This window comes from Stenotrophomonas maltophilia (genome assembly GCF_025642255.1).
In the GTDB taxonomy this organism is placed as follows: domain Bacteria; phylum Pseudomonadota; class Gammaproteobacteria; order Xanthomonadales; family Xanthomonadaceae; genus Stenotrophomonas; species Stenotrophomonas maltophilia_P.
Genome location: NZ_CP106759.1, coordinates 3,125,850 through 3,181,561 on the forward strand (window position 1 = coordinate 3,125,850; position 55,712 = coordinate 3,181,561).

General features: G+C 67.0%; 52 protein-coding genes and 1 tRNA gene (2 of these 53 cut by a window edge). 18 read left to right on the forward strand and 35 right to left on the reverse strand.

Annotated elements, in window-relative coordinates; all coding sequences use genetic code 11:
- From N8888_RS14365 to N8888_RS14395, 7 genes are all read right to left on the reverse strand, one after another.
- A protein-coding gene (locus tag N8888_RS14365; protein ID WP_263175381.1) for a DNA repair helicase YoaA crosses the window boundary here: on the reverse strand, positions 1-92 show its start. Its footprint begins 1,951 nt before the window's first position; 92 of the gene's 2,043 nt are visible here — the first part of the coding sequence; it begins with the start codon at positions 90-92; the stop codon falls past the left edge of the window.
- Positions 93-294: 202 nt separating this feature from the next.
- Positions 295-834, reverse strand: a complete 540-nt coding sequence (locus N8888_RS14370) for a hypothetical protein (protein ID WP_065174783.1) — start codon at positions 832-834, stop codon at positions 295-297.
- Positions 831-3,272, reverse strand: coding sequence for a penicillin-binding protein 1B (gene mrcB / locus N8888_RS14375; RefSeq protein ID WP_065174782.1), 2,442 nt, complete (start codon positions 3,270-3,272; stop codon positions 831-833). Before mrcB ends, N8888_RS14370 begins: the two co-directional genes overlap by 4 nt.
- A 75-nt stretch (positions 3,273-3,347) precedes the next feature.
- A complete protein-coding gene (locus tag N8888_RS14380; protein WP_111186726.1) occupies positions 3,348-4,292 on the reverse strand; it encodes a glycosyltransferase family 2 protein in 945 nt (314 codons plus the stop codon).
- Complete coding sequence (locus N8888_RS14385) at positions 4,289-5,281, reverse strand: glycosyltransferase family 2 protein (protein ID WP_263175385.1); 993 nt, start codon at positions 5,279-5,281, stop codon at positions 4,289-4,291. The genes N8888_RS14380 and N8888_RS14385 overlap by 4 nt, the downstream gene beginning before the upstream one ends.
- 68 nt (positions 5,282-5,349) lie before the next feature.
- On the reverse strand, positions 5,350-6,921 hold the full coding sequence (locus N8888_RS14390; protein WP_263175386.1) for a hypothetical protein: 1,572 nt from the start codon (positions 6,919-6,921) through the stop codon (positions 5,350-5,352).
- A gap of 30 nt (positions 6,922-6,951) precedes the next feature.
- Positions 6,952-9,105: a bifunctional (p)ppGpp synthetase/guanosine-3',5'-bis(diphosphate) 3'-pyrophosphohydrolase gene (locus tag N8888_RS14395; protein ID WP_263175388.1), complete on the reverse strand. Its 2,154-nt coding sequence runs from the start codon at positions 9,103-9,105 to the stop codon at positions 6,952-6,954.
- Positions 9,106-9,234: 129 nt separating this feature from the next.
- On the opposite strand from N8888_RS14395, the gene N8888_RS14400 reads away from it, so the two are divergent.
- On the forward strand, positions 9,235-9,771 hold the full coding sequence (locus N8888_RS14400; RefSeq protein WP_065174777.1) for a hypothetical protein: 537 nt from the start codon (positions 9,235-9,237) through the stop codon (positions 9,769-9,771).
- A 46-nt stretch (positions 9,772-9,817) separates the two neighbouring features.
- On the opposite strand, the gene hrpA is transcribed toward N8888_RS14400, so the two are convergent.
- On the reverse strand, positions 9,818-13,900 hold the full coding sequence (hrpA, locus tag N8888_RS14405) for an ATP-dependent RNA helicase HrpA (protein WP_263175390.1): 4,083 nt from the start codon (positions 13,898-13,900) through the stop codon (positions 9,818-9,820).
- Between the two features lie 86 nt (positions 13,901-13,986).
- On the opposite strand from hrpA, the gene N8888_RS14410 reads away from it, so the two are divergent.
- From N8888_RS14410 to N8888_RS14435, 6 genes are all read left to right on the forward strand, one after another.
- Positions 13,987-14,535, forward strand: coding sequence for a Dps family protein (locus tag N8888_RS14410; protein ID WP_053518946.1), 549 nt, complete (start codon positions 13,987-13,989; stop codon positions 14,533-14,535).
- Between the two features lie 565 nt (positions 14,536-15,100).
- Positions 15,101-16,903, forward strand: a complete 1,803-nt coding sequence (gene recQ / locus N8888_RS14415) for a DNA helicase RecQ (protein WP_053520157.1) — start codon at positions 15,101-15,103, stop codon at positions 16,901-16,903.
- 151 nt (positions 16,904-17,054) lie between these two features.
- Complete coding sequence (locus N8888_RS14420) at positions 17,055-17,435, forward strand: CopL family metal-binding regulatory protein (RefSeq protein WP_053520158.1); 381 nt, start codon at positions 17,055-17,057, stop codon at positions 17,433-17,435.
- A 74-nt stretch (positions 17,436-17,509) separates the two neighbouring features.
- Entirely contained in the window at positions 17,510-19,318 is a 1,809-nt protein-coding gene (locus N8888_RS14425) for a copper resistance system multicopper oxidase (RefSeq protein ID WP_065182602.1), read from the forward strand.
- Positions 19,315-20,319: a copper resistance protein B gene (locus tag N8888_RS14430; protein ID WP_263175394.1), complete on the forward strand. Its 1,005-nt coding sequence runs from the start codon at positions 19,315-19,317 to the stop codon at positions 20,317-20,319. Before N8888_RS14425 ends, N8888_RS14430 begins: the two co-directional genes overlap by 4 nt.
- A gap of 81 nt (positions 20,320-20,400) precedes the next feature.
- Positions 20,401-20,913 carry a GNAT family N-acetyltransferase gene (locus tag N8888_RS14435; RefSeq protein WP_065174771.1) on the forward strand — a complete coding sequence of 171 codons (513 nt, stop codon included), beginning with the start codon at positions 20,401-20,403 and terminating at the stop codon, positions 20,911-20,913.
- Between the two features lie 33 nt (positions 20,914-20,946).
- On the opposite strand, the gene N8888_RS14440 is transcribed toward N8888_RS14435, so the two are convergent.
- Complete coding sequence (locus tag N8888_RS14440) at positions 20,947-21,264, reverse strand: TFIIB-type zinc ribbon-containing protein (RefSeq protein ID WP_263175396.1); 318 nt, start codon at positions 21,262-21,264, stop codon at positions 20,947-20,949.
- 150 nt (positions 21,265-21,414) lie between these two features.
- On the opposite strand from N8888_RS14440, the gene N8888_RS14445 reads away from it, so the two are divergent.
- Together N8888_RS14445 and N8888_RS14450 are read left to right on the forward strand one after the other, a co-directional pair.
- Entirely contained in the window at positions 21,415-22,176 is a 762-nt protein-coding gene (locus N8888_RS14445; protein ID WP_111186736.1) for a CPBP family glutamic-type intramembrane protease, read from the forward strand.
- 92 nt (positions 22,177-22,268) lie between these two features.
- Positions 22,269-22,691: a response regulator gene (locus N8888_RS14450; RefSeq protein WP_065174769.1), complete on the forward strand. Its 423-nt coding sequence runs from the start codon at positions 22,269-22,271 to the stop codon at positions 22,689-22,691.
- Between the two features lie 37 nt (positions 22,692-22,728).
- Here the strand turns inward: N8888_RS14450 and N8888_RS14455 are convergent, their stop codons facing one another.
- Together N8888_RS14455 and N8888_RS14460 are read right to left on the reverse strand one after the other, a co-directional pair.
- A complete protein-coding gene (locus N8888_RS14455) occupies positions 22,729-23,667 on the reverse strand; it encodes an alpha/beta hydrolase (protein ID WP_263175399.1) in 939 nt (312 codons plus the stop codon).
- An 82-nt stretch (positions 23,668-23,749) separates the two neighbouring features.
- Positions 23,750-24,598 (reverse strand): alpha/beta hydrolase, encoded by an 849-nt coding sequence (locus N8888_RS14460; RefSeq protein ID WP_263175400.1) that lies wholly within the window; start codon positions 24,596-24,598, stop codon positions 23,750-23,752.
- A gap of 914 nt (positions 24,599-25,512) precedes the next feature.
- On the opposite strand from N8888_RS14460, the gene N8888_RS14465 reads away from it, so the two are divergent.
- From N8888_RS14465 to N8888_RS14480, 4 genes are all read left to right on the forward strand, one after another.
- Positions 25,513-25,665 carry a hypothetical protein gene (locus tag N8888_RS14465; protein ID WP_263175402.1) on the forward strand — a complete coding sequence of 51 codons (153 nt, stop codon included), beginning with the start codon at positions 25,513-25,515 and terminating at the stop codon, positions 25,663-25,665.
- Positions 25,666-25,751: 86 nt separating this feature from the next.
- Positions 25,752-26,069 carry a hypothetical protein gene (locus N8888_RS14470; RefSeq protein ID WP_428992937.1) on the forward strand — a complete coding sequence of 106 codons (318 nt, stop codon included), beginning with the start codon at positions 25,752-25,754 and terminating at the stop codon, positions 26,067-26,069.
- Positions 26,070-26,126: 57 nt separating this feature from the next.
- Complete coding sequence (locus N8888_RS14475; protein WP_263175404.1) at positions 26,127-26,564, forward strand: hypothetical protein; 438 nt, start codon at positions 26,127-26,129, stop codon at positions 26,562-26,564.
- Positions 26,565-26,927: 363 nt separating this feature from the next.
- Entirely contained in the window at positions 26,928-27,152 is a 225-nt protein-coding gene (locus N8888_RS14480; protein ID WP_128990225.1) for a hypothetical protein, read from the forward strand.
- Positions 27,153-27,650: 498 nt separating this feature from the next.
- Here N8888_RS14480 and N8888_RS14485 read toward each other — a convergent pair whose 3' ends face one another.
- On the reverse strand, positions 27,651-28,595 hold the full coding sequence (locus N8888_RS14485; protein WP_263175407.1) for an aromatic alcohol reductase: 945 nt from the start codon (positions 28,593-28,595) through the stop codon (positions 27,651-27,653).
- 142 nt (positions 28,596-28,737) lie between these two features.
- Between N8888_RS14485 and N8888_RS14490 the strand changes: the two genes are divergently transcribed.
- Entirely contained in the window at positions 28,738-29,094 is a 357-nt protein-coding gene (locus tag N8888_RS14490; protein ID WP_227416532.1) for a winged helix-turn-helix transcriptional regulator, read from the forward strand.
- A 317-nt stretch (positions 29,095-29,411) separates the two neighbouring features.
- Here N8888_RS14490 and N8888_RS14495 read toward each other — a convergent pair.
- Positions 29,412-29,487, reverse strand: a tRNA-Lys gene (locus tag N8888_RS14495).
- A gap of 175 nt (positions 29,488-29,662) precedes the next feature.
- Here N8888_RS14495 and N8888_RS14500 point away from each other — a divergent pair.
- Positions 29,663-30,619 (forward strand): DUF2268 domain-containing putative Zn-dependent protease, encoded by a 957-nt coding sequence (locus N8888_RS14500; RefSeq protein ID WP_263175409.1) that lies wholly within the window; start codon positions 29,663-29,665, stop codon positions 30,617-30,619.
- 121 nt (positions 30,620-30,740) lie between these two features.
- Here N8888_RS14500 and queC read toward each other — a convergent pair whose 3' ends face one another.
- From queC to aspS, 18 genes are all read right to left on the reverse strand, one after another.
- Entirely contained in the window at positions 30,741-31,406 is a 666-nt protein-coding gene (gene queC, locus N8888_RS14505; protein WP_053520243.1) for a 7-cyano-7-deazaguanine synthase QueC, read from the reverse strand.
- 76 nt (positions 31,407-31,482) lie between these two features.
- Complete coding sequence (gene queE / locus N8888_RS14510; RefSeq protein WP_180875522.1) at positions 31,483-32,184, reverse strand: 7-carboxy-7-deazaguanine synthase QueE; 702 nt, start codon at positions 32,182-32,184, stop codon at positions 31,483-31,485.
- Between the two features lie 229 nt (positions 32,185-32,413).
- The gene (gene ybgF / locus N8888_RS14515; protein ID WP_053520245.1) at positions 32,414-33,229 is read right to left on the reverse strand and encodes a tol-pal system protein YbgF; all 816 of its coding nucleotides are present in this window, start codon (positions 33,227-33,229) and stop codon (positions 32,414-32,416) included.
- Between the two features lie 3 nt (positions 33,230-33,232).
- On the reverse strand, positions 33,233-33,751 hold the full coding sequence (pal, locus tag N8888_RS14520) for a peptidoglycan-associated lipoprotein Pal (protein WP_005418510.1): 519 nt from the start codon (positions 33,749-33,751) through the stop codon (positions 33,233-33,235).
- A 64-nt stretch (positions 33,752-33,815) separates the two neighbouring features.
- Entirely contained in the window at positions 33,816-35,135 is a 1,320-nt protein-coding gene (tolB, locus tag N8888_RS14525; RefSeq protein WP_053520246.1) for a Tol-Pal system beta propeller repeat protein TolB, read from the reverse strand.
- A gap of 181 nt (positions 35,136-35,316) precedes the next feature.
- Positions 35,317-36,369, reverse strand: a complete 1,053-nt coding sequence (gene tolA / locus N8888_RS14530) for a cell envelope integrity protein TolA (protein WP_053520247.1) — start codon at positions 36,367-36,369, stop codon at positions 35,317-35,319.
- Entirely contained in the window at positions 36,359-36,787 is a 429-nt protein-coding gene (gene tolR / locus N8888_RS14535; protein WP_053520248.1) for a protein TolR, read from the reverse strand. Before tolR ends, tolA begins: the two co-directional genes overlap by 11 nt.
- Before the next feature lie 24 nt (positions 36,788-36,811).
- Positions 36,812-37,591 carry a protein TolQ gene (tolQ, locus tag N8888_RS14540; protein ID WP_053520249.1) on the reverse strand — a complete coding sequence of 260 codons (780 nt, stop codon included), beginning with the start codon at positions 37,589-37,591 and terminating at the stop codon, positions 36,812-36,814.
- Between the two features lie 10 nt (positions 37,592-37,601).
- Positions 37,602-38,033 (reverse strand): tol-pal system-associated acyl-CoA thioesterase, encoded by a 432-nt coding sequence (gene ybgC, locus N8888_RS14545; RefSeq protein ID WP_053520250.1) that lies wholly within the window; start codon positions 38,031-38,033, stop codon positions 37,602-37,604.
- Positions 38,023-39,063, reverse strand: coding sequence for a Holliday junction branch migration DNA helicase RuvB (ruvB, locus tag N8888_RS14550; protein WP_065174760.1), 1,041 nt, complete (start codon positions 39,061-39,063; stop codon positions 38,023-38,025). The genes ybgC and ruvB overlap by 11 nt, the downstream gene beginning before the upstream one ends.
- Positions 39,064-39,520: 457 nt before the next feature.
- Positions 39,521-41,440, reverse strand: a complete 1,920-nt coding sequence (locus N8888_RS14555) for a potassium transporter Kup (RefSeq protein ID WP_053519356.1) — start codon at positions 41,438-41,440, stop codon at positions 39,521-39,523.
- Positions 41,441-41,488: 48 nt separating this feature from the next.
- Positions 41,489-42,082: a Holliday junction branch migration protein RuvA gene (gene ruvA / locus N8888_RS14560; RefSeq protein ID WP_053519357.1), complete on the reverse strand. Its 594-nt coding sequence runs from the start codon at positions 42,080-42,082 to the stop codon at positions 41,489-41,491.
- Between the two features lie 13 nt (positions 42,083-42,095).
- Positions 42,096-42,617 carry a crossover junction endodeoxyribonuclease RuvC gene (gene ruvC / locus N8888_RS14565; RefSeq protein WP_053519359.1) on the reverse strand — a complete coding sequence of 174 codons (522 nt, stop codon included), beginning with the start codon at positions 42,615-42,617 and terminating at the stop codon, positions 42,096-42,098.
- A gap of 105 nt (positions 42,618-42,722) precedes the next feature.
- Entirely contained in the window at positions 42,723-43,454 is a 732-nt protein-coding gene (locus N8888_RS14570; RefSeq protein WP_053519361.1) for a YebC/PmpR family DNA-binding transcriptional regulator, read from the reverse strand.
- 192 nt (positions 43,455-43,646) lie between these two features.
- On the reverse strand, positions 43,647-44,279 hold the full coding sequence (locus N8888_RS14575) for an esterase/lipase family protein (protein WP_053519363.1): 633 nt from the start codon (positions 44,277-44,279) through the stop codon (positions 43,647-43,649).
- Positions 44,280-44,358: 79 nt separating this feature from the next.
- Positions 44,359-44,880: a GNAT family N-acetyltransferase gene (locus N8888_RS14580; RefSeq protein WP_065174759.1), complete on the reverse strand. Its 522-nt coding sequence runs from the start codon at positions 44,878-44,880 to the stop codon at positions 44,359-44,361.
- 31 nt (positions 44,881-44,911) lie between these two features.
- Positions 44,912-45,235, reverse strand: coding sequence for a hypothetical protein (locus N8888_RS14585; protein ID WP_053519367.1), 324 nt, complete (start codon positions 45,233-45,235; stop codon positions 44,912-44,914).
- A 16-nt stretch (positions 45,236-45,251) separates the two neighbouring features.
- Positions 45,252-47,003 carry an aspartate--tRNA ligase gene (gene aspS / locus N8888_RS14590; RefSeq protein ID WP_263175428.1) on the reverse strand — a complete coding sequence of 584 codons (1,752 nt, stop codon included), beginning with the start codon at positions 47,001-47,003 and terminating at the stop codon, positions 45,252-45,254.
- Between the two features lie 158 nt (positions 47,004-47,161).
- Between aspS and N8888_RS14595 the strand changes: the two genes are divergently transcribed.
- A complete protein-coding gene (locus tag N8888_RS14595; RefSeq protein ID WP_065174757.1) occupies positions 47,162-47,899 on the forward strand; it encodes a DUF3011 domain-containing protein in 738 nt (245 codons plus the stop codon).
- Between the two features lie 85 nt (positions 47,900-47,984).
- On the opposite strand, the gene N8888_RS14600 is transcribed toward N8888_RS14595, so the two are convergent.
- The 3 genes from N8888_RS14600 to blaL2 form a co-directional block, all read right to left on the reverse strand.
- Positions 47,985-48,632 (reverse strand): hypothetical protein, encoded by a 648-nt coding sequence (locus tag N8888_RS14600; RefSeq protein WP_053519373.1) that lies wholly within the window; start codon positions 48,630-48,632, stop codon positions 47,985-47,987.
- A gap of 48 nt (positions 48,633-48,680) precedes the next feature.
- Positions 48,681-49,895, reverse strand: coding sequence for a cation:proton antiporter (locus tag N8888_RS14605; protein ID WP_053519375.1), 1,215 nt, complete (start codon positions 49,893-49,895; stop codon positions 48,681-48,683).
- Positions 49,896-49,979: 84 nt separating this feature from the next.
- Positions 49,980-50,891, reverse strand: a complete 912-nt coding sequence (gene blaL2, locus N8888_RS14610) for a L2 family extended-spectrum class A beta-lactamase (protein ID WP_193396486.1) — start codon at positions 50,889-50,891, stop codon at positions 49,980-49,982.
- Between the two features lie 176 nt (positions 50,892-51,067).
- Between blaL2 and ampR the strand changes: the two genes are divergently transcribed.
- Positions 51,068-51,931 carry a LysR family transcriptional regulator AmpR gene (gene ampR / locus N8888_RS14615; protein ID WP_263175434.1) on the forward strand — a complete coding sequence of 288 codons (864 nt, stop codon included), beginning with the start codon at positions 51,068-51,070 and terminating at the stop codon, positions 51,929-51,931.
- A gap of 82 nt (positions 51,932-52,013) precedes the next feature.
- On the opposite strand, the gene N8888_RS14620 is transcribed toward ampR, so the two are convergent.
- Positions 52,014-53,879, reverse strand: coding sequence for an ABC-F family ATP-binding cassette domain-containing protein (locus N8888_RS14620; RefSeq protein WP_263175436.1), 1,866 nt, complete (start codon positions 53,877-53,879; stop codon positions 52,014-52,016).
- Between the two features lie 335 nt (positions 53,880-54,214).
- Here N8888_RS14620 and N8888_RS14625 point away from each other — a divergent pair, with 335 nt between their 5' ends.
- A protein-coding gene (locus N8888_RS14625) for a TonB-dependent receptor plug domain-containing protein (RefSeq protein WP_263175437.1) crosses the window boundary here: on the forward strand, positions 54,215-55,712 show its 5' portion. It continues 890 nt past the right edge of the window; the window shows 1,498 of its 2,388 coding nt (coding positions 1-1,498); it begins with the start codon at positions 54,215-54,217; its stop codon lies off the right edge, out of view.

Consider the following 55,712-nt stretch of genomic DNA (forward strand, 5'->3'; position numbering starts at 1 on the left):
TGTGCCGGACGCGGGACGAAGGCATCCAGGTGCGAGGCAAGCGCGCCGCCTGCGCTGAGTGCTTCGCGGCTGGCGTAAACAAGGTCGGACATCAGACGGAAAGGATACCGGGCCGGGCGCTGCCCGGCACCCGTTTGTAGCGTCGAGCTTGCTCGACTGAACTGGAAGGGGTCAGAGCCGTTTCCTTTCGGAAAACGGCTCTGACCCCATCGCGAGCGCGCGACCGGCTTCTGATCTTTCTGTTCTCGCCCGCGGCCCGCGCGGCGTGTGACGCGCCCGATGGAGGGGAATACCTCAGTACCGCTTGATGCCCGGTACCGTGCACCCTTCCAGCTGTGCATGCGCCGACACCGCGTTCTCCTTCTCCCCGCGCGCCAGCCGTGACTGCTCGATCGTCGCCCAGTGGCGCCGGCACAGCGGCCCGGTCTTCGACCCCAGATCGATGGCCTTGCGCGCGAACGTCTCCGCCTCCGACCACTTGCCCTGCAGCAGGGCGATTTCGGCCCGCTCCTGCAGCACTGCGGGGTCTGCGGCGACGATCTGCAGCGCCTGATCCAGGCTGGCGGCGGCGGCCGGCAGATCGTTGGCCTGGCGCTGCGTCAGCGCGGTCTGGCGCAGATCCTCAACCTGTGGATCGCGCAGCGGCTGCACCGACAGTTCCTTGTCATCCGGTCCCGCCGCCGCTTCGACCGCAGCCAGGCGCTGCACCGGCGTGGTGGTAGCGGCGACCGGCTTGACCACCGGCGGCGCGCTGCTGACACAGGCGGCCAGCACCACAGTGAGGCCGGCCAGGGTGAGCGGATGCAGGAAAGTTCGAAGCGTCATCGGATTCATCGACTCGGAGGAGGAGTGGTCGCCGCCGGCGCGGCTGCGGGTTCTTCCGCCGGTTCCGGCTTGCGATCCAGGCCGAACCAGCTGCGCCAGCCACCGCCTTCGCTGCCGGCGCCGTCCTGGGCTTCGGGCGAAACCGCCGGCGCGCAGGGCGCATATGCCGGCGCATAGCCGACCACGAACGGGAAGCGCCGCGCGCCCGGACAGCCCTCATCGGTACTGTTGGTGCCGCTGGCGGCGATCGGCTGCCAGTCCAGCCCCTTGTTGCTGACCCGCAGCGGCGCGCTCGGCAGGCGCTGGAAGATGCCCGACCACACGCGCATCGCACCGGTGGCGCCATACAGCCCGGCCTGCTCGTTCTGGTCGTTGCCCATCCAGATCACCGCCAGGTGGTCGCCGGTGTAGCCGGCATACCAGCTGTCGCGGCCATCATTGGTGGTACCGGTCTTGCCGGCCGGCTGCAGGCGGCCCAGGCCGTCTGCGTTGAGGCGCTGCGCGGTGCCGCTGGCAACCACCTGCTGCAGGCCGATGCTGATCAGGTTGGCCGCGATCGAATCGCCTTCCTGTGCCGGCGCAGGCGACTTGTCATAGCGCTTGAGCAGCTTGCCCTGCGGATCAAGCACGCCACGCACCGCGTGCAACGGCTGGATCTCGCCGCCCGAGGCCAGGAACTGGTACAGCTGCGCCATCGCATACGGGCTCTGGTCGGTCGAGCCGAGAATCACGGCCGGATTCGGTTCGGCCTTGATGCCGGCCAGCACGTGGATCAGCTGGGTCACACGCTCTGGACCGACCTGCATGCCGACCCGCACCGTGGCCTGGTTGTAGGAATTGGCCAGCGCATCGATCAGCCGCACGGTGCCATGGCTGCGGTTGTCCGCATTGCCCGGGCTCCAGTTGCGGCCACGGCTCAACTGGACGGTCACCGGCGAATCGTCAACCCAGCTCGCCAGCGAGTAGCGGTCCGGCTGGGCCAGCGCCAGCAGGTACACGAACGGCTTGAGCAGCGAGCCGACCGGGCGCTGCGCCTCGATGGCGCGGTTGAAGCCGACCTCGGAGACCTCGCGGCTGCCGATCACTGCCAGCACGTCGCCGTTATGCACGTCGGTCAGCACCATGCCGGCCTGCAGCTCGGGACGGCGCTTGCTCTCCAGCGACTTGATGGTACGGGTCACAGCGCCTTCGGCGTAGGCCTGCGCGGACGGCGACATGCCGGTCATGACGCTCAGGCCCGCGCCCTGCAGTGCGGACTCGGGATAATCGTGGCCGAGCTGGCGACGGACCAGATCGACATAGGCCGGGAAGCGGTTGGCGGCGACCAGGCCCGGTGTCTTCGGCACCCCCAGCGGAGCCTTCAGCGCCCGCTGGTATTCGGCATCGTCGATCAGCGCCGCTTCGCGCAGCTTGCCCAGCACGAAGTTGCGACGATCCAGCGCCCGTTCCGGGTTGCGCCGCGGGTCGTAGTAGGACGGGCCCTTGACCAGGCCGATCAACAGCGCGATGTGCTCGGTTTCCAGCGACGACAGGTCGCGGCCGAACCAGAATTCGGCGCCGGAGGACATGCCATGGATCGCCTGGCTGCCGCGCTGGCCCAGGTACACCTGGTTCAGATACGCCTCGAAAATGGTGCGCTTGTCGTAACGCGCTTCCATGATCAACGCATACAGCACTTCATTGAACTTGCGGGTGAGGGTCTGCTCCTTGCCGATGCCGAGCAGGCCGCTGCGGGCCAGCTGCTGGGTCAGCGTGGACGCACCCTGCCGGCTCTGCCCGCCGGAACGGACGGTCACCCAGACCGCACGGGCGATGCCCGACAGGTCGATGCCGTGATGGCGGTTGAAGTCCTTGTCCTCCACCGCCTGCAGGCCGGTCACCAGCAGGTCCGGCGCCTCGTCCATGCGGATCAGGCGACGCTCTTCCTGCTTCTGGCCGTACAGCGTGGCGATGCGTGCCGGATCCAGGCGGGCGGCCTTGAGCGCCTTGCGGCTGTCGGCATCGCGCAGCGACGCGACGGTGCCGCCAGCGAGCGACAGCTCGACGCGACGTGCGGCCACCCGGCCATCGACGTCGGCGTAGCCACGGCTGGCAATGACGAAGCGGCCACCCTTCACCGCGTAGGTGGCCGGCTCCCTGCCTTCGCCGTCATCGCGGTAGGCGGACGCGGCCAGTTCGGTCTTCAGGGTCGCCGCATCCATCGCCTTGCCGGGCGTCAGCACCAGCGGGCGGGCGTAGACACGGGTCGGGATCTGCCAGCGCAGCTCTCCGAAACGCTGGGTCACCTGCTGGTTGAGGTACAGGGTGTACGGGATCAGGAAACCCAGTCCCAGTGCGACCGCTGCCATGCTCCAGGTGATCAGCCTGCGTCGCCAGGGCGAGCTGCCGCCCTCCTGGTCGTCGTCGTCGAAATCGTCGTGGTCGTCGGAATCGTAGCGTCGGGGCACGGGAAAAGCATGGCAGGGGCGTCAGCGGAGTCTACCCCAGCCCTTTCCCCAAGACAGGTTCGATCGGTCGTCCGTTCAGCGATGGCCCGGCGGCAGCGGACCGGCCCGGCCGCGGATGCCGTCCCACAGCCCCTTCAACATGAACCGCAACCGAATCCAGCGCGGCGCCAGGAACAGCCCGTTGCCCACCAGCTTCAGCAGCAGGCGTGGCACGTCCTGCGCGATCCAGACCCGCGGCGTATAGGCGCGCCCGTAGAGCAGCACGCGGTTGCGCATGATGAAATACAGGCGGAACGGCTTGTGCACGATCACGCCGTCCGGCTTCGCCCGCGACGGCAGCAGTTCCTCGCCGATGCTGTGGCTCATCTGCGCATCGCAGATTCCGTACAGCGCGTGGCCACTGCGTTTGGCGCGGAAGCACCAGTCCATGTCCAGGTTGTCGATGAACAGGCTTTCGTCCATCGCACCGATGTCACGCAGCGCCGACATCGGCACCAGCGATCCGGACGTGATGAGGAAGTCGCAGGAGATGCGCTGGCCCGGGCCGCCACGCAGCTTGTGGTTGAAGGGGAAGCCGAAGCGGACGAACGGGGCCAGCATGCCGCTGCGTGCGTCGCGGAACTGCGGTCCCACCGCAGCGATCCGCTCATTGCCCGCCAGCTCGACCAGCGCGGTGCCCAGCACGTCGACCATGCCTGGCTCCAGCACACTGTCCTGGTCCATCAGCAGCACGTAGTCGAACCCCAATGACTGCGCCTGCTCATACGACCGGTTCAGCGCACTGCCGAGCCCGACGTTGTGCGGCGAGGCCAGCAGGCTGATGCCGGGCGCCGCGCCCAGCAGCGCTTTCACATCCACACCTCGGCTGCCGTTGTCGAACACCACCAGATGCCCGACCTGCTGCAGCACGCTGTCGACCACCCGCCGCAGCAACTCCGGATCGGGGCCATAAGTAACGATCACGGCGCAGACGCGGTGCGCGTCGAAGGCAGCACGCGCTGCCGGCATCTGCGAAGTCATTGGATTCCCTGCACGAGGTCGCTGGCCGCCGAACGCAGGCCGTTGGAAAAACGATGATAGCGGCCACTGCCCAGCTCACGGGCGATGTGCAGCATGCGGGACGGCAGCCGGGTTGGCGCGCAGGCCCGCGCCTCGGCATGGCGCAGACGCTGGTCCAGTGTCGCCAACTGTGCGGCATCCAGTGCCGGCCGGCCCAGCCGCGCCTGCTCCTGCAACGAGCGCAGGCGGGCCAACGCCGCCGCGAGGTAGGTGCGGCGCGCGGAACCACTGCCCACGGCCCGCTCCAGCAGCCCGCGCTGGCGCGCGCCCACCTGGTTGTCGCCATGCTGCCGGTAGTCGGTGGTGATCGCTTCGATGCTGTCCAGGCCACCGCTTGCCGCCGCCACCAGCGCCAGCCATTCGTCGTGGATCCAGCCCTTGGCCACCGGCAGCGCCTGCGTGATCAGGCCACGCCGCAGCGCGGTCACGGCGCCGGTCACCAGATTGCGGCCCATCAGCAGCTCGAAGCCTTCACCGCGGTGTTCACGGTCCAGGTCGCGGCGGCTGATCGACAGCGCCTGGAACAGGGTTGCCGGCAGCGGCCGGCCCTGCGCATCGACCAGCCGTGCATCGCTGTGCAGCAGTTGTGCCGTGGGCCGCGCGGCGAACGCCTGCAGGAAGGTGGCGACCTTGTCCGCATGCCACACATCGTCCTGGTCGCACAGGAAGACGATGTCGCCGCTGCAGGCCGACAACGCGGTTTCGAAATTGCGCACGTAACCGACGTTCTGCTCCTGCTGCCGCAGCACCACCTCGATGCCGGCCGCACGCAGCGCTTCAGCCTCGTGCAGGAGCACGGCCCAGGTACCATCGGCAGAAGCATCGTCGACCACCACCACCTGTGTCGGCAGTACGCTCTGCGCGGCGATGCTGCGCAGTTGGGCGGCGACATGGCGCTCACCCTGCCAGGTACACAAGGCAACGGAGACGGTGGGTGCGACGCTGGACATGTTCTGGGGAGCGGCCGGAGCGGCTGGACTATACCCGACTGGCACCCCCGGCACGAATGGTCGTCGCATCAGCGCGGCTGCGGCTCGCCACCTGCGCGCCGCAGCCGTTCCTCGAATGGCGGCAGTTCGGCCAGGTCCGGTTGCAGCCGCCGCGCCTGCTCGGCGGCATGCGCGGCAAATGCCAGATCGCCGCTGCCCAGCCGTTCGCTGCCGATCGCCAGCCAGCGCTGGGCCAGGCGCAGCCGTGCGGTCGGCAACCCGGCGTCGGTCGGCGCCAGCGTCTGCCACGCCTGCAGACAGGCGCCGGCGGCCTGCACCCGGTTCTGGCGCAGGTTGTCGTCGAAGCACTGGCGGCTGGCCGGCAGCAGCCGCGTGGCAGCCGCTTTCACGCGGGTGTCGCGTGGGGCCAGCGACTGCGCTTCGCGCAGCGCATCGAAGGCACTGTGCCCGGGCGGACTGATCCATTGCCCTGCACGCTCGGCGCGTTCGACCTGGCGCAGGTGATCACGCAGCAGACGCTCACGCTGGCTGCTGCTGATCGACGGCTGCTGCAGGGCCTGCTGCGCCTGCCGTGCACGCTGCAGGCGCTGCTCGAGCTGCTGCCTGGCCGCTGCCGAGGCACCCAGCGACGCTGCCAATGCGGCATCGCGCTGTGCCGCCTCGAACTGGAAGTCATCGGCCCGCTTCTGGCTGCGTGCGAGGACCGCCTGCAGTGTCTGCTCCCGGCCGCGCTGGGCACTGGGATCGTCGGCCGCCACCGCCAGGACCGCCTGGAAGCCCGCCGCCGCCGCTTCCAGCTGCTGTCGTTTCAACGCACGCTGCGCCTGCCGCAATCGCTGATCCATCGCCTGCGCCAATGCTTCCTGGCTGGCCGGCAGGTCGGCGTGCCCGGCATCGAACTGACGTGCCCGCTGCACCACCGCGGCCGCGTCGGCCAGATCACCTCGCGCGGCCAGGGCACGCGCCTGCTGCAGCAGGTCACTCAGTGCATCCTCGCGACCTTCCAGCGCCGATAGGTTGTCCGGCTGCAGGGCCAGAATGCGCTGGAACATCGGCAGGGCGCTGCTGTCGCCGTCATCCAGGCGCCCGGCGGCGAGTGCGTTGCGCGCCTGCGCAAGCATCGCGCCAATCCCTGCCCCGGCCGTGCGACGTGCCCGCAGCTGGCGCGCCAGCGCATCGGTCTGGCTCTGCGGCACCTGCAGCTCGCGTGCCAGCGCCAAGGCCTGCGCACTGGCGTCCAGATCCCCGGCCTGCAGCCGGTCCTGCGCCTGCTGCAACGCAGCGGCACCGGTCCGTGCCAGGCCCTCGCGCGCCTGCGGGCGATCGCCGTCGAGCGCAAGCGCGGCCTGGTAGCGCTCGCGCGCACCACTGCCATCGGTGGCGGTCAGCCGTCCCGCCGCCAGCGCACGATCACCTTCGGCCAGCAGCTGTTCGATCTGCGGTTCGTCCCAGAACCAGTCCGCCAGCGGCTTGCGCAGCAGCACCAGCAGCACGAACACCGCCATCGCCGCCACCAGCGCCCAGCGCCAGACCCGGCGCGCATGCCGCGCCTGCAGCCACCACCAACGGCCTTCACGGCGGACGCGGTCCAGCGCAGGATGTTCGGCGCCGTGAGGGCGATGCGGAGGCTCGCGTTCCATGCGTGCAGGGTAGCCGGGGTGGCGTGAAGCTCAGCCGAGGCGACGTGCCTCGCTGACACCGGGCAAGGCATCGAGCTTGCCCAGCAGCGTCGACAGCTGGCCGTAATCGCTCACCTTCAGCCGCAGGCGCAGGTGGGCACGGCCGCTGTTGCGCACGTTGTCGCTGTGGATGTCGAGCACGTAGGCGTCTTCCTGGGCGATCAGGTTGGTGATGTCCTTCAGCAGCCAGCGGCGATCGACCGCATCGACCACCACGTCCACTTCGTAACCGCCGCCCGCCTGCCCCCATTCCACCGGCAGGATGCGTTGCGGGCTGGCCGCGGCAAGGCGGGCCAGCGCTGCACAGTCTGCGCGATGCACCGTGACACCCCGGCTACGGGTCAGGTAGCCGACGATGGGTTCGCCCGCCACCGGCTGGCAGCAGCGTGCCAGCTGCACCAGCAGGTTGCCCACGCCCTGCACGGTGAACTTGGACTTGCCCAGGTTCTCGCGCCGTGCGGTCGGGCGTGGCAGGGTCGGCGGCGCTGGCTGGCTGGCCGCACGTTCGGCCTCCAGCAGCGCGCGGCTGATCTGGTTGGGGCCGGTATCGCCCAGCGCCACCTGGATGTACAGGTCGTCGACGCTGTCGGCATGGAACTTCTTCGCCGCGGCCGCCAGATCCGAATGCTGCAGCCCGAGCCGCTTGAGCTCGCGCTCCAGCAGTTCGCGGCCTGCCTGCACGTTGCGCGCGCGGTCAAGCTTGTGGAACCAGCTGCGTACCTTCTCGCGCGAGCGGTTGCTGGCCAGGAAGCCGTTGGCCGGTATCAGCCAGTCGCGGCGCGGATCGGCCTCCTTGCCGGTAAGGATCTCTACGCGGTCGCCGCTGCGCAGGCGGTAGGTCAACGGCACGATGCGGCCGTTCACCTTGGCGCCGCGGCAGCGGTGTCCCACCATGGTGTGCACCTGGTAGGCGAAGTCCAGTGGCGTGGCCCCCTGCGGCAGATCCAGCACTTCGTCCTTCGGGCTCAGCGCATAGACGCGGTCCTCGGTGAGCTCCGCATCCAGTGCCCCGGCCAGTTCATTGCCCTGCCCGTCCTGCGCCTGCTCCAGCAGCTGGCGCATCCAGGTGATCTTGCGGTCGAAGGCCTTTTCGGCGCCCTTGCCACCTTCCTTGTACTTCCAGTGCGCAGCCACGCCCAGTTCGGCCTGCGCATGCATCTCGTGGGTGCGGATCTGCACTTCGATGGTGCGCCCTTCCGGGCCGACGACGGCGGTGTGCAGCGAACGGTAGTCGTTGGCCTTGGGTCGGGCGATGTAATCATCGAACTCGCTCGGCACCGGCGCCCACAGCGCGTGCACCACGCCCAGCACGGCGTAGCAGGCCGCGACGTCGTCGACCATCACCCGCACCGCACGGATGTCATACAGCTGGTCGAACGCCAGCCGCTTCTTCTGCATCTTCCGCCAGATGCTGTAGATGTGCTTCGGCCGCCCGCTGACCTCGGCCTTGATGCCCTGGGCCGACAGTTCGCGCGAGAGCACCTTCTTGACGTTCTCGACGTAACGTTCGCGGGCGATACGCGTCTCATCCACCTCGCGGGCGATGCGTCGGTAGGTGTCCGGCTCCAGATGGCGGAACGCCAGGTCTTCCAGCTCCCACTTCAGCTGCCAGATGCCCAGGCGGTTGGCCAGCGGGGCATGGATGTCGCGGGTCAGCTGGGCCAGCGCGCGGCGCTGCTCCTCCTCCAGCCTGTCGGCCGCGCGCATGCGCGCCAGCTGCCGCGCCAGCAGGATCGGCACCACCCGCAGGTCGCGGATGATCGCCAGCAGCAGCCGGCGCAGGCCCTCGCTGTTGCGTCCGGCCTCGCGACCGGCGTGCAGCGCCCATACCGGGTCGGCCGCGTCCTGGCCGTCGAGCAGGCCGATCACCGCCGCCCGGTGGCTGCCAAGCGGCAACTGCTCCAGGTGGGCGCGCAGGCCGGGCAGGTCGAACAGCAGGGCCGCGACCACCGCGCCTTCGTCCGCCGAGAGCATTGACAGGGCATCGAGGGTGTCGCCCAGCACCGACCAGCTGGCGCGCATCTGCGTGTCAGTCCCGGCAGCTTCCCAGTACTCGCGCAGGGCCTGGCGCAGCGGAGCGGGCAGCACCGCTGCCGAGGGACGGTTCAACAAGGCATCCAGGCCGGGGACGGAAGCGCGGTTCACAGCATCGAGCAGGCAAGACAGAGGCCCCTACACTAGCGCCGGCACCGTTCAGGGACAATCGCCACCGCTGCATCGCCGGGCATGAGCACATGCCGCTACACTCGCGGGCAAACCCCGGAGAGACCTGTCATGCCTTCCATTGTCCTGCGCGCCCGTCCACGGCTGCTGGCCTGTGCCGCCGTGCTGTTGTCCCTGTCCGCGCCCGCCCTGGCGCAGCGCGTGGTGGAGGGCGATCTGCAGCAGCAGATGTCACCGGCCGAGTTCAAGGCCGCCGGCCTGGACAAGCTCAGCGCCGCCGAACTGGCCTCGCTCAACCGCTGGCTGCAGGGCAAGGTCGAAGCCGCTGCCACCGAGGCGGTTGCCGCCGTGCGCGAGGAAGCGCGCGAGGAGGGGCGACAGGAAGTGATCCGCAAGAACCGTGGCTTCTTCGACTTCGGCAGCAATGAGCCGATCACCGGTGTGCTGCAGGGCGAGTTCCGCGGCTTCGGCAAGGGCCGCGTCTATTCGCTGGACAACGGCCAGCAATGGGAACAGACCGACACGACGTCAATTTCCGGTGTCCGCAGGCAATCACCCAAGGTCAGCATCACCCCGGGCGTGATGGGTGTGTGGTACCTGAAGGTCGAGGGCGTCAATACCCAGCCCAAGGTCCGTCGCACCAAGTAACGCGCGACCTGTCCGAATGCAGCCAGGCACTGCCCGGCTGCACGCTTCATGCCTGGCGCAGTGCCGCCACCCGCTGCGCCAGCTTCTTGGCCGAGATGCCGGTGCGCGCCCCCAGTTCCTGGGCGAACAGCGAAACCCGCAGCTCCTCCAGATCCCAGCGCAGCGCCTGCCACTGTGGCCGCTCGCGCAGGCCCTGCTGTTCACCGGCAGCCAGCGCCTCCAGGAACGGATGCAGTTCCAGCATGCGCGCCTGGTCACGTGGCGGGTCACGCTTGGCACGTTCGGTGCGAAGGATCATCGCCTTCAGGTAACGGGGATACTGGGCCAGCGCATCAGCCGGTGTGTCGCGCAGGAAGCCGGGGTGGATCAATCCCGCCAGCTGCGCTTCCATGTCGTCCAGGTTGCCCCGTGCCCAGCCCATCAACGGCGCTTCCAGCATCGGCTTCAGTTCCGCCACCAGCGCCAGGATGGTCTCGGCCAGCTTCAGCCGCGACATCGCCTCGCCGAACAGGGCCTTGGCTGCATGCTCGCGGCGCTGTTCGAAGGCCGCCGCATCGCGGATGTCTTCCAGTCCTTCGGCCAGCACGGCGTTCATCGCCGCATCCACCAGATCGCCTCGCAAGCGCTCCTGCGATTCGATCGCCGCATACAACAGGCCCGTCTTGGCACCGACCGGCAGCTGCTTGCAGGCCTGCTTGACCTTGTCGGCCAGCGCGATTTCCAGCAGGCGGCGCACGCCCAGTGGATGGGCCTCCTCGGCCTGCTGGCGGTCGGCGAAGATGCGCAGGGCCACACTGTCACCCTCGTCCAGCAGCGCTGGATAGGCGGGCACGCCCGCCTCACCGGGTACCTGCAGTGGAATCGGCGCAGCCGGGAAGGTGCGCAGCCCATCGGCCGCCATTTCGCGACCGGCACGCGCGGCAAAGGCATCGCCGGCACGGCCGCCGAATCGCGCCCGCAACGCGTCGAGGTCACGTGAGGTGGCCAGCACCTTGCCCTGCTCATCGCGCAGGCGCAGATTCATGTGCAGATGCGGCTCGATGGAATCCGGCTCGAAATCAGTCGCCGCGACCGGGGCGCCGGTCGCGCGCGACAGGAAGCGTGCCAGTTCGCCGGTAATCGCATCGGCACTGGCATTGGGGAACGCCTCATGGAACGCACGGCCGAAATCAGGGGCCGGCACATAATTGCGCCGCATCGCCTTGGGCAGGCTGCGGATCAGCGCTGCCGCCTTGTCGGCGACGAAGCCTGGCGCCAGCCAGCCCAACTGCACTGGATCGAGCGCGTTGAGCAGGTGCAGCGGCACCTCCAGGGTGACACCATCATCTTCGGCACCCGGCTCGAAACGGTAGTGCAGCGGCAGCCTTGCCTGGCCCAGCGGCAGATACTTCGGATAACGCTCCTGTTCGCTGCCTTCGCCCGGCAGCAGGTCCGCCAGCGTCCAGTGCAGCCCCTTGCGCTGTGCGGGCGGCAGTTCCTTCCACCACGCGTCCAGGCCGGATGCCGAATGGATGTGGGGGGGAACCCGGTCCAGATACCAGCGCGCCTGCCAGTTTTCATCGGCAACGATGCCAGCCCGGCGCAGCTTCGCTTCTTCCTCGCGCGCCACCTCCAGCACTTTCTGGTTGTCTGCCACGAAGCTGGCGCGGGTGTTGATCTCGCCGGTCACCAGCGCCTGCCGCACGAAGATGTCGTGCGCCTCGCCGGGTGCGATGCGTCCGTAATGCACCGGCTTCTTCGGCGCCAGCACCAGACCGAACAGGCTGATCTGTTCCGATGCCAGCACCTGGCCCTGCGCACGCGACCAATGCGGGTCGAAGTGCTTGCGCAGGAGCAGGTGCGGCAGCTCGGCGATCACCCAGTCCGGCTCGATCGCCGCCAGGGTCATGCCCCACACTTTCTGCGTGTCGAGCAGGTTGGCCACCAGCAACCAGGGAGGTGGCCGCTTGGACAGCACGGAACCGGGGAACGGCAGGAAGCGGCGCTGGCGCGGCGCGAGGAAATCCCCCTTCTCGGTGCGATGGCCGATCTGCGTAGGCAGGCCCGCCACCAGCGCACGATGCAGCGTCTGATAGGCCGAAGCCCGCACGCGTTCACTGAAGCCGCCGCCGGCAGGCGCCTGCTCTTTCTGCGCCCGCGCCGCCACCGGCGCCGGCACGGCGTCTGCCTTGCCCTCGCGGGCCAGGCGGGCAGCGCGGTGCAGCTGGCCCCGCGTGGCTTTCACCGCTGCCGCGTCATCACGTGCGGCCGCCGGCGCACTGCTGCCCGCCAGCAACGGTGCCATCGATGCTTCCACGGGCTCTTCCTTCCAGCCCAGCTCCTCGCACAGCAAGCGTAGTTGGCGATGCAGCTCGCGCCACTCGCGCATGCGCAGGAATCCAAGGAAATGCCGCCCGCACCAGTCGCGCAGCTTGGACTGGGTCAGGTCTTCATGGGCCTGCCGGTAGGCATCCCACAGGCGCAGCACGCCGACGAACTCGGAGCGGCCGTCGGCGAACTGGGCATGCGCGGTGTCGGCGGCCCCCCGTGCCTCGGCCGGTCGCTCGCGCGGGTCCTGGATGCCCAGGAACGAGGCGATCACGAGCATCGGCCGCAGGCAGCCGGCCGCCTGTGCCGCCACCAGCATGCGTGCCAGCTTCACATCCACCGGCAGGCGCGCCATCTGCTTGCCGATCGCGGTCATGCGCCGCTCGCTGTCGATCGCGCCCAGCTCGGTCAGCTGCTGCCAGCCATCGGCCACCGCACGTTCGTCCGGTGCTTCCAGGAAAGGAAAATCCTCGATGCGGCCCAGACCCAACTGCAGCATGCGCAGGATCACCCCGGCCAGGCTGGAGCGGCGGATTTCCGGATCGGTGAACTCCGGCCGGGCCTGGAAATCGGCCTCCGCATACAGGCGGTAGCAGATGCCCTCGGCGATACGGCCGCAGCGGCCCTTGCGCTGGTTGGCGCTGGCCTGCGAGATCGGCTCGATGTGCAAGCGGTCAAGCTTGTTGCGCGGGCTGTAACGCTTGACGCGGGCGAAGCCCGGATCGACCACATAACGGATACGCGGCACCGTCAGCGAGGTCTCGGCCACGTTGGTGGCCAACACGATGCGCCGGCTCGGCCCGGGGTTGAACACCCGGTCCTGGTCCTGGTTGGACAGCCGTGCATACAACGGCAGCACCTCGGTATTGCGGTACCGGCGTCGCTCCAGCGACTGGTGGGCGTCGCGGATCTCACGTTCACCCGGCAGGAAGATCAGCACATCGCCCCGCGCGTCCAGGCGCGTGATCTCGTCGATCGCCGACACGATCGCATCGTTGACGGTGCGTTCGCCCTCCTGCTCGCCCTCGCCTTCCAGCGCGCGGTAGCGCACCTCGACCGGATAGGTACGGCCCTCCACGCTGATCACCGGCGCGTCGTCGAAATGCTGGGCGAAACGGTCGGTGTCGATGGTGGCCGAGGTGACGATCAGTTTCAGGTCCGGCCGCTTGCGCAGCAGCTGCTTCAGATAGCCGAGCAGGAAGTCGATGTTGAGGCTGCGTTCATGCGCTTCATCGACGATGATCGTGTCGTAGTTCGACAGCCAGCGGTCGCTGGCGATCTCCGCCAGCAGGATGCCGTCGGTCATGAACTTGATGCGGCTGTCCTCGCTGACCTTGTCGTTGAAGCGCACCTGGTAGCCGACCAGCTGGCCCAGCTCACTGTGCAGCTCCTGTGCCACGCGGCTGGCCACCGCGCGTGCGGCGATCCGGCGCGGCTGGGTGCAACCGATCATGCCGGCCTGGCCACGGCCGGCGGCCAGGCACAGCTTGGGCAGCTGGGTGGTCTTGCCCGAGCCCGTTTCGCCCGCGATCACCACCACCTGGTGATCCCGGATCAGCGCGATGATGGCATCGGCTTCACGCGCAATCGGCAGCTGGGGGTCCAAAGTAATGGCTGGTTGCTGCTGCGCCCGTTTCTGCCGGCGCTGCACCGACGCCTGCAAGGCCTGCTCGAAGGTAGCAGCCAGTGCCGCATCCTGTGGCTTGGCCTGGCAACGCGAGAGCATCCCCAGCAAACGGCCCCGGTCGCGGCTCATTGCGCCGTCGATGGCGGCGCGCTGTTGGCGCAGGCGGGACTGCGGCATTTTGTCGATAGCGTTCATCAATCGGTTCGTTTAAAACTTTGAAAGCAAACAGTCGTCAAGACTGATTTATTGTGAAGATCAACGATTCCACAAGGAGGAACCCCATGGCGAAGACCAAGAGCCCGACCAAGGCCAAGACCGGCAAGCAGAAGCTTGCCGCTGCGGCGCCGTCGGCCCCCAATATCGATATCGGGATCACCCAGGGCGACCGCAAGAAGATCGCCGACGGTCTGTCGCGCTTCCAGGCTGACGCGTTCACGCTCTACCTGAAGACGCACAACTTCCACTGGAACGTGACCGGGTCGATGTTCAACTCGCTGCACACCATGTTTGAAACACAGTACACCGAGCAATGGGCGGCCCTGGACGATGTGGCCGAGCGCATCCGCGCGCTGGGCTTCAATGCCCCGGGCTCCTACCGGGAGTTCGCTGCGCTGACCTCGATCGCCGAGGAGCCGGGCCTGACCGACAGTGCGGACTGGCGGGAAATGGTACGCCAGTTGGTGGTCGCCAACGAAGCGGTCTGCCGTACGGCGCGTGAAGTGCTGGAGGTGGCGGCCAAGGGCGATGATGCCCCGACCGAGGATCTGATGACCCAGCGCCTGCAGACCCACGAGAAGTATGCGTGGATGCTGCGCTCCCTGCTCCAGTAAGGGTTGGGGGGTGTTCGGCAGGGCTGCGCCCTGCACCCGCAGAAGCAACTGCAACGGCAACGGCCGGAGCAAAAGCGGGTTTCCTGTGGGTTGGCGGGGTGGGTCCGGTTGCGGGGGACGCCGCAAGTACGTCCCTGTAGGCTCGGTCGCGCCATCCATGGCGCTCACGCCCCCGCAACCGGACCCACCCCGCCTTCGACAGATCTCCGCGAGCTGTCAGGACATGCCTTGGGGTCGGATCCGTTTTCCGCAGGAAAACGGATCCGACCCCATTCTGTTTGTCGATCTCTGACAGATTTCATCCACGCAGGGCGTGGATGGCCCCACCGTCACCGGGAAACTGTCAAAGGTGGGGCGGTGTCGGAGTGCGGGGTGTCAGCCGCATGGATGCGGCTGCCAAGCCTACACGGACGTACTTGCGGCGTCCCCGCACTCCGACACCGCCCCACCAGACCGCGGATCAGCCCAGAGCCGGCTGTTGCCTTTGACGTTGCACTGGCTTGCAGCAGGTGCAGGGCGCAGCCCTGCCGAACCCCTACCCCTCCCTCCGGGGTAAACTAGCGCGATGGCTTCCCGTCCCGCGCACGACCTGCTCAACCGCGTCTTTGGTTACGACGATTTCCGTGGTCCGCAGCAGGACATCGTGGAGCACGTGGCTGCCGGTCACGACGCCCTCGTGTTGATGCCCACCGGCGGTGGCAAGTCGCTGTGCTACCAGGTGCCCGCCCTGCTGCGCGACGGATGCGGCATTGTCATCTCACCGCTGATCGCACTGATGCAGGACCAGGTCGAAGCCCTGCGCCAGCTGGGTGTGCGCGCCGAATACCTGAACTCGACGCTGGACGCGGACACTGCCGGCCGCGTCGAACGCGAACTGCTGGCCGGTGAGCTGGACATGCTTTATGTCGCACCCGAGCGCCTGCTGACGGGTCGCTTCCTGTCCCTGCTCTCGCGCAGCCGGATCGCCCTGTTCGCGATCGACGAAGCCCATTGCGTGTCGCAATGGGGCCATGACTTCCGCCCCGAGTACCGCCAGCTGACGGTGCTGCACGAGCGCTGGCCGCAGATTCCCCGGATTGCCCTGACAGCCACCGCCGATCCGCCGACCCAGCGCGAGATCGCCGAGCGCCTGGACCTGCAGGATGCCCGCCATTTCGTCAGCTCCTTCGACCGCCCCAACATCCGCTACACCGTGGTGCAGAAGGACAACGCACGCAAGCAGCTGACCGATTTCCTGCGCGGCCATCGCGGCGAGGCGGGCATCGTCTACTGCATGTCGCGGCGCAAGGTCGAGGAAACGGCCGAGTACCTGCGCGGACAGGGCTTCAACGCCCTGCCCTACCACGCCGGCCTGCCCGCCGACGTCCGCGCGGACAACCAGCGCCGCTTCCTGCGCGAGGACGGCATCGTCATGTGCGCCACCATCGCCTTCGGCATGGGCATCGACAAGCCGGACGTGCGCTTCGTTGCGCATACCGATCTGCCCAAGTCGATGGAAGGCTACTACCAGGAAACCGGCCGCGCCGGCCGCGATGGCGAAGCGGCCGAAGCATGGCTGTGCTACGGCCTGGGCGACGTCGTGCTGCTCAAGCAGATGATCGAGCAGTCCGAAGCCGGCGAGGAACGCAAGCAGCTGGAGCGGTCCAAGCTCGACCACCTGCTCGGCTACTGCGAATCCATGCAATGCCGCCGCCAGGTGCTGCTGGCCGGCTTCGGGGAGACCTATCCCCGCCCCTGCGGCAACTGCGACAACTGCCTGACCCCGCCAGCGGCATGGGACGCGACGGTTCCCGCGCAGAAGGCGCTGAGCTGCGTCTACCGCAGCGGCCAGCGCTACGGCGTCGGCCACCTGATCGACATCCTGCGCGGCAGCGAGAACGAGAAGGTGCGCCAGCAAGGTCATGACCAGCTCAGCACCTACGCCATCGGCCGCGACCTGGATGCACGGACCTGGCGCAGCGTATTCCGCCAGCTGGTGGCCGCCAGCCTGCTCGAAGTGGACAGCGAAGGCCACGGCGGCCTGCGCCTGACCGATGCCAGCCGCGACGTACTGAAGGGCCGCCGCACGGTGAACATGCGCCGCGAGGCTGCGACCAGCGCCGGCCGCGAACGCAGCGCGCAGCGCACCGGCCTGTCGGTCCCCCCGCAGGATCTGGCCCTGTTCAATGCCCTGCGCGGCCTGCGTGCCGAACTGGCCCGCGAGCAGAACGTGCCGGCCTTCGTGATCTTCCACGACAGTACCCTGCGCAACATCGCCGAACAGCGCCCCACCAGCCTGGACGAGCTGGCCCGGGTCGGCGGCATCGGTGGCACCAAGCTGAGCCGCTATGGTCCGCGCCTGGTGGAAATCGTGCGCGAAGAGGGGTAGCGCCGGGCCTCCTGTAGAGCCGAGCCCACGCTCGGCTGTTGCCGCAGAAGCAGCCGAGCGCGGGCTCGGCTCTACATTGGTGCCGCTCCAATCTTGAACCGGCCATTCAGCCGGAAGTGCATCCGGGCCCGCTTGCGGCTAGATTAGCGCCATGTCCCTGGCCTCGACCCTGCTCCGCGTCGTGCTCATGCTCAGCCTGTTGCTCAACGGGCTGAACGCGGCCATGGCCAGCGGTCATGAGGAGATGGGCCGCATGGCCCACGTGATGATGGCGACGATGGCGGGCGACGCCGACTGCCATCACCACGCCGCCATGTCCGCCGACGAGGCGCCGCAGGCCCAACCGGCGGCCCACGATGCGCATTGCCAGATCAAGGACTGCCTGCGCAGCTGTGCCCAGCATCCCCTGCTGGCGGTGCAGGCGCTGCCCTTCATGGCCGGTCCCGGCCTGTCGCTGACACCGCAGCCGATGCCGGCCAACGGCCGCCCGGCGCCGCCGTTGCCGCCACTTTCCCGCCCCCCCATCGCCTGATCCACACGCGTCGTGCGCCACGCGCACTCAAGCCGGCCCGCTGCCGGCGTCCTACCGTGTCTGGAGTCACCACCATGAATACCCGCATTCCCCCCGGCCCGGGCGCCCTGCCCATGCCGTCGCGCCGCCTGTTCGTTCAGGGTCTCGCCGCTGGCGGCGTGGTTGCCGGCATCGCCGCGGTCGGCGTGCCGCAGCGCGCGCTCGCTGCGGCCAGTGCCGCCCCGCGCCTGGCCGGCGCACCGGCCGTGCTGACCGATACCCGCCTGGAACTGGCCATCGGCGAATCGCTGGCCAACTTCACCGGTCGCACCCGGCCGGCGATCACCGTCAACGGCTCACTGCCGGCACCGATCCTGCGCTGGCGCGAGGGCCAGACCGTGGATCTGTTCGTACGCAATACGCTGGACCGCCACCCGACCTCGATCCACTGGCACGGCATCCTGCTGCCGGCCAACATGGACGGCGTCCCGGGCCTGAGCTTCAACGGCATCGGTCCCGGCGAGACCTACCACTACCACTTCCAGCTCAAGCAGTCGGGCACGTACTGGTATCACAGCCATTCGATGTTCCAGGAGCAGGCCGGCCTGTATGGCGCACTGATCATCGACCCGGCCGAGCCGGCCCCGTACCGGCACGACCGCGAGCACGTGATCATGCTGTCGGACTGGACCGACATGGACCCGGGTGCACTGTTCCGGCGCATGAAGAAGCTCGCCGAGCACGACAACTACTACAAGCGCACCCTGCCCGACTTCGTGCGCGATGTGCGCCGCGATGGCTGGTCCGCGGCGCTGTCCGACCGCGGCATGTGGGGACGGATGCGGATGACACCCACCGACATCTCCGACATCAACGCGCATACGTACACCTACCTGATGAACGGCACCGCGCCGGCCGGCAACTGGACCGGGCTGTTCCGCACTGGCGAGAAGGTGCTGCTGCGCTTCATCAACGGCGCCTCGATGACCTACTTCGACGTGCGCATTCCCGGCCTGAAGATGACCGTGGTCGCTGCCGATGGCCAGTACATCCATCCGGTCAGCATCGATGAGTTCCGCATCGCCCCCGCCGAGACCTACGACGTGCTGGTCGAACCCAGCGGGCAGGATGCGTTCACCATCTTCTGCCAGGACATGGGCCGCACCGGCTACGCGGCCGGCACCCTGGCCGTGCGCCACGGCCTGCAGGCGCCGGTTCCCGCCCGCGACCCGCGCCCGCTGCTGACGATGAGCGATATGGGCCACGACATGGGCGGCGGTCACGGCGGTCATGACATGGCCGCGATGAAAGGCATGGAAGGCGGCTGCGGCGCCAGCATGGGGCACGGCGCGCATGGCGGCGCGACGACCACCGGCAAGGCACCGCAGCACCCGGCCAGCGAACGCAACAATCCGCTGGTGGACATGCAGAGCTCGGCCACCGATCCCAAGCTGGACGATCCCGGCATCGGCCTGCGCGACAACGGCCGCCAGGTGCTGACCTACGGCGCGATGCGCAGCCTGTTCGAGGACCCCGATGGCCGCGAGCCCAGCCGTGAGATCGAGCTGCACCTGACCGGCCACATGGAGAAGTTCTCCTGGTCGTTCGACGGCATTCCATTCGCCAGCGCCGAGCCACTGCGGCTGAACTACGGCGAGCGCATGCGCATCGTGCTGGTCAACGACACGATGATGCAGCATCCGATCCACCTGCATGGCGTCTGGAGCGATGTGGAGGACGCGCAGGGCAACTTCCAGCTGCGCAAGCACACGGTGGACATGCCGCCGGGCACCCGCCGCAGCTACCGCGTGCGCGCCGATGCGCTCGGCCGCTGGGCCTATCACTGCCACCTGCTCTACCACATGGAAGCGGGGATGATGCGCGAAGTGAGGATCGAAGAATGAAGCGCTCCCTTTTCTCCCCCAGCCTGCTGGCAATGGCCCTGACCGTCGCACTGCCTGCTTTCGCACAGTCGCACGCGGGCCATGACATGCCCACGCCCGCACCGGCACCGGCGCCGAAGACCAAGCAGCCCACTGCCGAAGACGCGGTTGATCACTCGAAGATGGATCACTCGAAGATGGATCATTCGACGATGGATCATTCGACGATGGATCATTCGACGATGGATCATTCGAAGATGGATCACTCGCAGATGGATCACGCGGCGATGGGTCACGGCACGTCCGCGCCGACCGAGCCGCGCGAGCCCATTCCAGTGCCCACCGACGCCGATCGTGCCGCCGCGTTCCCGCCCATCGCCCATGGCGCGATGGAGCATGCGCCGGAAATCAACAGCCTGCTGCTGATCGACCGCCTGGAGCATTGGGACGGCAAAAACAGCAACGGCCAGGCCTGGGAGGCCACCGGCTGGATCGGCGGCAACATCAACCGCCTGTGGCTGCGTACCGATGGCGAGCGCAGTGAGGGCCGCACCGAATCCTCGGCGGTGGAAGCACTGTACGGGCGCAGCGTGTCGCCCTGGTGGGATGTACTGGTGGGTGTCCGCCAGGACTTCCGCCCCGCCGATTCCCGAACCTGGGCGGCCATCGGCATCCAGGGCCTGGCGCCGTACAAGTTCGAGAGTTCAGCGACGCTCTATGCCGGCTCCGGCGGACAGCTGCTGGCCAAGGCCGAAGTGGAGTACGACGTGCTGCTGACCAACCGGCTGATCCTGCAGCCGCTGGTGGAGGCCACCGTGGCCAGCAAGGACGAACCGGAGTACGGCATCGGGCGCGGCCTGAACAAGGTCGAGGCCGGACTGCGCCTGCGCTACGAGTTCAGCCGCCGCTTCGCGCCTTACATCGGTATCACCCATGAGCGCAGTTTCGGCGATACCGCCGACTATGCCGGCGACCACGCGCGCGACACGCGCTGGGTAGCGGGCGTGCGCATGTGGTTCTAGTCGGCACAATGCGTGCAGCAGCCGGCCCCGGTTCAGACCGGGGCCGGCTACACTGCGGCACGTTCTTTCGCAGCTTGCATCATGGCCTTGCAGATCCGCCGCGCCACCTTCGCCGACGCTGAAGCGCTCTCAGCGATCGCCATCGCCACCTACACCGAAACCTGGGGCGACTCCTATCCGCCGCAGGATCTGCATGCGTTCCTGCATGCGCACTACAGCACGCAGCCGCAGCGCATCGAGCTGTCCGATCCACGCAGCGCGGTCTGGCTGCTGCTCGATGGCGATACGGTGGTTGGCTATCTGGCCGCAGGAGCCAACACCCTGCCGCATGTCGACGCCCGCGACGGCGACATCGAACTCAAGCGCCTGTATGTGCTGGCGGCGTACCAGAACGGCGGCCACGGGGCGCGCCTGATGGAGGCGTTCCTGCATTGGCTGGATACGCCGCAGCGCCGCACACTGTGGGTCGGCGTCTGGGAGGAGAACCTCGGCGCACAGCGCTTCTACGCGCGCTACGGTTGCAGCAAGGCCGGCGAATACGACTTCATCGTCGGCGACAGCCGCGATCGCGAGTTCATCCTGCGCCGGGCCTGACGCCCCCGGGATCGCCGCTGCCCCGTGGGCCTGTCAGAAATCGAACAGGTCGGACAGGAAGCTTTCCTTCTTCTTTTTCTTGTAGCCGTAACCGTGCTGGCCACGGCTTTCGTCGTGACGCTGGCCAAGGTGGCGGGTATCGCGGTGCATCACCGGCAGTGGCACTGCCGCCGGTTGTGCCTGTGCTGGCGGCGGTGGCGGCACCGCCGCACCGGCATTGGCGCGCTCGATGATCTTGTCCAGTTCGCCACGATCCAGCCACACGCCGCGGCAATTCGGGCAGTAGTCGATCTCGATGCCATGGCGCTCGGCCATCTGCAGGGTCTGGGTCTTGCACACGGGGCACAGCATCGGCATTGCTCCTGTCAGGTCTGATCTGGACTCTACCTGCCCTGCGATGACTGTCCGGCAACGCATGACCGATGGCAGGGGGACTTCCGGCGCGTGCCCTGCATCGCGCCGCCTCGCACACTGCGGTCTGGTCCCGCATGGAATGCGCTGATGAGTGTCCTGTCCCGCCTGCCGACTGCCGCCCGGATCCTGCTGGTCCTGCTGGGAACGGGCCTGGGGCTGAACGTACGTGACATCGCGGCGGCGCTGGGGCGGCCCATCCCCGGCCTGCCGATCCCCTATGGCGGCAGCCTGCTCGACAACGCCCTGGCGGTGCTGGTGGCCGTGCTGCTGGCCCTGCTGCTGCGTCCGCGCCACATGGGGTTGGCCGAAAGCCTCGGCCTGCGCGGCAACGGGATGCGCGGACCGCTATGGGTGCTGCTGGCCAGCCTGCCCTGCTGGGTGGGTCTGGCCGTGCTCGGCCGACCCAACACGGCGCTGACCGCCCTCGATGCGACGATGCTGGCCGTTCTGTTCCCGCTGGCCGAAGAGATTCTGTTCCGCGGCCTGGGCTTCATTCTGCTGGTGAAGATCGTGCGCGGCCCGTGGCCCTTGCTCGCACTGCCGCAGGCCCTGTTGTTCGGCATGGTGCACTGGCTTGGATTCGGCGGTTTCGATGGCGGTGGGGTGGCGCTGTTCGTCGGCGCAGTGATCGCCTTGGGGGGCTTCGTCTTCGCCTGGCTGGACCGCCTGGATGGCAACACCCTGTGGTGCGGCCTGGCGCTGCACGTGTCGATGAACCTGGCCTGGAACGTGTTCAGCCTGGATGACGCCGTGGCGCTCGGTTGGCAGGCCACCAGCCTGCGCATCGGCACGGCTCTGCTGGCGGTCGCGGTCCTGGCCTGGGACATGCGCCGGCGCCGCCGCCTGTAACATCCACGTGGCTTGCCGTGCACGCCGGGATCACTACCGGATTGCGCATACTTGCGCGCCTTTTCACCGTCGCTGTCCGGAGTTGTCGCGTCATGTTGCTGTCCAAGCGCCACGTTGAACCGCGCGTCCTGCTGATCGAGGACGCGGAGGAGACCCGCGAACTGAGCCGCATGGCGCTGGAAAGCCAGGCCTGCCACGTGGTGGGGGTGAGCTCTGCAGAAGCAGCGCTTGGACTGCTGGCCGCTGGTGAGCGGTTCGACCTGCTGTTCACCGACGTCAATCTGGGCCCGATCAGCGGCATCGAAGCCGCCAACCGGGTCCGCGGCCTGCATCCCCAGCTGCCGATCCTGGTGACATCGGGCATGGACCAGCACGCCGTCCTGCCGCAGCTGCGCGACGGCATCCATTTCCTGCCCAAGCCGTACAACATGAGCGAGCTGCTCGATGCGATCCGCCTGTGCTTCCGCCACGCGGATGTGGGCGTATTGACCGGGCCGGATGCACAGGCGGCGTGAAGCGTCCATCCACGTCCTGCGTGGATGACATCCGCCATCAACCGCTGCTGTACGGCCCGGTGCCCGGAAACACCCTCAGCAGCGCGCGCGTGATCACGTCCGGGTAGACCGTGAAGTGGTCCTCGTCATCGATCACCATGTTCTCCACCTTCAACGAACGCCCGCTGCTGCGCAGCTGCTCGGCGAACTCGGCGTTGTCGCGCAGCATGTCGTTGCGGGTGAAGTAACGCGGCTCGGGCTTGACCGTTTCAAAGCTGCCTACCGACAGCACCACCGTGGTCGGCTCCGTCGGCGCCTTGGCCTCCGCCTGCATGCGCGGCACGCGATGATCATCGAACCACAGCGACGGACTGGACAGGATGTAGCTACGGAACATGTCCGGGCGCGTGGTCAGCACATAGGCACCGAACAGGCCACCATAGGAATGGCCTGCATAGGCGCGCCGCGCCGGATCGGTGCGGTAGCGCGCATCGATCATCGGCAGCACCTGCTCGGCAAGAAAGTCGCGATAGTGCGCGGCACCGCCGTAGCTGACGTCATCACTGTAGTCCCGCGGATCGGTACGTGCCGGGTCGCTGGGCGTGTAGTCGCGCGAGCGGCTCTGCCTGGAGGTCAGCCCCTCCTGCGGCGGCAGCCCCACCAGGATGAAGTCTTCGATGTTGACGCCCCGCTGCCCCACCATGTGTCGCACGCTGCGTACCAGCGGGAAGCTGTACAGCGCGTCGGTCACGTACAGTACCGGATAGCGCTTTTCCGGATGTGCGGCGTAGTCGGCCGGCAACGCCACCCACACCGGGTAATCGCGGCCGACCGGATCGTGCACGCGCAGCGCCTCGGTATCCGGCAGCACCACACCCGGCGCGACGGTAGACGCGCTTTGCTTTGCCTCACTCTGCGCCGCCGGTGGCGCCACCGACATCGCACAGCCACTTACGGCCAGACAGGCCGCCACACTCCATCCACGCACACGCTGCATCCACACGCTCCCGTTACGGGCGGCGCACCGGATGGCGCCGCTGCCGCATCCTTGCATGCGGTGCACGCCGGTGCCAGTGCGGTCAGGGCGAAGCTGGCGGCGCGGGGAACAGCGTGCGCAGTGCCTGCAATGCGGCCGGGTGATAGATCGTGGCGTGGGTTTCTTCCGGCAGCGGCAGGTACTTCACCAGCGGCGACGGCGACGGCTGTTGCAGCAGCGTGGCCAACTGCGCCGCGGAACTGGCCAGTTCCGGTTGCCCACTGCTGGCCAGGAATACGCGTGGCTTTGCCTGCGTCACCGCCGGCAGCTGCGTGGCTGCGCCGGCCAGCAAGGTGCCACGGTTCCACCACAGGCTGGGATCGAGCGCGATGTAGCTGTTGAACAGCGACGGTTCCTGCAGCAACGTCTCGACCACGAACAGGCCGGCCAGCGACTCGCCGATCAACGCACGCTCGTCGGTGGTCGGATAGCGCTGGCGCACCTGCGGCATCAGTTCATCGCGCAGGAAGGTGCGGTAGGCCGCCGAACCGCCGATGCGCGGCGCGATCTTCTGGTCCTGCGGGTCCTTGCTGGGGCCGGTCATGTCGCGGCGGCGCTCGGTGGTCTCGATGCCAACCAGCAGGAACGGACGCATGCCGCCGTTGCCGCTCAACACCTGCACCAGCCCCGCCACATGCAGGAAATCCTCGCCGATGCCGCCGTCGGGCATGTAGAGCACCGGCAGCGGCGTGTTCGGGTCCAGCCCCAAGGGCTGGGGGCGGTAGACATTGATGCGGCGGGTCTCGCCCAGCGCCTTCGATTCGAGGGTGAAGGTTTCGCCGATCACCAACGGGGTGGCTTGCGTTGTCTGTGTGGATGGGGCCGGCTCGGCGGCCATCAGTGGCGCGGCGGACACGGCGGACAACAACAGCGACAGCATGATGAAGCGCATGGGGAACCCGTCCTGGGAAAGAGGCCGAGCATAGCGCGAGGTCGCTGTAGATCCACGCCAAGCGTGGATGGATCACTGTAGAGCCGAGCCCACGCTCGGCTTGGCCCTGACGCGAACCGCAGCCGAGCATGGCTCGGCTCTACAACACATCGCTCTGGCGCGGACGACAACATCTCGATCGTCGCAAATGCACCGATTTTCGAGGGTACGACTCGCAGGCCTTGCCATCGCTGCAGGCGAAAGTCACGCCCATTTTCCACGCGACACATCACGGCACGGTCGCCGCCACCCGCTGTTCTCGACAACTTCCAACGCGATAAACCGGGCGTAAGCATCAACACGTCGCGTGCTGTCGCTTGCCGCATCAGATGCGCCTGCGCCACCATCGGCGCGCGCCTTGGTTCCACATTTCTCTTCGGAGAATCCTCATTGAAATCCAAGCGTGTGCGTAATCACCATGCAGCACCACCGACAACGGGTGGCACCGGGCCTGCAAGCCCATGATGACTGTAAGCATGTTGTTTGCGCTCACCCGCCGACACTGTCTCTGGACCGTGCCGGCGGGTGATCCGTCGGCCTTCATGGCGGGCGGTGCGTGGGGGTTTTCGGACCCGCCGGTTAACTGCTTACTGTCATCCCGGCTTGCAGCCACGCATCGCCTGCCACCCGTCCTGCGCGGTGGCATTCCCACCCCAGCGCCGAGGAAGCCGAGATGACCGAACGTCCGCCCTATGCTTCACACGCCACCGGCATCGATGATGACGACGACAACCCATCGCCCGAACTGAGCACCTTCCTGGGCTGCCTGAAACGCATCCGCGCGGGTGAAGGTGCCGATGGTCTGCCCTGGCCTGAGGCCGACGTTTCCCCGGGGTGGGGTTGCCCTGTCGCGGGTGGAACGGGCGGCCATCGGCATGCTGACCGTGGCGGAAATGCTGCACGCCGCCGACCGCTGCCGGGAAATGGCCACGCCGGACCGGCATCTGGACGCCGGGGTGGTGGAAGGGCTGTTCTTCGCCTGCCGCAGCCTGGCGGAACTGGTGTGCCGGGATGTGCGGGCCGAGTAGCCCGCTGCCGCAAAGCGGTCCATACTCGGGCCGGACCGGTCCATCGTCATGTTCAAACCTACAAGGAGGTACGCATGTTGAATGCAATGATCGTCGTCGCACTGGCCGCAGGCCCAACCGCATCCGCACCGTATGGCGACTGCCTGCTCGCTAACCTCCAGCCCGGGCTGTCCGACCGTGCTGTGCAACTGGTGCAGCAGGCCTGCGCCGCGAAGCATCCCGACAGCTTCGCTGCATCGGTGGAACTGGAGCGCAGATACAGCGTCCAACGGCAGGCGCAGTTCGATGCAGATCGTGCCACGGCGGAGCGGGCCGCGAACGCCGCCGCCCGCGCTGCGAATGTGGCTGCCACCGTGGCGGCGGAACGCGCAGCAGCAGAGGCCAAGGCTGCGACGGCGAAGTAGCCTCCACAGGAGGTGGGGAACGCACCCATTGATCGCTGTCCAAGGAAAGGAATTCCCATGCAGATGACGTCGCTTGCTTTCGGCATCGCGCTGTTGACGAGTGTGTCTGTCGGCCCGGCACTGGCCGTTGCCGAGGCCACACCCGTGAAGGCGCGCACCACCGTGGAATCGCGGACGACCTGGCCAGCAGGCTCCGTCGAGGCCGCGTCCGTTCTGGCGTGGGTCAAGGCACGGTCTCCCGGCCATGCGCCCATCACCTCTGGGGGAGATATCTCGATTGTCCGCAGGCAGATTGAGCCGCAGCCGCTGACTCGAACATCCAGCGGCTCAACTGTGGAGCTGCCCGCCTCAGGGCGGCAGGGCGAGGCGATCACGATCACGAATCGCCAGGCAGATGGCTCCATCGAAACCTGGGCCCATACAGGGATCGACAGCGGGTGGATGCTGGTTGAGTATCACTTCAAGCGCGGCTTCAGCCCCGAGAGCATCAAGTAATCGAGCTACGCTCCTGGGCTGCTGCTGGACCAAACGCGCCTCGCGCAAGCCGGCACCGCTTTTCAACTTGGCTCTGGCGCAACCGGCCTCTGGCAGCGGCGGCAATCTGGACGGAACGGCCCACGCGTCTGGCCGGCCACTGGCCGTGATCTGGGAGCAATGAAACTGGGTACTGGTCTGGCCGCAGCTGGCGTTGGGCCGGCGTAATGGTTGTTGCCACCATCACCTGCGTTCTGTGGACACGCGCGAGGCGAGTTCGGGAAACCACAATGTAGGAATTTCCCTATAGCACGGAAATCGGAGAGCTGAAAGACTCTGAACCGCTCGTAGATGTCGAGCTAGCCAAGACCTAGAGGAGTGATTATGAAGACCCATAACATCCTGTTCGGTTTCATTGCTGTCACGATCGGTGCGATGTCTACAATTGGTGTGGTGCCTGAAGCGAAGGCCGCCGGCTTTCAAACAACCTGCAGCCCTCTCGGGGGTGGCTGGTACCAATGTACGGAAAAGTACTGCAACAACGATGGCTGCGTGGTTGTGAATACTTGGAGCCAGTTCTTCCAAGGCGATCAAGTGATCTTCGAGTAACGTTCCCCACATGAACATCGGCGCAAAGGCTCAGGTCTTTGCGCCTTACCCCAATTGGCAATTGCGATCGCTCGATTTGAAAGCAGAGATAGTCGATCAGGCGGCCGCAGCCAAGCACCGCGCGGAGCGGTGGATATTTTGCGGAGCGCGGGGGAAGGGCTGAAACCCTTGGTGCACATGGTGGGCCGTGTAGGATTCGAACCTACGACCAAAAGATTAAAAGAAAGCCGGCGCTTCCTTTGAAAACAACCGGTTGCGCCGCTCTATTTTTCCGCCCATCGAGCGTGGAACCATTGCAGGTCCTAAGCTCACTCGACAATTTTTCCGGCGTCTCAAGCGATATGCACGGGATCCACGACCAAGACTCCACCGTTTGGCGCCGGTTGCCGAGCCGTTGGCGAACTGGTGTGCCGCGACGTACAACCATCGCGAGCGTGCGGTCGGGAACGGCACTGAGAAAGGCGCCCGGCAGGCGCCTCCTCCCAATCCAGCAGCACATCAGGAGCGCTGCACGTTGGAATCCAGCCACGCCTGCACGCCCTGTAGCTCGGCCCCGACCTTCGCATTGAAGGTTCGCTCCACATCCCATGCAACGCCCCTCCCTTGGGCAAAGGCCGCGCGATACTTCTTTATCATGTTGCCCGGGTCGTTAGCCAGTTCCTGCATGAGCTGGGGCACACCCCAGATCGTCAGCTCGAAAGGTTCGCCGAACGCCTTCTGCAGAATATCCGGAAGGTCACCGTAGCGGATGGTGTCACCTGCCAGATAGACGATCTCGTTGCGGATCGCAGGTGTGCGGAACACGATGCGCGCTGTCATTGCGCCGATATCATCCGGCGTGGTCAAGGTGACAGCGTTGCTCGCCGAGCCCAAGGCGTTCACTTTATGCCCAGTCAAGTCGACCACGCCGAAGTCGGCCTCGAAGAGGTAGCTGGTGAACATCCCAGTGGAGATAATCACCCAGTCCATCGCAGTCTGCGAACGCAGATACTCGCGCACGTCCAGCTGGGCGTCGAACAGATCCTGGGGGCCACCGCGCCCAATGGCATCGAAATCGACACCGAACTGCCAAGGGAAGTAGCGGGGAATACCAGACTTCACCGCCGCACGCGCAACCTTCATTGGCGTATCGCGGCCTGCGGCATAGCCGGTGCATCCAATCACTGTGTCGAACTGCGCGAAGGTGGCCGCCAACGCTTCTACTGATTCAGTTACCAGATCGCCAGCAACGATATTCACCCCCAAGGCGCGGATTTCATCGACCACCCGCTGCTTCTCCGGCAGTTCTGAGTCGATCGACGTCGCCCGTAGCATCACACTGATCCGTGTGCCTGGATGACTTACGGCCAAACGTGCAAGGTTCCGGATGACAGGCATTCCAAGCTCGCCTGCGCCGAGCACCAGGATCGACCGAGAGGGGGTAGTGCTGATATGAGATGACATGGAAACCGCCTTGTGTGTGTACGATGGCGGCGATTCTGCTCACCTAATGGCCCATACGTAAGAAGGCACATCGATGATACCGACCGCCCCGTTCATGAGTCCGGAAGAACTCCTAAGGCACTCTCAAGCCATATGCGACGGGATGAGCGAGGACGAAGATGGACTGCGCCGGGAGGTTTTAGCGCACGCTGGTAGCCGCTGGTCCCTGGGCATCATCCATGCGCTTGGCGTGTATGGAACGCTGCGTCATGCCGAGGTCGCGCGACGGATGAAGGGGATCACCCAGCGCATGCTTACGCGCACCCTCCGGCAATTGGAACGTGACGGGTTGATCAGCCGGCAGGATTTCCACGAAGTACCGCCACATGTGGAGTACAGCATCACAGCGCTGGGCAAGGACCTTCTTGTACTGATGATTCCCATGTGGACATGGGTAGTGGCTCATGCGGAGGAATTCCGCCAATGTCGGCAGAATTTTGATTCTTCAGACGGGAAATGAAGATATAGGCCAGCAGCGGCGCAAGGTAGCTTCACCCACTGGGGGGATGCTCCAGCGCGTCATCACCGAGGTATTCGCGTCGGTCACATCCGACGCCAAGCGTTTGGCCTTGTGAGGGCTACAACATCGGGGCGTCACCGAAGGCGGCCGCAAGACCGCATGTGGTCACCTCACCGAAGAGATGCGACAGCGACACGACCACGAACTGCCGGTGGTTCAACCGCCTCATAAGCCGCACGTGCTCGAGCGTGGAACCACTTAATTTTTCCGGAAATATGAAAAAGGCGCCGCAAGGGCGCCTAAGTCGTTGATGCAATTGGTGGGCCGTGTAGGATTCGAACCTACGACCAAAAGATTAAAAGTCTTCTGCTCTACCGACTGAGCTAACGGCCCGGTGCACTGCCCCAGCCGAGTGGCGGGGGTGGGCATTCTACCCCACTTTCCCACGCGACGCGAAACCCCAGACCCGCAGCCCGGGCAATCAAGCGCCCGGGCAGCCGGCTTGAACCGGGTTAAACCTTCCGCCCGCACCGCGCATCCCATCCCTGATCCCCACTGGAGAGCCTGGATGCGCCGCTGCCTGCCCCTGATCGCCGCACTGCTGTTGCCCGGCGCCGCGCTGGCAGCGCCGTCCCCGGTGCGTAGCGACGACATCGCCCGCTTCTGGGCCACCTACGATGCCGTCCGCACCGAACCCGATGCCGAGCGCCGGGTGGCGCTCGTGCAGCAGCACTACGTCGACCCGGGCAGTCCCGGCCTGCATGCGCTGATGCAGGTCCGCAATTACACCGCGCGCGAGTATGCCGAGGCCATGCGCGCGTGGCCGCGGTTCTGGAACTCGGTAAGGCCACTGACAACCAACGCCCGCAGTGCCAGCGCGACGCTGGAACAGGATCTCATGGCCTTCCGCACGCTCTACCCCTCCCTGCGCCCGGCCACGATCACCTATGCGGTGGGCGTGCTGCGTACCGGCGGCACCACGCTGGGCGACCAGGTGCTGATCGGTGCGGAGATGGCACTGGGCGACGAGCGCGTGGATGTCAGCGAACTGCCGGAGCCGATGCGCAGCCGCCTGCGCATCTTCTATGACAGCCGCCCCGGCGCGAACAACGCGCAGAACAACCTGCATGAGTATGTGCACACCCAGCAACGCGAGACCACCGGCAATCTGGCGCAGTACGCGGTACGCGAGGGTGTGGCCGAGTACATCGCCGAGCGCATCAGCGGCAGGCGCCCTGCCCTGCCGCTCTATGACTACGGCCCGCTGCACGAGGCGGAGATACGTACCCGGTTCATCGCCGAGATGGACGGCGATGACCTGGACAACTGGCTGTACAACAGTGCCCGCAATCCGTTCGGCGTGAGCGACGTGGGCTACTACGCCGGCTATCGCATCGCGCAGGAGTACGTGCGCCGGCAGGCCGATGAGAAGGCGGGGATCGCGCGGATGATCGAGCTGGACTACGCCGATCCCAAGGGGGTGCGGGCCTTCATCGAAGCTTCGGGTTGGTTGCAGCAGCGGTAGCGCCGGGCCATGCCCGGCGCACAGTGCCAACCAAGGTTGGCACCCACCAGCGTCAGACCTGCCCGGCGCTCAGTGCCAACCAAGGTTGGCACCCACCATTGAGGCATCAGCCCCCATCACCTCAGGCGTACAGCGTCGGGTCGGCCACGCCGGCGTCGGCGAAGCCCTGTGCACGCAGGCGGCAGGCATCGCAGTGGCCGCACGCGGCACCGTTGGCATCGGCGTTGTAGCAGGACACGGTCAGGCCGAAGTCCACGCCCAGGCGCACGCCCTCGCTGACGATCTGACCCTTGCTCAGGAACTGCAGCGGCGCGTGCACCTTGATGCCTGCGCCTTCCACGCCGGACTTCGTCGCCAGGTTGGCCAGGGTCTGGAAGGCGGCAATGAATTCGGGGCGGCAGTCCGGGTAGCCGGAGTAATCCACGGCATTGACGCCACAGAAGATGTCGTTGGCGCCCAGCACTTCGGCCCAGCCCAGGGCCAGCGACAGCATGATGGTGTTGCGTGCCGGCACGTAGGTGACCGGAATGCCGGCACCGCCGGCCTCGGGCACGTCGATGTCATCGGTCAGTGCCGACCCGCCGATGCTGCGCAGGTCCACATCCACGGTCTTGTGCGCGACCACGCCCTGGGCCTTGGCCACGCGTGCGGCGGCGTCCAGTTCGGAGGTGTGGCGCTGGCCATAGCGTACGCTCAGGGCATGCACGGCAAAGCCCTGTTCCTGGGCCATGGCGATGACGGCGGCTGAATCCATGCCGCCGGAGAGAAGCACGACTGCCTTCTTCATGGAAAATCTTCCGGTTGGGGGAGGAAAGCCAGCACGCTGTCCCGCGCCGGAGTTGCATCAGGAAACAAGGGTGGCCTCAGCGGCCCGGCTCATCGTTCCACAGAATCTTGTGCAGCTGCATCTGGAAGCGTACCGGAAGCCGGTCTTCAACAATCCAGTCGGCCAGCTGGCGCGCGGTGATCTCCCCCTTGCTGGGCGAGAAGAACACCGTGCAACGCTTCACCAGCTCGTGCTCGGCCAGCAGGGCCTTGGCCCAGTCGTAGTCCTCGCGGCTGCAGATGACGAACTTGATCTGGTCGCGTGCGGTCAGCAGCGGCAGGTTCTCCCAGCGGTTGCGCGCCACCTCGGCCGAACCCGGGGTCTTGATGTCGACTACGCGTGATACGCGCGGGTCCACCGCGCTGACGTCCAGCGCACCGGACGTTTCCAGCGAGACGTCCAGGCCGGCGTCACACAGCTTCTGCAGCAGCACCAGGCAGCGCTTCTGCGCCAGCGGCTCGCCGCCGGTCACGCAGACGTGACGCACGCCCTGGGCCAGCACTTCGGCCACGATGTCGTCGATATCCCACCAGGTGCCGCCGTGGAAGGCGTAGGCGGTGTCGCAGTACTGGCAGCGCAGCGGGCAGCCGGTCAGGCGAACGAACACGGTCGGCCAGCCGGCGGTATCGGCTTCGCCCTGCAGCGAGGTGAAGATCTCGGTGATCTTCAGGCGCGGCAGGGGCGACTGCACGATGTCGCTGGGGGTGGCGACGGCGTTGGACGGGATAACGGCGGTCATGGCGGGAGCTTCTTTGTGGGACACGTGGCGGATGGGCTACCGTGGCCGGTAACGAAAGCAGCCGAGCATGGCTCGGCTCTACAACAGCAACCGGACGGGCATGGCCCAGCCGGTGACGCGAGCCGCCGGGCATGGCCCGGCGCTACCGGATCCGGGCGGGTTGGCCGATCCGGAAACGAAAGCAGCCGAGCATGAGCTCGGCGCTACGGGACACGTATTGTACGCCCGGTCAGCGGATCTGCTGGCCCAGGCGGATCGACTGCAGGCGGTCCTGCGCGGTGCGCGCGGCGTCCGAGCCGGGGTACTGCGCCACGACGGTCTCCAGCGTCTGCTGGGCCTGATCGACCTTGCCCTCGCCATACTGCGAGAGGCCGACCTTGAGCAGGCCGCCCGCGGCCTTGTCATGGGTCGGATAGCGTGAGAGCAGCTCGCGGAACTGGGTCTCGGCCATCGGGAAATTGCGGGTGGCGTAGTAGCTCTCGCCCAGCCAGTACAGTGCATTCGGCGCGTACACGCCGTTCGGATACAACTGCAGGAAGCTCAGGAACAGCTGCGCCGAATCATCGTACTTGCCGGCCTTGAGCGAATCGAAGGCGACGTTGTAGGCGGTGCGCTCATCACCCGTGGCGGCCAGACTGCCGGGATCGCCATGGATGGACGGCGGCCGCTCGGAAGTGGCCGCCGCTGCCGGTTTGGCCGGGGCCGGTGCGGCCTGCGGCGCGTTCGCCGGAACGGGGGGCAGGACCGGGGCATTGCCCCCTTCCAACCGGTTCAGGCGGCTGTCCAGGTCCAGGTACTGATCCTGGGCGGACTGCTTGAGCTGGGCGTTGTCGTGCTGCAACTGCTCGATCGAGGCCTGCAGGCTGGTCACCTGCTGCCGCAGCTGGTTGATCTGGTTCAACAGGTCCTGGTTGGCACTGTTGTTGTACATCTGCTGCTCGAGCGCGCCGACACGATCGGCCAGACTCTGTCGCTGTGCATGCGCCGGTGCGGCAGCTACGAGGGCTGCCGCAACGACCAGCATCAGTTTGATGCCAATGCGCATGGATTACTGCGCGGTGTAGACGATTTCGACGCGACGGTTCTGCGACCAGCAGGACTCGTTCGACTCGGTGCAGACCGGACGCTCTTCACCGTAGGACACGACGGTCAGCTGCGAAGCCGAGCCACCGTTGGCCTGCAGCGCCGAGCTGACGCCGTTGCCACGACGCTCGCCCAGGGCCTGGTTGTACGCGCGCGAACCACGCTCGTCGGTGTGACCCTGCAGGGTGATGCGCGAGGACGGGCGGTCACGCAGGTACTTGGCGTGGCAAGCCATGATGGCCTGGAATTCCGGCTTCACGTCTTCCTTGTCCAGGTCGAAGTAGACAACGCGCTGGCGCAGGCAGGCATCGGTATCCAGGTCGCCCGGGCCGTACAGGCCGGAGGTCGACGGACCGGTCGGGGTGGTGGTCGAGGTGCCGGTGTCAACCGGGGCTGCCGGCTCTTCCTTCACCTTCTTCGAGCAACCGGCCAGGACGGCCACAGACAGCAGGGAAACAAGCAGAACACGGGTGGACTTGTTCATGGCGATACCTTTGTGGCTCCTAGGCCGATGAGGGGTTCAAGACAGCGAAAATATTAACACTCTTTTAGCGCTGGGTACGGTATGGGGACCATGCCGGCTCGCGCACATCACCATCGGCCAGAACCAGGCGCTGGCGAACCCGCGCATCGGCCGAAACGGCATACAACACACCACGGCCACCTTCGCGGGCGGCGTACAGCACCATGCTTGCGTTGGGCGCAAAGCTCGGCGATTCATCCAGCGAACCCGGGGACAGGGTGCTCCAGCGCGGCGAGCCCAGCGAGCTGTCCATCATCGCGATCTTGTAGCTGTTGCCCGAGCCCTGGGCCACGGCGATCTTCTTGCCGTCATAGGACACCGAAGGCTTGGCGTTGTAGTTGCCCTGGAAGGTCACGCGCTCGGCGCTGCCGCCGCCGGCACCGACCTTGTAGACCTGCGGACGGCCGCCGCGGTCGGAGGTGAAGTACACCGCGCTGCCGTCCGGTGCCCAGGTCGGCTCGGTATCGATGGCGAAGTGGTTGGTCAGCTGGGTCAGCTGCTTGCTGCCCAGGTCCATCACGTAGATTTCCGGGTTGCCGGAGCGCGACAGGGTCAGGGCCAGCTTGCGGCCGTCCGGCGAGAACGCAGGCGCGCTGTTGATGCCGCGGAAGCTGGTGACCAGCTCACGGGCACCGGTGGCGATGTTCTGGATGTAGATGGCCGAGTTGCCGCGCTCGAAGCTGACGTAGGCCAGCTTGCCACCATCCGGGCTCCACGACGGCGACAGCAGCGGCTCGGCCGAACGCACAATGGTCTGCGGGTTGTAGCCATCGGAGTCGGCCACCATCAGCGCATAGCGCATGGCGTCGCCCTTGCCGCTGGCGGTCACGTAGGCGATGCGCGTCCAGAAGGCACCCCGGACACCAGTGATCTTCTCGTAGATGGCATCGGCCATCTGGTGGGCGACGTCGCGCATGGCATTGCCGCGGGCGGTCATCGCCAGGCCGAGCAGGCGCTCGCCCTTCGGCACGTCGAACAGTTCGTACTCGACACGGTAGGCACCGGCACCGGCGTCCAGCACGCGGCCGACCACGATGTAGTTCTGCTTCAGCGCGCGCCAGGTGGCGAACTGGATCTCGCCGCCACGGACAGGCTTTTCCACGATCTGCGCTTCGGGCAGGGTGCGGAACTGGCCCGAACGTTCCAGGTCGGCGCGGACCACACCGGCGACATCGGTCTGCGGTGCGGCCGACGAGCCCTGGTAGGGCATCGGCACGATGGTGATCGGCAGCGCGGACGCGTTGCCGCCGATGATGTCGATATCCAGTCCCCTCTGCTGCGCGACGGCAGCGAAGGGCAGCAACAGGGCCGCAAACACGGCAAGCCAACGAGGCATCTTCTTCATGGAGCGCTCAATAGGGGGAAACCGGAACGAGGGATAGCAAAGCGGCGGTGAACCGCTTCGCAATCATGAACCAAGGGTACGTGAATTCCGGGTCAGTTCCAGCCCGTCCTCTCACGCCCCATTAACGTATCGGTCGGCTGCCGCGCGACGGGGCGACCCGCAGGCCGGCCCGCGCGGCCGATCAATCCTGCGCGGTGAAGGTCAGGTTGAGCGTGCGGGCAAACACCGATTCGAATCCGCGATAGGGCAACGGCTGCGCATTGAGCACTGCAGCCTCGATCGAACGCCTGCCGGCTTCGTCATAGGGGCAGTTGGCGCCCACCTTGGCCTGCAGCACCTGCCCCCCCGGAATCTGGGTGATGGTGATCTGGCAGCGCTGGCCCAGCGGCACACTGTCTGGACGCGTCCAGGCGCTGCGAACCTTGGCCTGGATCGCGGCGGCGTACTTCGCCGAAAGATCGTCGCTGTTGCCACCGCCCCCAGCGGCCGGCTGTGCCGCACCGGTGTTGCCGGCCGGCGCGCTGCCGGCGGCGTTGCGCGCGGCGGCGACCTGGCGCAGCTTCTGCTCGGCCAGCTTGGCTTCTTTCTCCGCCTGTTCGCGCCTGGCACGGATCTCGGCGATCTTCTTCTGCCGTTCGGCCTCGGCCTGGTCGGCGGCCTGCCGCTCCTGCTCGGCACGCTTCTTCTTGGCGTCTTCTTCCTGCTGCTTGGCCAGGCGCAGCTTCTGCTCGGCTTCTTCCTGGCGCTTGCGCTCGGTCAGGTCGATCTGCTCCTGGCGGCGCTTGGCTTCCTGTTCCTGCCGGGCCTTCTCCTGCGAGATGGCCAGTGCGCTCACCGCCTCCTGGTCCTGCGTATCGGGCTGGGCGACACGCTCCTGCGCCTGTTGCTGCTGCGGCGTGGGGGCATCCTGCGGACGTGGCTCGGGAATCGGCTGCGGCGGTGGAATGGTGTCCTCGGGCACCGGAATCGGCTCGGCAACCGGCGGCGGCAGATCTTCCAGCTTCTCCGACTGGCGCAGGGCCTGGCGCGCAGCGGCCGCCTCCGACGCGGACAGCGCCAGGCTGGCCTCGACCGAGGGATCACCGGCAGCGGCATCGGTATTGCGCGTGGGCGACCACAGCCACGCCAGGATGAACACCAGCGCGACCAGCAGGTGCACCAGCACGGCCAGCGCCAGGGGCAGGCCCCAGCCCGGTTCCTGCTGTCGCGGAGGCGGCAGGGTCTCAGCGTGCATCGGTGGCCAGGCCTACCTTGTCCACTTTCGCGCGCTTGATCACGTCCATCGCCGCGATGACCTTCTCATAGGCCACGGCACGGTCGGCGGCGACGATCACGCGCAGGCCCTTGTCCTGTGCGGCGATGCCGGCCAGGCGCCCTTCCAGCTCCTCGGCAGACACGGCCGTGGGCTCCTTGGCGTCGGGCAGCTTCAGGCTCAGCTGGCCGTCCTGGCGCACCGAAACGATCACCGGATCCTGCTTGCTCTCCAGCGCCTTGGCATTGGAGTTCGGCAGGTCCACGTCGAAACTCAGGGTGAGCAGCGGCGCGGTGACCATGAAGATGATCAGCAGCACCAGCATGACGTCGATATAGGGAACGACGTTGATTTCCGATTTCAGCTTGCGGCGCTTGCGGCGACCGATGGCAGCGGACATGGCTTGGACTCCCGGGTCAGGCGCTTACTCGTCGCCAGCGCTCTGGCGCTGCAGGATGGAGCTGAACTCGTCGGCGAAGGTCTCGAAACGGACCGACATGCGCTCCACACGGGTGGTGAAGCGGTTGTAGGCCCACACCGCCGGGATTGCCACGAACAGGCCGATGGCGGTGGCGAACAGCGCTTCGGAGATGCCCGGGGCGACCGAGGCGATGCCGGCCTGGGCGCCGCTGCTGATCATGTCGTGCATGGTCACCATGATGCCGAACACGGTGCCGACCAGGCCCACGTAAGGCGCGGTCGAGCCGATGTTGGCCAGCAGTTCCAGATTGCGCTCGAGCTGATCGACTTCGCGGGTGTAGGTGGTGCGCATCGCACGTTGCGCGCCTTCCAGCTGCGCACGGCCATCCAGCCGGCGCTTGTCGCGCAGGCGGGTGAACTCGCGGAAGCCCGCCTCGAAGATCGCCTCCAGGCCGCCCACGTTGCGGCTGCGGTCGGTGGCCGAGCTGTACAGCTTGCCCAGGTCGGCGCCGGACCAGAAGCGGTTCTCGAACTCGTCCGCCTCGCGGGTGGCCTGCTTGAACACGCGGGCCTTGCGGAAAATGATCACCCAGCTGACGAACGAGCCGACCAGCAGCAGCAGCACGATGATCTTCACCGGCAGGCTGGCCTTGGCCATCAGTTCGAGGTAGTTGATGCCGCCGCCGGTGGTGGCCTGGGCAAGGGTCTGGGTCGCGGCGTTGCTGACGTCAGCCGGCAGTGCCTCGGTGACCGTGGCCTGCAGGGCCAGGAGCGTTGCGATCATCCGTTGTTCCTCAGTGTTCGGATTCGGGGTGGAGGTAGGGTTGCAGCACGGCAAGGACGGCGTCGTCCATGCCACGCGGGCGGAAACTGGCCGCGTCCAGTGCGGCGATGCGGACCTGCGCCGACAGCAGCAGTTCGCCGTCGCGCTCGATCCGCTGATCGAAGACCATGCTGGCCTTCTTCAGCTGGACCAGCGTGGCACTCACCTGCAGGAGGTCATCCAGCCGCGCCGGCCGGATGAAGTCCATCTGCATGGCACGTACCGCGAAGACCATGCCGTGCTCGCTGCGCATGCGCTCCTGGCCATAGCCCAGCGCGCGCATCCATTCGGTCCGGGCCCGTTCCATGAAGGCCACGTAGCGGGCGTGGTAGACCACCCCGCCTGCGTCCGTATCTTCCCAGTAAATGCGTGTCGGCCAACTGAATAGTGGCTCAACCGACATCGGGAACCTCCGCGAACAGGTCCTGCGGCGGGTTCTTCGGCTTCAGGCCCATGTGCCGGTACGCCTTGTGGGTGGCCATGCGGCCGCGCGCGGTGCGCACCAGGAAGCCCTGCTGGATCAGGTAGGGTTCGACCACGTCTTCCAGCGTTCCGCGCTCTTCGGACAGCGCGGCGGCCAGCGATTCGATGCCGACCGGGCCACCGTCGAAGTAGTCCACCAGCGTCCTGAGCAGGCGCCGGTCGAGCTCGTCGAAGCCCTCCGGGTCGACCTTGAGCATCTGCATGGCCGCCTGGGCGACCGCCACGTCGATATGGCCACCCGCCTTCACCTGGGCGTAGTCGCGCACCCGCCGCAGCAGGCGGTTGGCGATGCGCGGGGTGCCACGCGCACGGCGCGCGATCTCCCCTGCGCCATCGGCGGTGCAGTCGATGCCCAGGATGGTGGCCGAGCGGCGTACGATCCGGGTCAACTCCTCGACACTGTAGAACTCCAGCCGCTGGACGATGCCGAAGCGGTCGCGCAGCGGCGCGGTCAGCAGGCCGGCGCGGGTGGTGGCCCCGATCAGCGTGAACGGTGGCAGGTCGATCTTGATCGAGCGGGCCGCAGGGCCCTCGCCGATCATGATGTCGATCTGGAAATCCTCCATCGCCGGGTACAGCACTTCCTCGACCACCGGCGACAGGCGGTGGATCTCGTCCACGAAAAGTACGTCGTGTGGCTGCAGGTTGGTCAACAGGGCGGCCAGATCACCGGCCTTTTCGATCACCGGACCGGATGTCACCCGCAGCGCCACCCCCAGTTCGTTGGCGATGACGTGGCTGAGCGTGGTCTTGCCCAGCCCCGGCGGACCGAAGATCAGCACATGGTCGAGCGCGTCGCCACGGGCCTTGGCCGCTTCGATGTAGATCTCCAGCTGCTCGCGCACCGGCGCCTGGCCCAGGTAATCGGCCAGTCGCTTGGGGCGGATGCTGGCGTCGGCGGCGTCATCCTCGCGGGTGGCGCCGGCGCCGATGATGCGGTCGTCGGTCATGTGCTGATTATGCGGCAAAAGCGCGGGTTTCGGCCGGGCTGCGCCCGGCGCCCGCGGTAGTGCCGGCCGCTGGCCGGCAACCTCAACAGCAACAGCCGAAGCGGGCTTCCTGGGGAATGGCGGGGTGGGTCCGGTTGCGGGGGACGCTGCAAGTACGTCCATGTAAGCTCGGTCGCCGCATCCATGCGGCTCACGCCCCCGCAACCGGACCCACCCCGCCTTCGACAGTTGGCCGCGATCTGATGGTAGGTGTCGACCTTGGTCGACACGGAAGATCCACGCCATGCGTGGATGGAACAGAGCAGGAGAGTGGGCTCAGTTTCAGGCACGCAGCATCTCCGCAAGAGGAGCCCCCTTGTTGTTCAAGGGGGCGCGCCGATAGGCGGGGGGATAAGGTGGAATGCGCGCGGGGCCCACGGTTTGCGCAGCAAATCGTGGGACGTAACGCAGGTGGAGATTAAATCTCCACCTGTGCGCCCAACTCAACCAGACGGTTGCCCGGAATCCGGAAGAAGCCCGTGGCCGGCGCAGCGTTGCGATGCATCAGCGCGAACAGCTTGTCGCGCCAGATCGGCATGCCGCGGTTGGCGGTGGCGACGATGGTCTCGCGGCTGGCGAAGAAGGTGGTGTCCATCGGATCGAAATAGATCCCGCCGTGGTCGCAGGAGCGCATCAACGCCAACGGTACGTCCGGCGTCTCCATGAAACCGAAGCGGACATAGACCCGGTAGAACTCGTCGCCCACCGATTCGATCTTCAGCCGTTGCCCCTCCATCGCATAGGGAATGGGCAGGGTTTCCACATGCAGGAAGACGTTGCGCTCGTGCAGCACCTTGTTGTGCTTGAGGTTGTGCATCAGTGCATGCGGAGCCACGGTCGGGTCAGCGGTGAGGAACACCGCGGTACCCGGCACGCGCACCGGCGGCGCCAGCATCAGGCCCGGCAGGAAGGTGTCGATGCGGATACCGTCCTTGCGGATCTCGTCGCGCAGCAGCTCTCGGCCACGGCGCCAGGTGCGCATCATGGTGAACAGGAAGATGCCCAGCACGACCGGGAACCAAGCGCCCTGCAGCAGCTTGGCGCCATTGGCGATGACGAAGCCGACGTCGATGATGAAGAACACCACGCACAGCGGCAGGATCCAATGGCGCGCCTTGGGCCACAGCGAGCGCGCGACCAGGGCCAGCAGCAGCGTATCGATCAGCATGGTGGCCGAGACCGAGATGCCATAGGCCACGGCCAGGTTCGACGAGCTGCGGAAGGCCAGCACCAGGCCGATGACCATCACCGCGATGCCCCAGTTGATGCCCGGGATGTAGATCTGGCCGATGGTGTCGTGCGAAGTGTGCTTGATGCGCATGCGCGGGATGTAGCCGAGCTGCATGGCCTGGCGCGAGACCGAGAACGCGCCGGTGATCACCGACTGCGAGGCGATCACTGCCGCCATCGTGGCCAGGATGATCATCGGATACAGGGCCCAGTCGGGGACCGCTTCGAAGAAGGGATTCTTCACCGCTTCGGGGTGGTTCAGCACCAGCGCGCCCTGCCCCAGATAGTTCAGCACCAGGCACGGCAGCACGAAGAAGTACCAGGCATGGCGGATGGGCTTGGCACCGAAGTGGCCCATGTCGGCATACAGGGCCTCGCCACCGGTGACCGCCAGCACCACGGCGCCAAGGATGAAGATGCCGTGCCAGCTGTGCTCCATGAAGAAGCGGATCGCCCACCACGGGTTGAACGCCTTCAGCACTTCCGGCGAATCGATGATGTTGTAGATGCCGATCGCCGCCAGCGAAATGAACCACACCGAGGTGATCGGGCCGAACGCCTTGCCGATCTTCTCTGTGCCGAAACGCTGCGCGGCGAACACCATCAGCAGGACCACAACGGTGATCGGCACGATGAACGCGTGCAGGCCCGGTGCGGCCACCTCCAGGCCCTCGACGGCACCAAGCACCGAGATCGCAGGGGTGATCACGCCATCACCGAAGAACAGCGACGCACCGAAGATGCCCAGGATGCCCACCACGTAGGCCGAGCGTGAGCCGTTGCGCAGCGTACGCTGGGTCAGCGCCATCAACGCCATGATGCCGCCCTCGCCATCGTTGTCGGCGCGCATGATGATGGTCACGTACTTCAGGGTGACCACGATGTTCAGCGCCCAGAACGCCAGCGACAGCACGCCGAGCACGGTGTCGTGGTCGCTGTTGAGCCCGTAGTGCGGCGAGAACGCCTCCTTCAGGGTGTACAGCGGGCTGGTACCGATGTCACCGAAGACCACACCGATCGCACCGATGACCAGCGCCAGTCCCCCGGCCGGGGGGGCGTGACCGTGTCCGCCAGGGGCGGCTGCGTGCGGGGTTTGACTGCTGGACATGGGACTCCTGGCGAAGCTCAGGCGATGGGGGGAGGAAAAGGACGCGGCTCAGCGCAGCGCCGACTGCAGGGCCTTGCGGATGACCGTGGCCACTTCGTCGCCTTCGTTGAAGGCATCACGGGCCATGCGGGCCGCTTCGGCCGGCTTGTAACCCAGCTGCTGCAGCGCCACGGTGGCATCGGACAGCGGGTCGGCCGGGGCCGGACCGCTGCCGGTCGGCAGCGCCCCGCCGGCACCGAACTGGGCCGCACGGTCGCGCAGCTCCAGCACCATGCGCTCGGCAGTCTTCTTGCCGATGCCCGGGATGCGGGTCAGTGCGGTGATGTCGCCCGCCTGCACCATGCGCGCGAATTCCTCGACGCTGACAGCGGACAGCACGGCCAGCGCGATCTTCGCGCCGATGCCGCTGACCTTCTGCACATCGCGGAACAGCCGACGCTCGCCCTCGCGCAGGAAGCCGTACAGCGAGACGCTGTCTTCCTTCTGCGCGTAATGGGTGTACAGCGTGACCTCGCGTCCGAGCTCGGGCAGGTCGTAGAAGGTGCTCATCGGCGCCTCCAGTTCGTAGCCCACTCCATTCACGTCCACCACCAGCCACGGCGGCGCCTTGTAGGCGACGATGCCGCGCAGTCGACCGATCATTGCGTGCAGCTCCTCATTTGCGACCCCACGCCTGGCGGGCGCTGAGCCCCAGGCGGTTGGCCGTCGCCCTTACGTGGGCGTGGGTGATCGCTACCGCCAACGCGTCTGCCGCGTCGGCCTGCAGCTTGGTTTTCAGGTTGAGCATGAGCCCGACCATGTGTTGAACCTGTTGCTTTTCCGCGCCACCACGGCCGACCACCGCCAGCTTGATCTCGCTGGCGGCGTATTCGTGCACCGGCAGGTCGCGCAGCACCACGGCCGAAATGGCTGCGCCGCGGGCCTGGCCCAGCTTCAGCGCCGAATCGGGGTTGCGCGCCATGAACACGCGCTCGATCGCCACTTCCTGCGGCTGGTACTCGCGGCACAGGTCGGCCAGACCCAGCACCAGCAGCTTCATCCGCTGCGGGAAATCGTCGGCGCCCAGCAGTACCAGGGGCTGGTGATGGACGTGGATGACGCGCCCTGCGGCATCGACATCGATGATGCCCACCCCGGTCCGCTGTGAACCGGGGTCGATGCCGAGGATGCGGGTCATGCCGCGCTCCTGGCGGGGCGGAACGGGAAGCGCTGGCAGGCGTATGGGCTCATGACTGTCCGCGGTGACCGTTCAACGGCCCGCGCCCAGGCCGTCGGTGACGGCTCAGGCGTAGGCGTCGGCGCCGAGTTCGGCGTTCGAATACACGTCCTGCACGTCGTCCAGGTCTTCAAGCATGTCCAGCAGCTTGCGGACCTGCAGGGCGACCTCGCCCTCGACCTTGATGTCGTTGTCTGCGCGGAAGGTGATCTCGGCGTGGTCGGCGAGATGCCCTGCGGCAGTCATCGCCTCCTTTACCGCGTTGAATGCGTCAGGGCTGGTGACCACGTCGATCGAGCCATCGTCCGGATAGACGACGATGTCATCGGCGCCCGCCTCGATGGCCGCTTCGGTGATCGCCTCCTCGTCCGCACCCGGGGCAAAGCTGAGCACGCCCAGGCGCTTGAACATGAAGGCCACCGAGCCCTCGGTCCCCATGTTGCCGCCGCATTTGCTGAACGCGTGGCGGACATCGGCCACGGTGCGCACGCGGTTGTCGGTCAGGCAATCGACGATCACCGCCACACCGCCGGGCGCATAGCCCTCGTAGCGCACTTCCTCGTAGTCGACGCCTTCCAGCTCACCGGTGGCCTTCTTGATCGCACGTTCGATCACGTCCTTGGACATGTTCACGGCCAGGCCCTTGTCCATCGCCACGCGCAGGCGCGGGTTGTTGTTGGGGTCGCCTCCACCGCCGCGCGCGGCCACGCCGATCTCGCGGATGATCTTGGTGAAAATCTTGCCGCGCTTCGCGTCGGACGCGTTCTTGCGGGCTTCGATGGAGGGGCCTCTACCCATGGGTGCTACCGTCTGGCTGCTTCAGGATCAAGGCGCGGATTCTACCTGATCGGGCGCTGCAACCGTGTCTAGGGCGGATGGGCGCCGCTGCGCTCGCCGGGCATGGCCCGGCGCTACCGCGAATGCGCCGCAGGATCGTTGCCGGGGTAGCGCCGGGCCATGCCCGGCGGACGGTGCGCATCGACCGGGCGCCTACGCGGCCGCAGCGTCGCGGCTGTGATCGAACCGGCCGTGGCGCAGGAAGTGCGCGGTCTGCCGTGCCGCATCGGGCGAAACCACCAGGCCACTGTGGCTGGTACGCACCACGCAATGATCGGCCAGACCCGGCAGGCGGGTTTCCGCCAGCGCCACCGTGCCGTCGGAAGCATCGTCGATCGCGCCGAGCAGGCTGCCCAGCCCATGCGGCACCGAACCGGCGATCAGGCCGACCGCAGCCGTTCCCTGCCAGTCGGGCAGGCCGTCAAGCAGCAGTTCGCTGCTGCGGCCCAAGGCCAGCCCCCAGCCATGCTCGGACAGCGAACGCGCGGTACCGCTGCCGCGCAGCGGCGAGCCAAGGCAGACCACGCGCTGTACCTGCAGCTGCGGTTGCCGGCGCAATGCCTCCAGCGCCAGCAGCCCGCCAAGGCTGTGGCCGACCAGCGACAGCGGTCCGGCATCGGCCAGACGCTCCAACAGCTGAGGTACCGCTACATCCGGGCCGCCGAACACGGAGGAATAGCCAAAGGTCTGCACCCGGAACCCGCGCGCGCGCAGGCGCCACGCCAGCGGCCCTACCCAGGCGCGGGCGTTCCAGATGCCATGGAGCAGCAGTACGGGGGGTGTCATGTGCAACAGCCTGGCGATCAGCGGGGCGAAAACGTGAGGTGATTGAACACAGGCCGGCAGAAAGCGGCGGTGAACGCGCTCAGGCCGTTCGCGGCGCGCGGCGCAGGATGAACTCCAGATCGTTGGTCTGGCCGACCGGGAACAGGTACTGCCCGGCCTTCTCGAAGCCGTAACGGGCGTAGAAGCGCTGTGCGCCGAAGTTCTCCGACCACACGCCCAGCCACAGTGTCCTCGGGCCGTCGCGCTCCAGCCACGCCAGGGCGGTTTCCAGCAGGCGGCTGCCCCAGCCACAACTCTGCTGCGACTTGATCAGATACAGGCGCTTGAGCTCGCCATCCCCCGCTTTCACGTCCGGATGGGGCAGGCCACAGGGGCCGGCGGCGGCATGACCGACCGCCTCCCCTTCCCGCTCCAGCAACCACACGGCGTAATCCGGGTGGGCGAGGATCGTGCGCTGGCGCTCGACCGTGTAGGACTCCTGCAGGAAAGCCTGCAGGTCCTGCGGCGGATACAGGTGGCCGAAGGTCTCGGTGAACGTGCGTGCGGCCAGCGCCGACAAGGTCGGCGCGTCGTCCACGGTGGCGCGGCGGATCGAGTACATGCAGGAAGTTGACGTCAGCGCGAAGGGCGGGTCAAGCCTTCTCGGGCGATTCCGCGTCTTCGTCTTCCTCGTCCTCTTCCTCGTACTCCTCTTCGTCCTCGTCCTCTTCTTCGCCTTCCTCGTCCTCGTCGTACTCTTCTTCCTCTTCGTCGTCTTCGTAATCCTCGACGCCGAAGTCTTCACCGTCCCAGCGCCCTTCGCCGTCGGCGACGAAGGTCAGGGCCATCGCCGCCGGGTTGGTACCGACGCGGACCAGCCAACCACCGAACACGCGTGCCCGCTCGGTGACCAGGTTGGCCTCGGAGCCTTCATTGCCCAGCTTTTCCCACTCCAGCGAAAACGCAAACTCGGTCATTGCCTGGATCTCCTGATCAGTTTTTCTTGGGGCGAACCTGGATGTGCACTTCGGCCAGCTGCTCGTCGACGATCGGCGACGGCGCGTCGGTCATCAGATCCTGTGCACCGGTGGTCTTCGGGAACGGGATGACGTCGCGGATCGACTCGGTACCGGCCATCAGCGCGGCGATGCGGTCGATGCCGAATGCGATGCCGCCGTGCGGCGGCGCGCCGTAGTTCAGCGCGTCGAGCAGGAAACCGAACTTGGCACGCGCTTCTTCGGCGCCGATGCCGAGCAGCTCGAACACCGCGCTCTGCATGTCCGGGCGATGGATACGGATCGAGCCGCCGCCGATTTCATTGCCGTTGAGCACCATGTCGTAGCCGCGCGAGACCGCGGTACGGGCATTGGCGCGCAGGTCGGCAATATCGTCCACGGCCGGTGCGGTGAAGGGGTGATGCAGGGCGACATAGCGCTGCGCCTCGTCATCCCATTCGAACATCGGGAAATCGGTGACCCACAACGGGCGCCAGCCATCGGCGACCAGGCCGAAGTCCTTGCCGGCCTTCAGGCGCAGCGCGCCCATGAAGTCGGAGACCTTGTTGTAGCCACCGGCACCGAAGAACACGATGTCACCCTTGCCGGCGCCGACGTGGGTAACCAGCGCGGCGAAGGCGTCTTCGCTGAAGAACTTCTGGATCGGCGAGCTGACCTCGCCGTTGTCGGCGATCTTGATGTAGGCCAGGCCCTTGGCGCCGTACTTGGCGGCGTGCGCAGCGTACTCATCGATCTGCTTGCGGCTCAACGCTGCGCCACCGGGGATGCGCAGCGCGGCGACGCGGCCATCGGCGTCGTTGGCCGGGCCGGTGAACACCGGGAACTCACTGCCCTTGACCAGCTCGGCCACGTCCACCAGTTCCAGCGCGATGCGCAGGTCCGGCTTGTCCGACCCATACCGGCGCATCGCTTCGGCCCAGGTCATGCGCGGGAAGCTGGCATCCAGGTCGACGTCCACCACTTCCTTGAAGATGGCGCGGATCATCTCTTCGACGAAATCCTGCACGTCGCGCTCGCGCACGAAGGCGAACTCCATGTCCAGCTGGGTGAATTCCAGCTGGCGGTCGGCACGCAGCGCTTCATCGCGGAAGCAGCGCGCGATCTGGTAGTAACGGTCGAAGCCGGCCACCATCAGGATCTGCTTGAACAGCTGCGGGCTCTGCGGAAGAGCGTAGAACTCGCCCGGATGCATGCGCGCCGGCACCAGGAAGTCGCGCGCGCCCTCCGGGGTGGCCTTGGTCAGGATCGGGGTTTCGATGTCCTGGAAGCCACGCGCATCCAGGTGACGGCGCAGCGCCTGCACCAGCTTGATGCGGGTGCGCTGCATGCGCTGCATTTCCGGGCGGCGCAGGTCCAGGTAGCGGTACTTCAGGCGGGTATCTTCGCCCGGATTCTCGTGAGCGTGGAACGGCAACGGCGCCGCCTTGTTCAGCACGGTAATGGCCGTGGCGATCACTTCCACCCTGCCGGTGGCCATCTTGTCGTTCACCGCGTGGCGGGCACGCACCACGCCTTCCACCTGCAGCACATCCTCGTAGCCCAGGCTGGCCGCGACCGCGAACACTTCGGCGTTGTCGACCTCGACCGTCACCTGCACGATGCCTTCATGATCGCGCAGATCGATGAAGCAGACGCCGCCCTGGTTACGGGCCACGTCGGTCCAGCCGGCGAGGGTGACAGTCTGGCCAATCAGGGTCTCGTCGACCAGGCCGCAGAAGTGGGTACGCATGGGGGAAAGCTCCGCTGGAGAACGCCGGCACCCGATGGGGCCGGAAAGCCCCGTATTCTGCGGCCGAGGCCCCGGCCGGGGCAAATGCGGGGCAGTCACACGGGCTTTATCCGTTCCGTCCTTATAGTCGCGCACCACACACCGTATGGGGATTCGCCATGAAAACGCTGTCCCTGGCCAGCCTGGCCGTCACCCTCAGCCTGGGCGCCCTCGCCGGGCTCACCCTCTCCCCCGCCCCCGCCGCCGCGCAGAACGGCGTCATCCGCTGCGAAAGCCAGAACAACCGCGAACGGGTCTGCACTACCGGCTGGCGCAGCGCGCAGCTGGTACGCCAGCTGTCCGGTTCGGCCTGCCAGGAAGGCCGTACCTGGGGCAGCCGCAACGGCAGCATCTGGGTCAACAACGGCTGCCGCGCCGAATTCGTCGAGGGCCGCGGCGGCTGGGGCGGTGGCAATGGCGGTTGGGGGGGCAACAACGGCGACACCATCCGCTGCGAAAGCCAGAACAACCGTGAACGCAGCTGTCCGGTCGGATGGCGCAATGCCCGCCTGGTCCGCCAGTTGTCCGGCAGTCCCTGCCAGGAAGGCCGCACCTGGGGCGTGCGCAATGGCGCGGTGTGGGTCAGCAATGGCTGCCGCGCCGAGTTCGCTGAAGCCCGCGGTGGCTGGGGCGGCGGCAACGGCGGCTGGGGCGGCGGCGGCAACAGCAATTACTCCATTACCTGCAGCAGCAACAACAACCGCACCCAGAACTGTGACTGGGACGAGCGCCAGGGCCGGCCCGTGCTGCAGCAGCAGCTGTCGGGCAGCGCCTGTCAGGAGGGCCGCAGCTGGGGCTATTCGCGGGGCCAGGTCTGGGTGAGCAACGGCTGCCGGGCCCGCTTCGGCACGCGCTGAGCGAACGAACCTGCGGGCGTGCGGCGGCATCGCCGCCGCCGCGCTCGCCGGGGATCGCCCGGCACTGTCAGGCCCGATTCGAGCGCTACGGTGCGGTTGCCGGCGGGGCCTCGTCGCCCCACGGTGCCGGCGGCAACGCCACCGGCTTGCTCAGATCGAACTGCACACGGAAGCGGCGGCCTTCGGGACGGGTCAGCTCGTAGACGAAGCGCTGGTCCGGCTCGATCTCCATCGCCCACACATTGTGGGTGGACGCCAGCATGTCGGCGCGGCGGAACATGGCTACCGAATCGGCATCGGCCGGGAACTGCTGGCGTTCAGCAGTACCCGGCGGACGGCTGTCGCCGCCATACAGGGTGATCGCATCAGGGCTGCCATCGGCATGCCGGTGATCGTGCTTGAGCCGCAGCCCGCTCTCGGTGCGGGTCAGGACCCAGGTCCGCGAATGATCATCGCCGACATGGAAGGGGATGCGCAGCTCATGCCCGGGATCGGCACAGCCCCGCACGTGCATGACCAGCCGCTGCCCGGCGAAGGGGTCCTTGCCGGTCGGTGCCGGCGTGTCCTCCACCACTTTGCCCTCATACGCCTGGCCGCAGTGGGCGGCGATCGCAGCCATGAAGGCGTCGGCCGGGGCCGTCGCCACGTCGTGGGCGACCGTATGCGAGGGCTGTGAGCAGGCTGCGAGCGTGAGCAGGGCGGCAGAAGCAGTGACGAGGGCAGGCAGTTTCATGCCCCAACCCTAACGACCATGGCCGGCCTGCGCAAACCGTTCACCCGTTCAACGCCCCGTATCCACGCCCTCCGCCAGGGTCTCGGTTGCCGCCACGGGTGCGGCCTCGCCCGCCCCGTCCGGCTCCTGCTCGACCGGGTCGACATCGAAGGGCGTGCGGAACACCAGCGAGGGCAGCAGGGTGGTCAGCGCCGCGTACAGCAGCAATGCGCCGAACAGCACCGCCGGAATCTGGAACCGCTCACGCATGATCGCGGCCAGGACCAGGGTGAAGATCAGCGTCGGCGCCAGCGCCAGCGACACGCGCAGACTGCTGCGGAAACTCTCACCGAACATCAGCCGGCGCTGCAGCCAGACCACGCCGATACGCAGCGGCAGCACCACCAGGGTGATCACGATGCCCAGCCCCAGCGCTTCGAAGCTCAATGCCTCGGCGGGAACCTTGGTGCCGGCATTGAAGAAGTAGAACGGCACGAAGAACGATGCGAACAGCCGCAGTGCATGCAGGTTCTCGTGCGAGGCCAGCAGCGGCATGCGCTGGTGCAGCAGCCGTGCGACCAGGCCTGCGATGAAGGCGCCCACCAGGTAATACACCCCCAGCAGGTAGGTGATGTAGGCAGCGACCATGCCGACCATGACCAGCAGCGAGAACTCCGAACCGGGCGCGTGCGGCGCCACCCAGCGACCCAGCGCGATGAACAGCAGCGGCAGGCCGACCATCATCGCCAGCAGGGCCAGGCTGGACAGGGCCATGTGACCGGGATCGCCGGCCTGCAGCACGATGAACAGTGCCGCCAGCGCCAGCAGCTCACCGGCGATGGCCTTGCTGGTCACCCAGAACCGCTCGTCCTCGCTCAGACCCAGCCGCGACAGCGAATCCATGATGAAACCCGTGGAGGGCGTCAGCAGCGCCAGGGCCAGCAGGCCCGCGGCCTGCCACGGCAGGCCGGCGTAGCGCCAGGCCAGCCAGCCGACGCCGAACAGGGTGGCGCTGCGCACCACAAGATGCGCCAGCAGGGGCCACATGCCACGGCGCAACGCCTGCAGATCGACCTCCAGACCTGCGAACAGGAACAGGGACGAGATGCCGAGCGTGGCCAGCAGCCCGATCACCGCGTCGTGCGCCTGGTCCCCGAGCCAGAGCATGCCGATGATCCCGAACAGCAGGCAGGTGAGCGGTGCGGGCAGGCTGAAGCGCTGCAGCGCGCGCGGGATCACCAGCAGCGCGAAGATCAGCAGCAGGTAGATCAACTCATGACTCATGGGGGACTTCCGTGTGGTTTCGAACGCGCGCAGGATGCGCGCGCACGACCCTCGGAGCAAGCCCGGCCCGGAGACGGGCGGGCGTCAGCCGATCAGCCTGTCCGCGATGCGTCCAACCTGCGCCAGGACGCTGGCGCGTTGATCGTTGCTGATGTCCGCAGCCTGCAGGTAGGCCGTAATCACCCAGGGTGCCCCTCCCCCCATGGGCCACAACACGGCGGTGTCATTGCGTGCATCCTCGCCATTGCTGCCGGTCTTGTCGCCCACCCGCCAGCGCGCGCCCAGCCCTGCGCGCAGGCACGCATCGCCGGTTTCGTTGTCGATCAGCCAGTCGGCCAGTTGCTGGCGCGCGCCCGGCGCCAGCGCATCGCCCAGCACCAGCCGCTGCAGGGTCGCGGCCATCGCCGCCGGCGTGGTGGTGTCACGTGGATCACCCTCGGCGAAGCTGTTCAGTTCCGGCTCGAGACGATCGCTGCGGGTCACGCTGTCGCCCTGAGCGCGCAGGAAGGCCGTCACGGCGGGCGGCCCGCCCACCACGTCGAACAACAGATTGGCCGCCGTGTTGTCGCTGGTGATGATCGTTGCCCGGCACAGGTCGCGTACGGTCAGATCCTTGCCGGCGTGGCGGCGCGCCACCGGCGCATGCGAGAGCAGGTCGGCCTCGCGCACCGGCACGCGCCTGTCCAGCAACCCGGGCACGCGCCGTGACTGGTCCAGCACCGTGGCCGCCAGCACCGTCTTGAACGTGCTGCACAGCGGGAACCGCTCATCCTGGCGATGGCCGATGCGGCGACCGCTGGCGGTATCCAGCACGGTCACGCCAAGCCGGCCCGCGCAGGCCTTTTCCAGGGCGGCAAAGTCCGTGGCGGCGGCGATCGCGCCGGCCGCCGCCGACGTGCCAACGCCCCTGCCGGCAGCACGGGCGATCAGCGGCAGAGCCAGTGAAGACACCACTGCTGAAGTACTGAACTGAAGGAATCGTCGACGGGGCAACATGCAGGACCTCCGGAAAGTGAACCCGATTATCGAAAGCCCCCGCCGCGCCTGACCAGCGCGTTTTTTCAGCACGTGCCATCAATTTCATTCATGCCTAAGAAGGGCATTCAACGGAGATTCCACGAGCCGTCCGGATCCCGCTACGATCAGTCATCATTTCAGCTCACGGCTTTCCGATGCTGCATCCGACTCTGCCGCTCAACGCCCTGCGCGCCTTCGAAGCAGCGGCCCGCCACCAGAACTTCACCCGCGCCGCGCTTGAGCTGTGCGTCAGCCAGGCCGCGTTGAGCCATCAGATCCGGGGCCTGGAGGACCGGCTGGGGATCCGCCTGTTCCATCGCCTGCCTCGCGGCGTCGCCCTCACCGATGAAGGCGCCGCGCTGTTCCCGGTGCTCAACGAAGCGTTCGAGCGCATCTCGGCCAGCATCGCGCGCTACACGGGGGGAGCGGCCCGCGAAGTGCTGACGCTGGGCGTGGTGGGTACCTTCGCCACCGGCTGGCTGCTGCCACGCCTGGCCGCGTTCGAGGCCGCGCATCCGGATATCGAGCTTCGCGTGCAGACGCACAACAACCGCATCGATCTTGCCGGCGAAGGCCTGGACCTGGCCATCCGCTTCGGTGAGGGCGACTGGCAGGGGCAGGCCTGCACGGCGATCCTGGATGCGCCGTTCGCACCGCTGTGCGCCCCCGCCCTGGCACGCCGGCTGAAACAGCCGCGTGATCTGGGCACGCTGCCGCTGCTGCGCTCCTATCGCAATGACGAATGGCCGCGCTGGCTGCAGGCGGCCGGGGTCAGCGGCGTGGAGGCGCGCGGGCCGGTATTCGATTCGTCGCTGACCTTGGCCATGGCCGCTGCCGGAGGGGCCGGCGTGGCCCTGCTGCCGCTGCGCATGTTCGAACAGGAACTGGCGGAAGGACGGCTGCTGCAGCCGTTCGCCACGACGCTGGAACTGGGCCGCTACTGGCTGACGAGGCTGCGCTCACGCGCCGAGCGTGAGCCTGCACGACGTTTCCGGGAATGGTTGCAGGCGCAGGGCTGATGCGCACGAGCGGTAGCGCCGGGCCATGCCCGGCGAGCGAAGCGGATCGGGAACACCACCGGGCATGGCCCGGCGCCCTCCATCAGGACTCCAGCAGTTCCATCCAGGCAGCTTCAGCCTTTTCCAGCTGCGCAGCGGCCGTTTCGCGATCACGGCCCAGCACGGCCATGCGGGTGCTGTCGGCATAGTTGGCCGGGTCCGCCAGTTGACGGTCCAGTTCGGCCAGGCCGGCTTCCAGCTCGGCCACCTTGGCTTCCGCCGCGGCCAGCTTGTGCGGATTCACCGGCTTCTTCCGCACGACCTGCGCCACCGGTGCGGTCTTGACCACTACCGGCTCTTCCACCTGCTCCATGCGCGCCTTGGTGCCCTGCGCCTGCGGACGGGTGCGCAGCCACGCAGCGTAGGCGTCGAGATCTCCGTCGAACGGCTCGACCACGCCATCGGCCACGCGCCAGTAGGTATCGCAGACCAGGCCGATCAGGTGGCGATCATGGGAGACCATCACGATCGCGCCTTCGAAGGTTGCCAGCGCTTCGGCCAGCGCCTCGCGCATTTCCAGGTCCAGGTGATTGGTCGGTTCGTCCAGCAGCAGCACGTTCGGCTGCTGCCAGGCGATCAGCGCCAGCGCCAGGCGCGCACGCTCACCACCGGAGAAGCCATCGACCGGCTCGAATGCACGATCACCCGGGAAATTCCACTTGCCGAGAAAATCGCGGAACGACTGGTTCGGCGCATCCGGCGCGATCTCGCGGAAATGCTCCATCGGCGACTGGCCTTCGTGCAGCGACTCGACCGTGTGCTGTGCGAAGTAGCCGATCTTCAGGTCCGGATGGGCCATGCGCTCTCCGGCAATCGGTGCCAGCTCGCCCACCAGGGTCTTCACCAGGGTGGTCTTGCCGGCGCCGTTGGGGCCGAGCAGGCCGATGCGTTGTCCCGCTTCCAGACCAAAGCCGACGTTGTGCAGGATCACGGCGTCCTGGCCATAGCCCGCCTCGACATGATTCAGGCGGATCAGCGAGAACGGCAGTTTGGCGGGCGGTGCGAACTCGATACGGAACTCGCGCTCGGCACGCACGGCCTCGGTACCGGCCAGCTTGGCCAGACGCTTCATGCGGCTCTGCGCCTGCGCGGCCTTGCTGGCCTGCGCCTTGAAGCGGTCGATGAAGCTCTGCAGATGGGCCCGCTCGGCCTGTTCCTTCTCGTGCGCGATCTGCTGCTGGCGCAGCTGCTCGGCACGTTGGCGCTCGAAATCGGTGTAGCCGCCCGGGTACAGCTTGGCGCCGCCCCCATGCAGGTGCAGGGTGTGGGTGGCGACGTTGTCGAGGAACTCGCGGTCATGCGAGATCAGCAGCAGCGTGCCGGGGTACTTCAGCAGCCACTGTTCCAGCCAGTACACCGCATCCAGATCGAGGTGGTTGGTCGGTTCGTCGAGCAGCAGCAGGTCGCTGGGCATCATCAGCGCGCGGGCCAGGTTCAGGCGCACGCGCCAGCCACCGGAGAAGGAGGACACCGCGCGGTGGTGGGTCTCGGCCGGGAATCCGAGGCCGTGCAGCAGCTTGCCGGCACGTGCTTCGGCGTCATAGGCGCCCATCTCGGCCATCCGGGTATGGGCATTGGCCACCGCCTCCCAGTCTTCACGGGCGGTCGCATCGGCCTCTTCGGCCAGCACGGCGGCCACTTCCGTATCGCCACCGAGCACGAAGCTCAACGCCGGATCCGGCAGCGACGGGGTTTCCTGGGCCACGCTGGCAATGCGGACCTTGCCGGGCAGGTCGACGTCGCCCTTGTCGGCCTCCAGTTCGCCCTTCACCGCCGCGAACAGGCTGGACTTGCCGGCACCGTTGCGGCCGACCACGCCCACCCGGTAACCGGCATGCAGGGTCAGGTCGACGTTGGACAACAGCAGCCGCTCGCCGCGGCGCAAGGCGAAATTACGAAGCGAAATCATCGGGGGAGGGGTCCATATAACCGGATGGAATGTGCTGGTAAGCACTGTTCCTGCGACGCAATTCTAGCGTTAACGAATACTTGACGCGCCCCGGGATGCGCAGCGGCTGGCGTTTCCTCTCTCCCACGTCCTCACCGCACGTGTCCCGGGCCCCTCTCATGATGATGCCCATCGCGGCTAAATGGTTGCTGCTGCAACGTTTTTTCCGATGGCCGGCATTTGACAGGCACTGAATATCCCGTTAATTCCTATTTTGCGCACCGCAACAACCGTCGTCCGCTTCACCTCGTGATGTCGATACCGGTGCCGTCCCCGCCAACCGGAGTTCCGTCCCGATGACCCGCAAGACCAGCCTGATCGCCGCCGCCGTCGCTGTCGCACTCGGTGGCTCTCCGTTCCTCGCCGCCGCTCAGCAGAGCGGTACTGCCGCCAACACACTGGACACCGTGATCGTCACCGGTACCCGCGTGGCCGACCGCACGGTCGCCGAATCGCAGTCCCCGATCGACATCATCACCCCCGAGGTTCTGCAGTCCACCGGCACCAGCGAACTGGCCACCGCGCTGTCGCGTGCCCTGCCCTCGCTGAACTTCCCGCGCCCGGCCCTCACCGACGGCACCAGCGGCGTGCGACCGGCGCAGCTGCGTGGCCTGTCACCGGACCAGGTGCTGGTGCTGGTCAACGGCAAGCGCCGCCACACCTCCGCCATGATCAACGTCAACGGCAGCATCGGCCGCGGCTCGTCGGCGGTGGACATCAATGCGATTCCGATCGCCGCCATCGAGCGCGTTGAAGTGCTGCGCGACGGCGCTTCGGCGCAGTACGGCTCGGACGCCATCGCCGGCGTCATCAACATCGTGCTCAAGGGCAGCGGCAGCGGCGGCAGCCTGGCCGTCGACTACGGCCAGTATTCGGCCGGCGATGGCAACAAGTACCAGCTCTCCGGCGATACCGGCGTGGAGTTCGGCAGCGGCCGTGGCCGCCTGCACGTGGCCGGGCAGATCAGCCAGCAGGATGAAAGCAACCGCGCCGGTCCTTACCAGGGCAGCACACCGAACACCGGCAATTTCCCTGGCATCGGCGAGACGACCTTCGTGGTCGGCGATCCGCGCGTGGATGCGACCGCCGCCTCGGCCAACGCCAGCTTCGACTTCAGCGACCGCGTTACCGGCTACGCCAGCGCGTTGCTCAGCAACCGCGACATCACCTCGTTCGCGTTCTACCGCTCGCGCAACCACAGTGGGCAGGGCGCCCTGCTGGCCCAGGTCTATCCCGACGGCTTCGTGCCGCAGATCAACCAGTACTCCAAGGACCGCTCGCTGGTGGCCGGCGTCAAGGGCAGCACCGACAGCGGCTGGACCTGGGACCTGAGCCTGAACCACGGCGAGAACACCTTGGATTTCCACACCCGCAACACCATCAACTACAGCCTGGGTACGGCCAGCCCGAGCTCGTTCTACGACGGCACGTTGAAGTACCAGCAGGACATCTTCAATGCCGACCTGACCAAGTCGCTGGACTGGGGCCTGGCCTATCCGGTGACGCTGTCCTTCGGTGGTGAGTACCGCAAGGAGAAGTGGGACCAGAACCCGGGCGAGCTGAATTCGTACACCGGCAGCGGCGCGCAGGGCTTCGCCGGCTTCACCCCGACCAATGAAGTGCATACCGACCGCCACAACTATGCGGTCTACGCCGGCCTGGAAGCGGACCTGACCGAGAAGTTCTCCGCCGGCCTCACCGGGCGCTACGAAGACTATTCGGACTTCGGTGACCGCTTCTCCGGCAAGCTTTCGGCACGCTACGCGTTCACCGACAAGGTCGCGCTGCGGGCCA

What these genes read in the sequence shown, in the direction of transcription:
- N8888_RS14470 (WP_428992937.1), top strand. Translation starts at nt 25,752, where the DNA reads ATGATCGTCGTCGCACTGGCCGCAGGCCCAACCGCATCCGCACCGTAT.
- N8888_RS14600 (WP_053519373.1), bottom strand. Translation starts at nt 48,632, where the DNA reads ATGAAACTGCCTGCCCTCGTCACTGCTTCTGCCGCCCTGCTCACGCTC.
- N8888_RS14385 (WP_263175385.1), bottom strand. Translation starts at nt 5,281, where the DNA reads ATGTCCAGCGTCGCACCCACCGTCTCCGTTGCCTTGTGTACCTGGCAG.
- N8888_RS14585 (WP_053519367.1), bottom strand. Translation starts at nt 45,235, where the DNA reads ATGACCGAGTTTGCGTTTTCGCTGGAGTGGGAAAAGCTGGGCAATGAA.
- N8888_RS14450 (WP_065174769.1), top strand. Translation starts at nt 22,269, where the DNA reads ATGTTGCTGTCCAAGCGCCACGTTGAACCGCGCGTCCTGCTGATCGAG.
- N8888_RS14595 (WP_065174757.1), top strand. Translation starts at nt 47,162, where the DNA reads ATGAAAACGCTGTCCCTGGCCAGCCTGGCCGTCACCCTCAGCCTGGGC.
- N8888_RS14420 (WP_053520158.1), top strand. Translation starts at nt 17,055, where the DNA reads ATGTCCCTGGCCTCGACCCTGCTCCGCGTCGTGCTCATGCTCAGCCTG.
- ruvB (WP_065174760.1), bottom strand. Translation starts at nt 39,063, where the DNA reads ATGACCGACGACCGCATCATCGGCGCCGGCGCCACCCGCGAGGATGAC.
- pal (WP_005418510.1), bottom strand. Translation starts at nt 33,751, where the DNA reads ATGAACAAGTCCACCCGTGTTCTGCTTGTTTCCCTGCTGTCTGTGGCC.
- N8888_RS14570 (WP_053519361.1), bottom strand. Translation starts at nt 43,454, where the DNA reads ATGGGTAGAGGCCCCTCCATCGAAGCCCGCAAGAACGCGTCCGACGCG.
- hrpA (WP_263175390.1), bottom strand. Translation starts at nt 13,900, where the DNA reads ATGAACGCTATCGACAAAATGCCGCAGTCCCGCCTGCGCCAACAGCGC.
- N8888_RS14620 (WP_263175436.1), bottom strand. Translation starts at nt 53,879, where the DNA reads ATGATTTCGCTTCGTAATTTCGCCTTGCGCCGCGGCGAGCGGCTGCTG.
- ybgC (WP_053520250.1), bottom strand. Translation starts at nt 38,033, where the DNA reads ATGTCGGTTGAGCCACTATTCAGTTGGCCGACACGCATTTACTGGGAA.
- N8888_RS14575 (WP_053519363.1), bottom strand. Translation starts at nt 44,279, where the DNA reads ATGACACCCCCCGTACTGCTGCTCCATGGCATCTGGAACGCCCGCGCC.
- N8888_RS14500 (WP_263175409.1), top strand. Translation starts at nt 29,663, where the DNA reads ATGCGCCGCTGCCTGCCCCTGATCGCCGCACTGCTGTTGCCCGGCGCC.
- tolA (WP_053520247.1), bottom strand. Translation starts at nt 36,369, where the DNA reads ATGCACGCTGAGACCCTGCCGCCTCCGCGACAGCAGGAACCGGGCTGG.
- N8888_RS14465 (WP_263175402.1), top strand. Translation starts at nt 25,513, where the DNA reads ATGCTGACCGTGGCGGAAATGCTGCACGCCGCCGACCGCTGCCGGGAA.
- tolQ (WP_053520249.1), bottom strand. Translation starts at nt 37,591, where the DNA reads ATGATCGCAACGCTCCTGGCCCTGCAGGCCACGGTCACCGAGGCACTG.
- N8888_RS14580 (WP_065174759.1), bottom strand. Translation starts at nt 44,880, where the DNA reads ATGTACTCGATCCGCCGCGCCACCGTGGACGACGCGCCGACCTTGTCG.
- N8888_RS14380 (WP_111186726.1), bottom strand. Translation starts at nt 4,292, where the DNA reads ATGACTTCGCAGATGCCGGCAGCGCGTGCTGCCTTCGACGCGCACCGC.
- N8888_RS14400 (WP_065174777.1), top strand. Translation starts at nt 9,235, where the DNA reads ATGCCTTCCATTGTCCTGCGCGCCCGTCCACGGCTGCTGGCCTGTGCC.
- N8888_RS14460 (WP_263175400.1), bottom strand. Translation starts at nt 24,598, where the DNA reads ATGCGCTTCATCATGCTGTCGCTGTTGTTGTCCGCCGTGTCCGCCGCG.
- queC (WP_053520243.1), bottom strand. Translation starts at nt 31,406, where the DNA reads ATGAAGAAGGCAGTCGTGCTTCTCTCCGGCGGCATGGATTCAGCCGCC.
- N8888_RS14410 (WP_053518946.1), top strand. Translation starts at nt 13,987, where the DNA reads ATGGCGAAGACCAAGAGCCCGACCAAGGCCAAGACCGGCAAGCAGAAG.
- N8888_RS14390 (WP_263175386.1), bottom strand. Translation starts at nt 6,921, where the DNA reads ATGGAACGCGAGCCTCCGCATCGCCCTCACGGCGCCGAACATCCTGCG.
- ruvC (WP_053519359.1), bottom strand. Translation starts at nt 42,617, where the DNA reads ATGACCCGCATCCTCGGCATCGACCCCGGTTCACAGCGGACCGGGGTG.
- N8888_RS14370 (WP_065174783.1), bottom strand. Translation starts at nt 834, where the DNA reads ATGAATCCGATGACGCTTCGAACTTTCCTGCATCCGCTCACCCTGGCC.
- tolR (WP_053520248.1), bottom strand. Translation starts at nt 36,787, where the DNA reads ATGTCCGCTGCCATCGGTCGCCGCAAGCGCCGCAAGCTGAAATCGGAA.
- N8888_RS14480 (WP_128990225.1), top strand. Translation starts at nt 26,928, where the DNA reads ATGAAGACCCATAACATCCTGTTCGGTTTCATTGCTGTCACGATCGGT.
- N8888_RS14605 (WP_053519375.1), bottom strand. Translation starts at nt 49,895, where the DNA reads ATGAGTCATGAGTTGATCTACCTGCTGCTGATCTTCGCGCTGCTGGTG.
- N8888_RS14445 (WP_111186736.1), top strand. Translation starts at nt 21,415, where the DNA reads ATGAGTGTCCTGTCCCGCCTGCCGACTGCCGCCCGGATCCTGCTGGTC.
- N8888_RS14555 (WP_053519356.1), bottom strand. Translation starts at nt 41,440, where the DNA reads ATGTCCAGCAGTCAAACCCCGCACGCAGCCGCCCCTGGCGGACACGGT.
- N8888_RS14485 (WP_263175407.1), bottom strand. Translation starts at nt 28,595, where the DNA reads ATGTCATCTCATATCAGCACTACCCCCTCTCGGTCGATCCTGGTGCTC.
- blaL2 (WP_193396486.1), bottom strand. Translation starts at nt 50,891, where the DNA reads ATGTTGCCCCGTCGACGATTCCTTCAGTTCAGTACTTCAGCAGTGGTG.
- ampR (WP_263175434.1), top strand. Translation starts at nt 51,068, where the DNA reads ATGCTGCATCCGACTCTGCCGCTCAACGCCCTGCGCGCCTTCGAAGCA.
- N8888_RS14490 (WP_227416532.1), top strand. Translation starts at nt 28,738, where the DNA reads ATGAGCGAGGACGAAGATGGACTGCGCCGGGAGGTTTTAGCGCACGCT.
- ruvA (WP_053519357.1), bottom strand. Translation starts at nt 42,082, where the DNA reads ATGATCGGTCGACTGCGCGGCATCGTCGCCTACAAGGCGCCGCCGTGG.
- tolB (WP_053520246.1), bottom strand. Translation starts at nt 35,135, where the DNA reads ATGAAGAAGATGCCTCGTTGGCTTGCCGTGTTTGCGGCCCTGTTGCTG.
- N8888_RS14425 (WP_065182602.1), top strand. Translation starts at nt 17,510, where the DNA reads ATGAATACCCGCATTCCCCCCGGCCCGGGCGCCCTGCCCATGCCGTCG.
- aspS (WP_263175428.1), bottom strand. Translation starts at nt 47,003, where the DNA reads ATGCGTACCCACTTCTGCGGCCTGGTCGACGAGACCCTGATTGGCCAG.
- N8888_RS14475 (WP_263175404.1), top strand. Translation starts at nt 26,127, where the DNA reads ATGCAGATGACGTCGCTTGCTTTCGGCATCGCGCTGTTGACGAGTGTG.
- N8888_RS14430 (WP_263175394.1), top strand. Translation starts at nt 19,315, where the DNA reads ATGAAGCGCTCCCTTTTCTCCCCCAGCCTGCTGGCAATGGCCCTGACC.
- ybgF (WP_053520245.1), bottom strand. Translation starts at nt 33,229, where the DNA reads ATGCGCATTGGCATCAAACTGATGCTGGTCGTTGCGGCAGCCCTCGTA.
- queE (WP_180875522.1), bottom strand. Translation starts at nt 32,184, where the DNA reads ATGACCGCCGTTATCCCGTCCAACGCCGTCGCCACCCCCAGCGACATC.
- N8888_RS14440 (WP_263175396.1), bottom strand. Translation starts at nt 21,264, where the DNA reads ATGCTGTGCCCCGTGTGCAAGACCCAGACCCTGCAGATGGCCGAGCGC.
- N8888_RS14455 (WP_263175399.1), bottom strand. Translation starts at nt 23,667, where the DNA reads ATGCAGCGTGTGCGTGGATGGAGTGTGGCGGCCTGTCTGGCCGTAAGT.
- N8888_RS14435 (WP_065174771.1), top strand. Translation starts at nt 20,401, where the DNA reads ATGGCCTTGCAGATCCGCCGCGCCACCTTCGCCGACGCTGAAGCGCTC.
- recQ (WP_053520157.1), top strand. Translation starts at nt 15,101, where the DNA reads ATGGCTTCCCGTCCCGCGCACGACCTGCTCAACCGCGTCTTTGGTTAC.